This is a genomic window from Marinobacter sp. L-80 (assembly GCF_056859395.1).
The window spans coordinates 57,672-115,342 of the sequence record NZ_JBSXOI010000046.1 but is presented as its reverse complement, the minus strand read 5'-3'; the positions used below and the strand labels follow the sequence as shown (position 1 = coordinate 115,342).

At 57.1% G+C, this 57,671-nt stretch carries 52 protein-coding genes (1 of these 52 only partly in view); 18 read left to right on the top strand and 34 right to left on the bottom strand.

The window, feature by feature from the left end:
- The 10 genes from AC13E3_RS04735 to AC13E3_RS04690 all read left to right on the top strand — a co-directional run.
- A protein-coding gene (locus AC13E3_RS04735) for a sensor histidine kinase (RefSeq protein WP_092034270.1) crosses the window boundary here: on the top strand, positions 1 to 452 show its end. 1,204 nt of this gene lie to the left of the window's left edge; the window shows 452 of its 1,656 coding nt (coding positions 1,205-1,656); its start codon lies off the left edge, out of view; the stop codon is at positions 450 to 452.
- A 56-nt stretch (positions 453 to 508) separates the two neighbouring features.
- The gene (locus tag AC13E3_RS04730) at positions 509 to 1,897 is read left to right on the top strand and encodes a sigma-54-dependent transcriptional regulator (RefSeq protein ID WP_092034272.1); all 1,389 of its coding nucleotides are present in this window, start codon (positions 509 to 511) and stop codon (positions 1,895 to 1,897) included.
- Positions 1,898 to 2,013: 116 nt separating this feature from the next.
- A complete protein-coding gene (locus AC13E3_RS04725) occupies positions 2,014 to 2,586 on the top strand; it encodes a GspH/FimT family pseudopilin (RefSeq protein WP_092034274.1) in 573 nt (190 codons plus the stop codon).
- A gap of 163 nt (positions 2,587 to 2,749) precedes the next feature.
- Positions 2,750 to 3,232, top strand: coding sequence for a GspH/FimT family pseudopilin (locus AC13E3_RS04720; RefSeq protein WP_092034276.1), 483 nt, complete (start codon positions 2,750 to 2,752; stop codon positions 3,230 to 3,232).
- Positions 3,223 to 3,720 (top strand): type IV pilus modification protein PilV, encoded by a 498-nt coding sequence (gene pilV / locus AC13E3_RS04715; protein ID WP_482901778.1) that lies wholly within the window; start codon positions 3,223 to 3,225, stop codon positions 3,718 to 3,720. The genes AC13E3_RS04720 and pilV overlap by 10 nt, the downstream gene beginning before the upstream one ends.
- Positions 3,717 to 4,841, top strand: coding sequence for a PilW family protein (locus AC13E3_RS04710; protein ID WP_092033016.1), 1,125 nt, complete (start codon positions 3,717 to 3,719; stop codon positions 4,839 to 4,841). Before pilV ends, AC13E3_RS04710 begins: the two co-directional genes overlap by 4 nt.
- Positions 4,841 to 5,350, top strand: a complete 510-nt coding sequence (locus tag AC13E3_RS04705) for a pilus assembly PilX family protein (protein WP_092033013.1) — start codon at positions 4,841 to 4,843, stop codon at positions 5,348 to 5,350. Before AC13E3_RS04710 ends, AC13E3_RS04705 begins: the two co-directional genes overlap by 1 nt.
- 64 nt (positions 5,351 to 5,414) lie before the next feature.
- Positions 5,415 to 8,906: a pilus assembly protein gene (locus tag AC13E3_RS04700; protein ID WP_482901777.1), complete on the top strand. Its 3,492-nt coding sequence runs from the start codon at positions 5,415 to 5,417 to the stop codon at positions 8,904 to 8,906.
- Positions 8,907 to 8,938: 32 nt separating this feature from the next.
- Positions 8,939 to 9,307: a hypothetical protein gene (locus AC13E3_RS04695; protein ID WP_092033008.1), complete on the top strand. Its 369-nt coding sequence runs from the start codon at positions 8,939 to 8,941 to the stop codon at positions 9,305 to 9,307.
- Positions 9,308 to 9,337: 30 nt separating this feature from the next.
- Positions 9,338 to 9,769: a type IV pilin protein gene (locus AC13E3_RS04690; RefSeq protein WP_169054489.1), complete on the top strand. Its 432-nt coding sequence runs from the start codon at positions 9,338 to 9,340 to the stop codon at positions 9,767 to 9,769.
- 31 nt (positions 9,770 to 9,800) lie between these two features.
- Here AC13E3_RS04690 and ispH read toward each other — a convergent pair whose 3' ends face one another.
- From ispH to murJ, 6 genes are all read right to left on the bottom strand, one after another.
- Positions 9,801 to 10,754, bottom strand: a complete 954-nt coding sequence (gene ispH, locus AC13E3_RS04685; RefSeq protein ID WP_482901776.1) for a 4-hydroxy-3-methylbut-2-enyl diphosphate reductase — start codon at positions 10,752 to 10,754, stop codon at positions 9,801 to 9,803.
- An 18-nt stretch (positions 10,755 to 10,772) separates the two neighbouring features.
- On the bottom strand, positions 10,773 to 11,225 hold the full coding sequence (gene fkpB, locus AC13E3_RS04680) for an FKBP-type peptidyl-prolyl cis-trans isomerase (RefSeq protein ID WP_008170725.1): 453 nt from the start codon (positions 11,223 to 11,225) through the stop codon (positions 10,773 to 10,775).
- A 17-nt stretch (positions 11,226 to 11,242) separates the two neighbouring features.
- Positions 11,243 to 11,755, bottom strand: a complete 513-nt coding sequence (lspA, locus tag AC13E3_RS04675; RefSeq protein WP_092033003.1) for a signal peptidase II — start codon at positions 11,753 to 11,755, stop codon at positions 11,243 to 11,245.
- Positions 11,755 to 14,580, bottom strand: a complete 2,826-nt coding sequence (gene ileS, locus AC13E3_RS04670) for an isoleucine--tRNA ligase (protein ID WP_482901775.1) — start codon at positions 14,578 to 14,580, stop codon at positions 11,755 to 11,757. The genes lspA and ileS overlap by 1 nt, the downstream gene beginning before the upstream one ends.
- Positions 14,581 to 14,654: 74 nt before the next feature.
- Positions 14,655 to 15,626 carry a bifunctional riboflavin kinase/FAD synthetase gene (ribF, locus tag AC13E3_RS04665; RefSeq protein ID WP_008170730.1) on the bottom strand — a complete coding sequence of 324 codons (972 nt, stop codon included), beginning with the start codon at positions 15,624 to 15,626 and terminating at the stop codon, positions 14,655 to 14,657.
- Between the two features lie 81 nt (positions 15,627 to 15,707).
- Positions 15,708 to 17,288 (bottom strand): murein biosynthesis integral membrane protein MurJ, encoded by a 1,581-nt coding sequence (gene murJ, locus AC13E3_RS04660; protein ID WP_081467504.1) that lies wholly within the window; start codon positions 17,286 to 17,288, stop codon positions 15,708 to 15,710.
- 261 nt (positions 17,289 to 17,549) lie between these two features.
- On the opposite strand from murJ, the gene rpsT reads away from it, so the two are divergent.
- Entirely contained in the window at positions 17,550 to 17,819 is a 270-nt protein-coding gene (rpsT, locus tag AC13E3_RS04655; RefSeq protein WP_008170735.1) for a 30S ribosomal protein S20, read from the top strand.
- Positions 17,820 to 17,881: 62 nt separating this feature from the next.
- On the opposite strand, the gene proB is transcribed toward rpsT, so the two are convergent.
- The 4 genes from proB to rplU form a co-directional block, all read right to left on the bottom strand.
- A complete protein-coding gene (gene proB, locus AC13E3_RS04650; RefSeq protein ID WP_008170737.1) occupies positions 17,882 to 19,006 on the bottom strand; it encodes a glutamate 5-kinase in 1,125 nt (374 codons plus the stop codon).
- A gap of 36 nt (positions 19,007 to 19,042) precedes the next feature.
- On the bottom strand, positions 19,043 to 20,236 hold the full coding sequence (cgtA, locus tag AC13E3_RS04645; protein WP_008170740.1) for an Obg family GTPase CgtA: 1,194 nt from the start codon (positions 20,234 to 20,236) through the stop codon (positions 19,043 to 19,045).
- 144 nt (positions 20,237 to 20,380) lie between these two features.
- The gene (gene rpmA / locus AC13E3_RS04640; protein WP_008170742.1) at positions 20,381 to 20,641 is read right to left on the bottom strand and encodes a 50S ribosomal protein L27; all 261 of its coding nucleotides are present in this window, start codon (positions 20,639 to 20,641) and stop codon (positions 20,381 to 20,383) included.
- Positions 20,642 to 20,677: 36 nt separating this feature from the next.
- Entirely contained in the window at positions 20,678 to 20,989 is a 312-nt protein-coding gene (gene rplU, locus AC13E3_RS04635; RefSeq protein WP_008170744.1) for a 50S ribosomal protein L21, read from the bottom strand.
- A gap of 243 nt (positions 20,990 to 21,232) precedes the next feature.
- Between rplU and ispB the strand changes: the two genes are divergently transcribed.
- Positions 21,233 to 22,201: an octaprenyl diphosphate synthase gene (ispB, locus tag AC13E3_RS04630; RefSeq protein ID WP_482901774.1), complete on the top strand. Its 969-nt coding sequence runs from the start codon at positions 21,233 to 21,235 to the stop codon at positions 22,199 to 22,201.
- Here ispB and AC13E3_RS04625 read toward each other — a convergent pair.
- Positions 22,194 to 23,180 (bottom strand): glutathione S-transferase family protein, encoded by a 987-nt coding sequence (locus AC13E3_RS04625; RefSeq protein ID WP_053114496.1) that lies wholly within the window; start codon positions 23,178 to 23,180, stop codon positions 22,194 to 22,196. The genes ispB and AC13E3_RS04625 overlap by 8 nt on opposite strands.
- A gap of 115 nt (positions 23,181 to 23,295) precedes the next feature.
- Between AC13E3_RS04625 and AC13E3_RS04620 the strand changes: the two genes are divergently transcribed.
- Both AC13E3_RS04620 and AC13E3_RS04615 read left to right on the top strand, forming a co-directional pair.
- Positions 23,296 to 24,207, top strand: coding sequence for a LysR substrate-binding domain-containing protein (locus tag AC13E3_RS04620; RefSeq protein ID WP_482901773.1), 912 nt, complete (start codon positions 23,296 to 23,298; stop codon positions 24,205 to 24,207).
- A gap of 116 nt (positions 24,208 to 24,323) precedes the next feature.
- Complete coding sequence (locus tag AC13E3_RS04615; protein WP_482901772.1) at positions 24,324 to 25,853, top strand: WS/DGAT/MGAT family O-acyltransferase; 1,530 nt, start codon at positions 24,324 to 24,326, stop codon at positions 25,851 to 25,853.
- A gap of 117 nt (positions 25,854 to 25,970) precedes the next feature.
- Here AC13E3_RS04615 and AC13E3_RS04610 read toward each other — a convergent pair whose 3' ends face one another.
- Positions 25,971 to 26,099 (bottom strand): hypothetical protein, encoded by a 129-nt coding sequence (locus AC13E3_RS04610; RefSeq protein WP_482901771.1) that lies wholly within the window; start codon positions 26,097 to 26,099, stop codon positions 25,971 to 25,973.
- A gap of 166 nt (positions 26,100 to 26,265) precedes the next feature.
- Here AC13E3_RS04610 and AC13E3_RS04605 point away from each other — a divergent pair, with 166 nt between their 5' ends.
- Complete coding sequence (locus tag AC13E3_RS04605) at positions 26,266 to 26,469, top strand: DUF6316 family protein (RefSeq protein ID WP_064230225.1); 204 nt, start codon at positions 26,266 to 26,268, stop codon at positions 26,467 to 26,469.
- Positions 26,470 to 26,489: 20 nt separating this feature from the next.
- Here the strand turns inward: AC13E3_RS04605 and AC13E3_RS04600 are convergent, their stop codons facing one another.
- The 8 genes from AC13E3_RS04600 to glyA form a co-directional block, all read right to left on the bottom strand.
- A complete protein-coding gene (locus AC13E3_RS04600) occupies positions 26,490 to 27,017 on the bottom strand; it encodes a phosphatidylglycerophosphatase A family protein (RefSeq protein ID WP_482901770.1) in 528 nt (175 codons plus the stop codon).
- Positions 27,014 to 27,970, bottom strand: a complete 957-nt coding sequence (thiL, locus tag AC13E3_RS04595) for a thiamine-phosphate kinase (RefSeq protein ID WP_482901769.1) — start codon at positions 27,968 to 27,970, stop codon at positions 27,014 to 27,016. Before thiL ends, AC13E3_RS04600 begins: the two co-directional genes overlap by 4 nt.
- A 3-nt stretch (positions 27,971 to 27,973) precedes the next feature.
- On the bottom strand, positions 27,974 to 28,450 hold the full coding sequence (nusB, locus tag AC13E3_RS04590; protein WP_202348066.1) for a transcription antitermination factor NusB: 477 nt from the start codon (positions 28,448 to 28,450) through the stop codon (positions 27,974 to 27,976).
- The gene (gene ribH, locus AC13E3_RS04585) at positions 28,450 to 28,926 is read right to left on the bottom strand and encodes a 6,7-dimethyl-8-ribityllumazine synthase (protein ID WP_273070336.1); all 477 of its coding nucleotides are present in this window, start codon (positions 28,924 to 28,926) and stop codon (positions 28,450 to 28,452) included. The genes nusB and ribH overlap by 1 nt, the downstream gene beginning before the upstream one ends.
- Before the next feature lie 47 nt (positions 28,927 to 28,973).
- Entirely contained in the window at positions 28,974 to 30,089 is a 1,116-nt protein-coding gene (gene ribBA, locus AC13E3_RS04580) for a bifunctional 3,4-dihydroxy-2-butanone-4-phosphate synthase/GTP cyclohydrolase II (protein WP_008170765.1), read from the bottom strand.
- Between the two features lie 64 nt (positions 30,090 to 30,153).
- Positions 30,154 to 31,269 (bottom strand): bifunctional diaminohydroxyphosphoribosylaminopyrimidine deaminase/5-amino-6-(5-phosphoribosylamino)uracil reductase RibD, encoded by a 1,116-nt coding sequence (ribD, locus tag AC13E3_RS04575; RefSeq protein ID WP_482901768.1) that lies wholly within the window; start codon positions 31,267 to 31,269, stop codon positions 30,154 to 30,156.
- Positions 31,266 to 31,784 (bottom strand): transcriptional regulator NrdR, encoded by a 519-nt coding sequence (nrdR, locus tag AC13E3_RS04570; protein WP_008170769.1) that lies wholly within the window; start codon positions 31,782 to 31,784, stop codon positions 31,266 to 31,268. The genes ribD and nrdR overlap by 4 nt, the downstream gene beginning before the upstream one ends.
- Before the next feature lie 77 nt (positions 31,785 to 31,861).
- Positions 31,862 to 33,115, bottom strand: coding sequence for a serine hydroxymethyltransferase (gene glyA, locus AC13E3_RS04565; protein WP_482901767.1), 1,254 nt, complete (start codon positions 33,113 to 33,115; stop codon positions 31,862 to 31,864).
- 390 nt (positions 33,116 to 33,505) lie between these two features.
- On the opposite strand from glyA, the gene ettA reads away from it, so the two are divergent.
- The gene (gene ettA, locus AC13E3_RS04560; protein WP_104323167.1) at positions 33,506 to 35,167 is read left to right on the top strand and encodes an energy-dependent translational throttle protein EttA; all 1,662 of its coding nucleotides are present in this window, start codon (positions 33,506 to 33,508) and stop codon (positions 35,165 to 35,167) included.
- Positions 35,167 to 36,543 carry a DNA repair protein RadA gene (gene radA, locus AC13E3_RS04555; protein WP_482901766.1) on the top strand — a complete coding sequence of 459 codons (1,377 nt, stop codon included), beginning with the start codon at positions 35,167 to 35,169 and terminating at the stop codon, positions 36,541 to 36,543. The genes ettA and radA overlap by 1 nt, the downstream gene beginning before the upstream one ends.
- A gap of 170 nt (positions 36,544 to 36,713) precedes the next feature.
- On the opposite strand, the gene AC13E3_RS04550 is transcribed toward radA, so the two are convergent.
- The 12 genes from AC13E3_RS04550 to AC13E3_RS04495 form a co-directional block, all read right to left on the bottom strand.
- On the bottom strand, positions 36,714 to 37,082 hold the full coding sequence (locus AC13E3_RS04550; RefSeq protein ID WP_008170777.1) for a PilZ domain-containing protein: 369 nt from the start codon (positions 37,080 to 37,082) through the stop codon (positions 36,714 to 36,716).
- Between the two features lie 252 nt (positions 37,083 to 37,334).
- On the bottom strand, positions 37,335 to 38,399 hold the full coding sequence (hemE, locus tag AC13E3_RS04545; RefSeq protein WP_008170779.1) for a uroporphyrinogen decarboxylase: 1,065 nt from the start codon (positions 38,397 to 38,399) through the stop codon (positions 37,335 to 37,337).
- Positions 38,400 to 38,525: 126 nt separating this feature from the next.
- A complete protein-coding gene (locus AC13E3_RS04540; protein WP_053114383.1) occupies positions 38,526 to 39,944 on the bottom strand; it encodes an FAD-dependent oxidoreductase in 1,419 nt (472 codons plus the stop codon).
- A gap of 72 nt (positions 39,945 to 40,016) precedes the next feature.
- Positions 40,017 to 44,465: a glutamate synthase large subunit gene (gltB, locus tag AC13E3_RS04535; RefSeq protein WP_482901765.1), complete on the bottom strand. Its 4,449-nt coding sequence runs from the start codon at positions 44,463 to 44,465 to the stop codon at positions 40,017 to 40,019.
- A gap of 211 nt (positions 44,466 to 44,676) precedes the next feature.
- On the bottom strand, positions 44,677 to 46,164 hold the full coding sequence (locus tag AC13E3_RS04530) for an SPOR domain-containing protein (protein WP_482901764.1): 1,488 nt from the start codon (positions 46,162 to 46,164) through the stop codon (positions 44,677 to 44,679).
- A gap of 55 nt (positions 46,165 to 46,219) precedes the next feature.
- The gene (gene aroB, locus AC13E3_RS04525) at positions 46,220 to 47,314 is read right to left on the bottom strand and encodes a 3-dehydroquinate synthase (protein ID WP_136629681.1); all 1,095 of its coding nucleotides are present in this window, start codon (positions 47,312 to 47,314) and stop codon (positions 46,220 to 46,222) included.
- The gene (gene aroK, locus AC13E3_RS04520) at positions 47,307 to 47,873 is read right to left on the bottom strand and encodes a shikimate kinase AroK (protein WP_008170790.1); all 567 of its coding nucleotides are present in this window, start codon (positions 47,871 to 47,873) and stop codon (positions 47,307 to 47,309) included. The genes aroB and aroK overlap by 8 nt, the downstream gene beginning before the upstream one ends.
- Before the next feature lie 139 nt (positions 47,874 to 48,012).
- Complete coding sequence (locus AC13E3_RS04515; RefSeq protein WP_482901763.1) at positions 48,013 to 50,079, bottom strand: type IV pilus secretin PilQ; 2,067 nt, start codon at positions 50,077 to 50,079, stop codon at positions 48,013 to 48,015.
- Positions 50,080 to 50,144: 65 nt separating this feature from the next.
- Complete coding sequence (locus AC13E3_RS04510) at positions 50,145 to 50,693, bottom strand: pilus assembly protein PilP (protein ID WP_482901762.1); 549 nt, start codon at positions 50,691 to 50,693, stop codon at positions 50,145 to 50,147.
- A 2-nt stretch (positions 50,694 to 50,695) separates the two neighbouring features.
- On the bottom strand, positions 50,696 to 51,307 hold the full coding sequence (locus tag AC13E3_RS04505) for a type IV pilus inner membrane component PilO (RefSeq protein WP_008170795.1): 612 nt from the start codon (positions 51,305 to 51,307) through the stop codon (positions 50,696 to 50,698).
- The gene (locus AC13E3_RS04500; protein WP_273018651.1) at positions 51,307 to 51,870 is read right to left on the bottom strand and encodes a PilN domain-containing protein; all 564 of its coding nucleotides are present in this window, start codon (positions 51,868 to 51,870) and stop codon (positions 51,307 to 51,309) included. The genes AC13E3_RS04505 and AC13E3_RS04500 overlap by 1 nt, the downstream gene beginning before the upstream one ends.
- A complete protein-coding gene (locus AC13E3_RS04495) occupies positions 51,870 to 52,931 on the bottom strand; it encodes a pilus assembly protein PilM (RefSeq protein WP_482901761.1) in 1,062 nt (353 codons plus the stop codon). The genes AC13E3_RS04500 and AC13E3_RS04495 overlap by 1 nt, the downstream gene beginning before the upstream one ends.
- A 196-nt stretch (positions 52,932 to 53,127) precedes the next feature.
- Between AC13E3_RS04495 and AC13E3_RS04490 the strand changes: the two genes are divergently transcribed.
- The gene (locus AC13E3_RS04490; protein ID WP_482901760.1) at positions 53,128 to 55,656 is read left to right on the top strand and encodes a penicillin-binding protein 1A; all 2,529 of its coding nucleotides are present in this window, start codon (positions 53,128 to 53,130) and stop codon (positions 55,654 to 55,656) included.
- A gap of 65 nt (positions 55,657 to 55,721) precedes the next feature.
- Here the strand turns inward: AC13E3_RS04490 and AC13E3_RS04485 are convergent, their stop codons facing one another.
- A complete protein-coding gene (locus tag AC13E3_RS04485) occupies positions 55,722 to 56,987 on the bottom strand; it encodes a malic enzyme-like NAD(P)-binding protein (protein WP_482901759.1) in 1,266 nt (421 codons plus the stop codon).
- A 251-nt stretch (positions 56,988 to 57,238) separates the two neighbouring features.
- Entirely contained in the window at positions 57,239 to 57,460 is a 222-nt protein-coding gene (gene rpmE / locus AC13E3_RS04480; protein ID WP_064230272.1) for a 50S ribosomal protein L31, read from the bottom strand.
- Between the last annotated feature and the right edge of the window lie 211 nt (positions 57,461 to 57,671).

The following is a 57,671-nucleotide window of genomic DNA, read 5'->3' as shown; positions in this document are numbered from 1 at the left end:
CCTGGCTCCAGGAATTTCGGGAAGACTTCCTGCAAACGCAGGACGAGGACTGCACCACGGCGAATATCGTTCTGAAAATCGATCCGCAACTGCCTCCGGCGCGCTTCGACAAAAGCCAGATTGAACAGGTGATGGTGAATCTTTGTGACAACGGTTTACGCTACAGTGAACAGCACTCGGGACAGCGAAAGATCGGCATTCATGCCGGTGCAACCGAAGATGGCGAGCGGGCCTATATCGATGTCCGTGACCAGGGGCCAGGCATTGCACCCGAGCACAGAAACTCTGTGTTCGAACCGTTTTTCACCACAGACAAGACCGGGACCGGGCTCGGGCTTTATCTGGCCCGGGAACTGTGCGAGGCTAATCAGGCCCATCTTTCCCTGGTAGAAGATAACAAGCCCGGCTGCTGTTTTCGCATTACATTTGCTCACCCGGGGCGAATGATCTGAACCGGCGCCGGCGGATATCGGGCGCTTGAACAACGACATGGAACCGACGACACAAGATGACCACATACACAGCGCTGATCGTTGATGATGAACCGGACATCCGGGAGTTACTTGAGATCACCCTCACCCGGATGGGCATAACAACCCTCACGGCACCCGACCTCACCAGCGCCCGGAAATTGCTGGAACAGAACACCACCCACCTCTGCCTGACCGACATGAACCTGCCAGACGGTAATGGCATCGAACTCGTGCAGTGGATTCAGAAGCATTCTCCCGCCACGCCTGTTGCTGTGATTACAGCCTACGGCAACATGGATACCGCGATCGAGTCTCTCAAAGCCGGGGCTTTTGATTTCGTATCCAAGCCGGTGGAACTGCCCCGTTTAAGGGAGTTGGTCAATAGCGCCCTCAAATTAGCCGAGCCAAAGGCAGACACAGAAGATACAGCCGACGAGCCAGGCCTGTTGCTGGGTAAATCGCCAGAGATACGCAAACTCCGTAACCAGACCCGAAAACTGGCCAGAAGCCAAGCGCCCGTTTTTATCAGCGGCGAGTCCGGCAGCGGCAAGGAACTGGTTGCCAGAATGATCCATCTGCAGGGCCCCCGCCGCGAGGGACCATTCATCGCGGTTAACTGCGGCGCAATTCCCTCAGAGCTGATGGAAAGCGAATTTTTTGGCCACAAAAAAGGCAGCTTTACCGGGGCCGTGGAGAATAAAGACGGCTTATTCCGTTCGGCCAACGGCGGCACCTTATTCCTTGATGAGGTGGCAGACCTGCCCCTCGCCATGCAGGTAAAGCTGCTCCGGGCTATCCAGGAAAAGGCAGTTCGTCCGGTTGGCGATACCAAAGAGGTGCCCGTGGACATCCGGGTACTGAGCGCTACCCATAAGAACCTGCCGGAACTTGTTCAGGAAGGCAGCTTCCGCCAGGATCTTTTCTACCGGATTAACGTAATCGAACTGGCGGTACCTCCTTTAAGAGAGCGACCGGATGATATTCCCCTGCTTGCCAATCACATCCTTGAGAGGATTGCGAAAGAATATGAATGCGACCCCGCTTCGTTAACGCCAAAGGCCGTGGAACGACTGCGAGAATATAATTTCCCCGGCAACGTCAGGGAGCTAGAAAACGTATTGGAGCGGGCCTTTACCCTCTGCGACGCCGACCTGATTGATGCTAACGATCTCCATCTGGGGAATGGCGTGCAGCACGCGGCCTCCGCCACGCAGATTATTGCCGAGGGAGAGGCTGGTGAGCGAGAGGGTGTTGCTGTGCCTGATGGGGAAATCGACCTGGAGGGATACCTGGAGAAGATTGAACGACAAGCGATTGAGAAGGCGCTTGAAGCTACCCGGTGGAACAAGACGGCGGCTGCTAAACGGCTGGGAATCAGCTTCAGGGCACTTCGTTATCGACTAAAAAAGCTTGGAATGGAATAAATAGCATTTCATCGGCATAGTGGACCCAAACCTGATAAGGTTTCAGCACTAAAAGGCAACATTCTGCTTTTCACAGGAAGTGAAAAGTGTTTGCAAACCGACACGGAAGTCAGAACATGTACAACCATATCAAAACCAGAGGATTTACTCTGGTCGAGCTAGTCGTCACCCTCAGTCTGGTTACCCTACTGGCAGGTCTTGCCCAGACATCCTGGACTCAATTGCTGGTTTCAAACCGCCATAGGGATCTTACTCAAGACATTCAGCGCATGTTTGCCACGGCTAGATCGCATGCCATTCACAGCAAAACGCTGACGACTATATGCCCGCTGTCCCCAGAGCGCAGATGCACCGACGATTGGACGTTACCGGTCGCGGTATTCCCGGATCGCAACAACGACAAGCGCCCTGACGACGACCACATCCACCAAATCTTCAAGCTAAACAACGGGCATTCCAATATATATTCCCGGACCGCCGGAAGAGGCTACTTTCAGCTGGCAGCAGATGCTATGAGTCACGGCACTATGGGCAGTTTGATCGCATGCTCCCGGAGAGCCGACGGGCGGACTCAGATGAGTTATCTAGCCCTGAATATCGGGGGCAGAATTCGCGTGGTCCATGACGATGACGGCGACGGAAAAATCCGCCTTCCTTGGGGTGCAAGTGTCGCTTGCCCGAATCCGTAAGCGCCTACCAGGGCAATCCATGAACCCCCAGAAACGTGACCCTTATCACAACACTGTCAGCAGAAGACCGCTTAATCCAGATCTTGGACCGCTCGTCGCGCGGGTAGTGAATGTAACCAAGGCCTTTGATTAACTAGAGTGGAGCTCACTGACAGGACATGGCATGTTGAAGAAAGATGAGGGTTTTACGCTTATCGAACTGTTGATCACGATGGTCATCCTCGTGATTATTGCAACGGTCGCGATTCCGGGCTTTGGTCGTTTGATTGAAAGCAACAGGCTGATGACGGGCACTAACCTTCTTGCCTCTTCGATAAAGCTTGCACGAGCCGAGGCAATCAAACGCGGCACCAATGTCACATTTAGTACCGATGGCGGACTTGAGACGGGATGGTGCGTGCATGCCGGCGATGCGGCGGGGGACTGTGCGAACGACCAGATCCGTCGCTTCGAGGCTCCTGCTGACCTTACCTTTACAGAGACAACTGGCGACCTGGTCTTCGACAGACGTGGTTTTTTAGTTCCCCAAAATGCCCAGACCTTCACAGTGGCCCCGAATGGCTGCGCCTCTGGCGACATAACGTTCCGTACCTTACGTATCAGCCCTGTCGGAAGAACTGAAATAGAAGATGGAGTATGCCCGTGACACCAGTAACACCCTTGATGATGCTGAAACGGCAACAACATCCATTTTGCATTACTAGCCAGTGCGGACTGGGTTTGATTGAAATCCTGATTACCGTGCTCATTCTGGGTATTGGCATTCTCGGCGTGGCATCGACACAGGTCGTTTCTCTCCAGATGAACACCCAATCACAGAGCAGAAGCCAGGCGGTTCTGTTGGCAGAAGATCTGTTCGACCGTATTCGAGCTAATCCTGACACGCCGAATGACTACGCACTGGCACAGGGCGATGCACAAGGGGCAAACAATGGCGGATGTGCCACTTCCTTCGTCCCCGCGAACGCAACGGTAGCAGCCAATGACATTGCTGCCTGGGAAAACAGCCTGGCCTGCCTGCTGCCGGAAGCTACTCGCGCGGTTACAGTCAACGGCAACGTTGTCACGGTCACCATTGATTGGGACCAGAACGACGCGAACATGAATCCTGTTGTAGTGAGGACCCAGATTTGATCACTTCATCATCAACCCAGTCTCAGCAGCTATTCGTGTCGGCGCAATCTGGCCTCTCCCTGGTTGAGCTTCTGATCGCAACGGCCCTTGGCCTTATCCTGACACTCGGAGTTACCCAGATATACCTGAGCGGGAATGAAACCTATCGCCAGACTCAGGGCTTAGCTCATGCCCAGGAAAGCACACGATTCGTGTCAGCTATCATGGCACCGGACCTTCGGTCAGCGGGTAGTTTTGGCTGTCTGGCTGAGATGGGGAGGCCCCTGGACCAGGTTGTTGACAACCGCCTCAACGGCGGCTTGACAGTTCCGCTTGCGCAGGCCCTTCAAGGATGGGAGTACAATAATACTGGACCGGGCGATAATGTAACTCTGGCGGACGCGATGGCGACACCAGGTGCGGGCAACTGGGCATCAGGGACGGCAGGAGCGAACTTGCCTGCCAATCTTGCTGGTTCTGTGGTGACGAATTCGGATGTCCTCGTGGTCAACGCGATGACCCCGCTCGGAGTACCAGTCAATGCCGCAAATCCACAGAATGGCAACAGTATCAACTTGGTCGACAATTCAGGAGTCCCCGTCAACAGGGTGGTACTGGCAACACTCGGAGACTGCTCTGCGGGAGAGCTTTTCCAAAAGTCCAACAACGCAAACTCCAGCTCAATCACCATGGCAGGCGGAAACGTAAACCCGGGCAATAACGGAAATAACTTTAACCTAACATACGAACCTCAAACCCGAGTTTACGAATTCACTTCAACCGCTTACTACATAGGTCAGGGCACGAACGGGGAGCCTGCGCTGTTCCGTCGGCTACTCACGCCGCTTGAGGCGCCACAGGAAATGGTTTCAGGCGTCGAAACACTGCAGATCCTCTACGGCGTCGACACCGCCGGAACTAATGCAGCCGACGACTACCTTCCTGCCGACCAGATCGCCAACTGGAACACGGTCGTGAGCGTGCGTTTCTCGGTAATGACCCGGAGCCAGGATGAGGTACTGGACGAACCAAATAATCGGAACTTCGACATGCTTGGGAGCCAAGTTGCGCAAGCTAACAACGGGGATCGTCGTGTGAGACTGGTGTCCGTCGGAACAACCGCGATCCGGGGGAGAATGTAATGGCTAGTTTCCAGAACCTTTCCAGTGCACCCAAAGTTAACCACCCATCTCATCGTGAGCGTGGAGCCACGCTCATAGTGGCACTGGTTATGCTGCTTCTGATCTCATTGCTGGCTGTCGGCGGTATGCAAGGTTCGATCATGCAGGAGCGCATGGCGAGCAATGCCCACGATGGATCAATTTCCTTCCAGGCCGCAGAAACTGCCTTGAGACAGGGTGAGGCCGATATTCTGAACACCTTGGCAACTCGTCAGGCAGCGACTGTAACCGCAAGGCTGACAACGGCCTGGGACTGGGATGGTGCAAACCCAGCCCCATCAGGCAATGGCAATGTCGGCGTTCAAGTGAATTCTGAGCCAGTTTACCACCAGGCACGCTTGGCAGATGTTTGCTCCATCGATCCAACGGAACCGTGTTTTGAGCGCTTCCAGATTACGAGCCGGGCTGAAGGTGGTAGCGCAGAAGCGGTTACAGTTCTTCAGTCAACCGCGCTGCTGCCTCCAGAATGACCGTTTCGCGGGAGCGAACCAATAGGCATTTTTTGATTTATTTCTCCCAACAGGAGGAGATGTTATGAAAATTACCAGCCCTCGTTTTTCGCGGCGCGCCAGCAAGATTGGACATGCCGCTCTGGCCTTCGCACTGTCTGCAGGGACAATGAATGCCGCCGTCGCAAATGTGAACCTTGCTTCCGCGCCGGTTTTTCTCAAAGAATCCGTGGACCCGAACCTGGTTTTCGTTTTCGATGATTCTGGGTCGATGGGTTGGGAGTATATGCCTGACAGCGTCGGGTCCGATTTGGGCCTTTACATCGATAACAACGGCCCGTTTACCTACCGCGATGGAAACGGTAACTTCCGATCCATTAGTGTTCGGAATTACTGGTACTATAGTAGCGCTGTTAATACCGTCTATTACGATCCGAACATAGCCTACCGCCCACCGTTCAAACCGGACGGAACTGGTCGACGGCCAGATTCGAACTTCACTAGTGCCTGGGTCAATGGGTACTCCCAAACCGGTTCGGTCGACTTGGCCAACAGGTACCAGACATCACGTTTCGATTTTCGGAATGGCGCATTTTACTACCAGTTCAATTCGTCCGCCTCCTGCGACACCAACCCAAAGAACAACAGTTGCTACTCTCTGGTTTTCCTGGCGAACGAAAGCGCTGAACAACAACAGAACTTTGCAAACTGGTTTTCGTACTACCGGCTCCGATACTTTGCATCACGTGCCGGTATCAGTGAGGCATTCTTTGATCTCCCCGAAAATATCCGGGTTGGATACGGTGCAATAAACTCCAACAACAACACGATTGATGGAGTTACCGGTAACACACTCATCAGTGGCGTTCGGCCGTTTAACACAAACCGCCGGGAACAATTCCTGGATTGGCTGCAAACCAAGAACGTATCGGGTGGAACACCGCTGCGGACGGCTCTTAAAGATGTGGGCACATACTACTCGCGAACAGACAATCCCGGGCCCTGGGGGAATACACCAGGTACCAACGACACCAATTCGCATGTGGAATGTCGTCCGAGCTACGCCATTTTGATGACGGACGGCATCTGGAACGGAAGCAGCCCCTCTGTCGGAAACTCCGACGGGACACCCGGGCCTTCCCATACCAATCCAGACCCCACCGGGGACGATTTCGACTATAAAGCCGTGTCCCCATTCAGCGATGGCCACTCTAACACTCTGGCAGACGTTGCCATGGAGTACTGGAAAAACGACCTCCGCCCCGATCTCGACGATAAGGTACCGACGGCCGGGATTGATGAAGCCTTTTGGCAGCACATGACCACCTTCACCATCGGCTTGGGTGTCGAGGGCTCCGTCAGCGAATCAGATGCTTTCGCTGCAATCAGCAACGGGAACACCATTAACTGGCCAGAGCCCTCTTCAAACGCTGGCTCACAGAACATTGATGATTTGCTCCACGCTGCGGTTAATGGACGTGGAGGATTCGCAAGTGCCCAAAATCCTGATGAGTTCTCGAGAGAAATCTCCGGGTTTCTTGACACGGTAATCGCGCGAGCAGAAACCTCATCATCCGCTGCTGCGGTGAGCTCTGCGGTATTGAGAACCGACTCCGCTGGCTTCTTCGCAGGGTTCCGCAGCGAGGATTGGTCAGGCACCCTAATTGGCTTCAACTTCGATTCGGGATCCCAGATCTGGGATGCTGAAGAGCAGTTGCGCCAGACTCTGCCAGCCAACCGCAACATCTTTACTTTCAATGGCAGTAACGCGGTCCAGCTCAAGGATATTCAGGATCTTGCGGCGGCCCAGATCGCGGCGCTGAATGCAGACCCAGAGAATCCTGGCCAGCTAGACAACCTTGGCAGCGACAGAATCAATTGGCTTCGAGGTGCCGCCAACGTTCACCCGACTTTCCGCGATCGCAGCTTCACTAACGAATCCGGCACAACGGTCCGCCGCTTGCTCGGCGATATAGTGAACGCAAATCCGCTGTTCGTCGGCAACCCCAACTATGGATTCCGTCGCTTACCTGGCAATGAGGGTACAAGTTATGGGGCGTTCCGTTCCTCTACAGACTATCAAAGCCGAACCAAAGCACTGTACGTCGCCGCAAACGACGGCATGCTGCATGCTTTCGACAGTGAAACCGGTGACGAGCTGTTTGCCTTCATGCCGGGTGAGCTCTTACGCCCGGGACCGGGCAAAACCCACGCACAAATTTCCTCCCTTATCGAATCGGATTACGACCACCGCTACTTCGTAGATGGTACGCCGACGGCCCTCGATGCCTACGTTGATATTAATGGCTCAAGTCAATGGAGAACAATCCTGGTAGGGACCATGGGTGCCGGTGGACGCAGTGTCTTCGCCATTGATATCACGGACCCAACCGCTGTAACCGAAAATAGCGTCCTTTGGGAATTCAGTCATCCAGATTTAGGGTATGGCGTCAGTAATGCTGAAATAGCACGCCTTCCCAACGGCGAATGGGCGGCTGTCTTCGGCAATGGCTACAACGGTACTGACGATTCTGCCAGCCTATTCGTCGTTCGCCTTTCGGATGGAGCGCTTCTCAAGCAGTTTGAGACCGGTGTAGGGGGGAGCGGCAATTCAAACGGCCTCGCGGCACCGGTCCTGACCAGCTTTCCCGACGGCGGCGCCATTTCCCAGTATGCGTATGCCGGCGACCTGAAAGGTAACATCTGGCGGTTCAGCTTCGTTGAGAAGCAAGTCAGTTCCTGGTCAGTTACGAAGCTGTTCACAGCTACTGATCAATCCGGAACCCCTCAACCTATTACCTCAGCGCCTCGACTGACCGTAAACCCGTCTGATCTTGACGAACTGATTCTTACCTTCGGAACGGGCAGTTTTATACAAACTGGCGATGATACAACAGACCAGGTTCAGAGCCTTTACGCAATCAGGGACGACCTCAATCAGTCTGGGCTTGATCGCGGCGACTTACTCGAACAAACCATCACCTCTCAAAACGGTGTGCAGGTCGCTCGTACTGATGGAACGGGCAACAACAGCTATATCGTTCGGGAAACCTCCAGTAACGTGCTGACATCCGAGCAAGGCTGGTATCTCGACCTAATCTACAACTCTCAGAAAACGGGTGAACGAGTAGTCAGTCGATCCAGTTATCCGTTCGGCATTTTCCCGGATCGGGTTCGATTCAGCACCCTGATACCAGATTCAAACCCTTGCGGGAGTGGCCGGACCGGCTTCATTATGGATCTTAACCTCATTTCCGGCGCGGCTCCGACTGATCCAGTCTTCGATCTCGACAGTGATGGCGAGTTCACTACGGGAGATCTAGTCGGATCTGGTGGTTCCGGCGGCGGTTCCGGCGGTGGCGGCGGCGGCGGCGGCGGCGGCGGCGGCGGCGGCGACGCTCCCAGCGGTATAAACATTGGTCAAGGCGCAGAAGTCCGGACTATAACCGAGGGCGATACAGAAGCATTCATCACTGATCCCAACAAGATAGACAGCGATGATCCCTGCACGACAGCACTCTGTGGCAAGGCCTTAGAAAACAACATTGGTAGGCAAACCTGGGAGCAGCTCCGCTAGGAGCTGCCCCCTCTTACTTAAAGGGAATTGCTATGCGTGATTCAGAATCCAAACGCAACAAATTTGTGCTGGTGCTGTCCATGGCTCTGGCATCCCTGCTTTTCACGGGACCTTCTTCCAGTGCTGAGAGGACGATTCAAACCCCTCTCGTAGTCGGGGCGGGCGAGGATAATTCTGGGGAACTGGCCGGGGTGGTAAACCGAGTTTCAGAAGATGGGCGAGCTGTAGTTATCGACGACCAGCTTGTTGAGCTCGCCGCTGTAGTAAGGTTCAACGGCGCCTCCTGGTCCAGAGAGAGATTGGTCAAGGAGCTGGATGAAGGGCTGAAGATCTATTTTGAGGTGGATCCTGAGGCCAAAGGGAGAACTCTACGCATCATCTCAATTCGGTCCCGAGATTGACGACTTTTTTCGAATGAACGAGGCTTGTTAATGCTACGTATACAGGATGTCAGTACAATTTCACCCAGCGCAAATCGCGGCTTCACCCTCATTGAGTTAGTGATCGTGGTCGCGATCATTGGCATTATCGCAGTAGTCGCGTTTCCACTGTATCAAAATCAGGTAGAGCAAACCCGGCGAACCACGGCCCAAGCCGACCTGCTGGAGTTGAGTCAGTGGATGGAACGACGCTACTCGAACGGGTTCGATTACCGGGACGCTGGCGCCAATCCTGTGCTTCCCTTTACCCAATCACCCCAGGAGGGAACGGCCTTCTACGACATAAGTTTCGTTGGGAACGCAACCAGGGATACGTACACACTCCAAGCAGCACCTACTGCCGCGCAAGCCAATGACGACTGTGGCACACTAACACTGGATGAGCAGGGCAATCGGGGGGCAGCGATAGCTAATTGCTGGTAGCAGTGCAAACTCGGGATCGATGCTGGAGAGTTCAGCTAAGATCGACTGCATCGATTCTGAGTTCCCGCGGCATAGAAAACACAATATTCTCCTCACGCCCGGCAATTTCCTCCGGAACGCTGCCGCCAAGCTCTCGCAGACGGGTAATAACTTCGTTCACCAGAACCTCGGGGGCAGAAGCTCCCGCAGTAACCCCAATCGAAGTCTTACCTTCCAGCCAGGCAGCATTGATCTGGGAGGCCTCATCAATCAGATAGGCCGGCGTGCCCATCCGCTCCGCCAGCTCACGCAGACGATTTGAATTAGAGCTGTTCGGCGAGCCTACCACCAGCATCAAATCACAATCGCCCGCTAACTGCTTCACAGCATCCTGGCGGTTCTGGGTTGCGTAGCAGATATCGTCCTTGCGAGGGCCCTGGATCTCCGGGACCTTTGCGCGGAGCGCGTCAATGACGCGGGCGGTATCGTCCATGGACAGGGTGGTCTGGGTAACGTAGGAGAGCTTGCCGGGGTCTTTAACTTCGAGGTTGGCAACATCCTCCTCGTTTTCCACGAGGTAAATCTCACCGCCATTGCTGTGGTCGTACTGCCCCATGGTGCCTTCCACTTCCGGGTGGCCATGGTGGCCGATCAGTACGCATTCCCGGCCGTCGCGGCTGTAGCGCATGACTTCCAGGTGAACCTTGGTGACCAGCGGGCAAGTCGCGTCAAAGACCTTCAGGCCACGGCGCGCTGCTTCATTCTGCACTGCCTGGGAGACGCCGTGGGCGCTGAAGATAACAAGCTTGTCGTCTGGAACTTCGTCCAGCTCGTCCACGAAAATGGCGCCACGGTTGCGCAGGTTATCCACCACGAATTTATTGTGGACCACCTCGTGCCTAACGTAGATAGGCGCCCCGAACACGTCCAGCGCCCGGTTTACAATTTCGATGGCGCGGTCCACGCCGGCACAAAAACCTCGGGGATTGGCGAGTCGGATCTGCATATCAACCTGCTATTCTGGTTAGTGGGCCGGGCCTGCCGGTTCCACGTCGATGATTTCTACTTCAAACGTCAGTGTACGCCCTGCCAGGGGGTGATTGAAATCCACCTCCACTTCGTCACCTTCTACACGGCTGACAACACCGGGCAACTCGCTCTGGCGCGCGTCGGCAAAGGAAATCATTACGCCGGGTTCCAGCACCATATCGGGGCTGAACTCATGGCGCTTGAACGTCTGTACGTTATTCGGGTTGTGCTGGCCAAAGGCTTTCTCGGGCGGCACCTGGAAGCTGCCTTTATCACCAGCTTTCATACCCATCAGGTAGGCCTCGAAATTCTCCGGCAGGTTGTCATCGCCGATTTCCAGGGACGCCGGCTCTTTCTCAAAGGTCGAATCAATCACTTCGCCATCCGGGAACTTCAGGGCGAAGTGCAGTTTTACCCGGGTACCCTTGTCGACAGGCAGTTCATTCATAAGAGTTACTCACTCCTTTACGCATCCCCGTCCGAATCGGCGGGTTTGCGGAACATATCAAGTATCATCATGGCGGCACCGATAGTGATCGCGGTGTCGGCCAGGTTAAAGGCGGGAAAGTGCCAGTCCTGCCAGTAAAAGTGCAGGAAGTCGACCACGTAGCCGTGCACCACCCGATCGTAGACGTTGCCCAAGGCGCCGCCGAGTATCAGTACGATGGCAACAGCGGTCCAGGTCTCATGGCGCTGTAGATTTTTCAGCCAGTAGATCAGTACCACACTGACCACCAGCGCCAGGGTTACGAAGAACCAGCGCTGCCAACCAGAAGCGCCGGCCAGGAAGCTGAACGCTGCTCCAGTGTTATGCAGCAGCGTCAGGTTGAACATCGGAATCACCGGAACCGGGTTGCCGTAAGTCAGCATGGCGGTGGCCATGGCCTTGGTGCCGAGATCCAGAGCGATCACCAGTACCGCCAGCCAAAGCCACTTCAATTTGCTCCCGGTGACCTGCTCAGCCATGGTCGCCTCCATCAGGCGTAGGCGCGGGCTTCGCCGGGCCCTTCCACGTTGGTCACACAGCGACCACAGAGGTCGTCGTACTTGGCATTGCGGCCGACGTCTTCCCGGTGGTGCCAGCAGCGCTCGCACTTGGTATGGGCAGCCGGTGCTACGTTGACTCGAAGACCCTCGTGGGAAGTCATTTCCGCATCGCCGGCTTCTGAAACTGGCTTAACGCTGGCCTCTGAAGTGATCAGAACAAAGCGCAGCTCTTCACCGAGGTGCTTCAGATCAGCTGCCAGATCGCCTTCACAGAACAGGGTGACTTCGGCACTCAAAGAGCCTTTGATTTCACCCCGTGCCCTGGCTTCCTCCAGGCACTTGTTGACGGCCTCTTTCACACTGTACATCTCGCGCCAGTAGTCGCGGCCAAGCTCGGCGTTATCCGGCAACGCAGTAAGGCCTTCATACCAGGTTTCATAGAACACGGTATCGCTGCGCTTGCCAGGCAGGTGCTGCCAGATTTCATCAGCGGTGAAACTGAGAATCGGGGCAATCCAGCGAACGAGCGCTTCGGCCACATGGTACAGGGCTGTCTGGCAGGAACGACGAGCCAGACTGTCAGCCTGGGTGGTGTACTGGCGATCCTTGATGATATCCAGATAGAAGCCGCCCAGGGTGGCTTCACAGAAGTTGTACACCTTCTGGTAAATCCGAAGGAAGGCGTAGTTGCCATAGTCCTCATGCAGCTCTTCCTGCAATTGCAGGGCACGGTCCACCATCCAGCGATCCAGCGCGATCATGTCTTCCGGCGCGACCATGTGCTGCTCCGGATCGAATCCGGTCAGGTTGCTCAGCAGGAAGCGGGAGGTGTTCCGGATCCGGCGGTAACCATCGGCGGTCTGGCGCAGGATGTCCTTGGACACGGTCATTTCGCCGCTGTAGTCGGTTGCGGCCACCCACAAGCGCAGGATGTCGGCGCCCAGCTCGTTCATGACTTCCTGGGGCGCGATGACGTTGCCCAGGGATTTGGACATTTTGTGGCCCTTGCCATCGACGGTAAAGCCGTGGGTCAGAACCTGCCTGTAAGGCGCCACGCCATTCATGGCGATGGAGGTTTTCAAGGACGACTGGAACCAGCCACGGTGCTGGTCTGAGCCTTCGAGGTACATATCCGCCGGGAACTGGCCCAGCTCCTCGCGAACCCGCAGGACCGACTCGTGAGTGACGCCGGAATCAAACCAGACATCCAGGGTATCCGTTACCTTCTCGTACTGCTCGGCATCACTGCCCAGCAGGGAAGACGCGTCCAGCTCGTACCAGGCATCGATACCGCCCTCTTCGATCCGCTGGGCCACCTGTTCAACCAGGTTCTGGGTGTCCGGGTGCAGCTCCTGGGTTTCCTTGTGGATAAACAGGGTGATTGGCACGCCCCAGGTCCGCTGACGGGAGATGCACCAGTCCGGCGACTGGTTGAACATGGCTTCGATACGGTTCTTACCCCAGGACGGCACCCAACGTACACCCTGGATCGCTTCAAGAGCATCAGCGCGCAGGTTTTCCTTATCCATGCTGATAAACCACTGGGGTGTGGCCCGGTAGATCAGCGGGGTCTTGGTACGCCAGCAGTGGGGATAGCTGTGACGGAACTTCTCGGAGCGGACCAGCTTGCCCTCGCGCTCGAGGGCGCTGCAAACCGGCTCATCGGCCTTGTAAACGTGTACACCGGCCAGCTCACCGGCGGCGGAAGTGTAGGTGCCATCCGCCTGAACCAGGTTGATGGTGCCGATGTTGTAGGCCTTGCCTACCTCAAAGTCTTCCATGCCGTGATCGGGCGCGGTATGAACAGCGCCGGTGCCGGCGTCCATGGAAACATGGTCGCCCAGGATAACAGGGACCTGCTTGTCGTAGATCGGGTGCTGAAGAACCAGATTCTCAAGCGCCGCGCCAGCACAGGTTGCCAGCACTTCGTAGCTCTCAACTTGCCAGCGGGCCATGATGCCATCGACCATGTCGGCAGCCAGGATCATCCGCTCCGGGCCGTGCCCGACATCGGTCTGTACCAATGCATAGTCCAGATCGGCATTAAGGGAAACGGCCTGGTTAGCGGGAATGGTCCAGGGCGTGGTGGTCCAGATAACCACGGACACATCGCCATTGCCATTGCCATTATCGGTGCCAAACAGTGACAGGGCTTTTGCCTGATCAACCGCGGTAAAGCGCACATCGATCTGGGTCGAGGTCTTGTCCTGGTATTCAACCTCGGCTTCTGCCAGTGCGGACTGACCCACCACACTCCAGTAAACCGGTTTGTAACCACGCACCAGATGGCCCTTGGCGACAATCTTGCCAAGTGCACGAACAATACCCGCCTCAACTTTGGGATCCATGGTCAGGTAGGGTTTATCCCACTCCCCCATCACGCCCAGGCGGATGAAATCGGTTTTCTGACCGGCAATCTGCTTGGTGGCGTAGTCGCGACAGGCCTGGCGGAAGGTCTTGTAATCCACCTTCACACCGGCCTTGCCAATCTCCTGCTCCACCTTGTGCTCGATCGGCAGACCATGACAGTCCCAGCCCGGCACGTAAGGCGCGTCATAGCCCATGAAGCTGCGGGACTTGACGATCATGTCCTTGAGAATCTTGTTGACCGCGTGACCAATGTGAATGCTGCCGTTGGCGTAAGGAGGGCCATCATGAAGGATGAACTTTTCCCGCCCTTCACGCTGCTTGCGCAGGTTGCCGTAGACGTCGAGATCCTGCCAGCGCTTGAGCATTTCCGGCTCGCGCTTGGCCAGGTTGCCGCGCATGGGGAAGGCGGTTTCCGGCAGATTCAGGGTGTGCTTGTAGTCGCTCATGGTTTGTGTGCGTACTCTTTTGGTCTTGGTCAGTTTGGGTCGGTCATTTATTCGTTGGGGCGCAGCCGGGCGTTTCAATCCGCGCTTTTCACAGAGCCGTTTTCGGCAATCCACGCTCGAGCCTGGTCAAAATCCCGGGCAATCTGATCTTTCAGCTCATCCACAGAACCGAATTTTTCCTCGTCCCGCAGGCCATGCCGGAACACAACCTCCAGGTGCTGACCATAAAGTGTGCCAGCAAAGTCAAACAGGTGCACTTCCAGTGAGGGCCGCTTGCCGTCAACGGTCGGACGCACACCAATATTGGCAACGCCATCGAATCGGGCGCCATCGTCAAGGGTGGCGGCAACCACATAGACACCGCGCAGGGCGGGTGTCCGATGTAACAAAATATTCGCGGTTGGCGCACCAATCTGGCGCCCCAGTTGGCGGCCATACACGACCCTCCCCCGGATTCGATAGGGGTGGCCCAGCAGCGATTCGGCTTTCTCGAGCCCATTCACCGTGAGTAAATCCCTGACACGTGTACTGCTTACTCGCTCGCCGTCGACGGTTACTGTCAGGGTATTCTCGACGGAAAATCCGGCGTCGTATCCAACTTTCTCGAGAAGCGCGAAATCGCCCGCCCGATCACAGCCAAAACGGAAATCATCGCCGACCACAAGGTGACGAACCGCCAATCCATGGATCAGAACATCGTCTATAAAGCCCATGGCCGAATAACTACGGAACGCCTGGTTGAAGCGCAGGCACAGCACAATATCAATGCCTTCCGCCAGCAGGGCCTCGAACTTCTGACGAAATCCCATCAGCCTCGGCGGCGCTTCCCTGCCCTGAAAAAACTCCCGGGGTTGGGGCTCGAAAATCATCACCACCGAGGGCACGCCCAGGGCCTTGGCCTTACTTTTGACCTGATCAATAATGGTCTTGTGCCCAAGGTGCACACCGTCGAAGTTACCGATGGTGGCGACACACCCGTTGGCGAGCGGTGAATCCTCCCGACGGGAAAGCATTTTCAGGTTGGTCAGGCCCCGGATCAGACGCATGCAATGCGAACCTTCAATTGCCAGCTAGCTTTCAGCGCTCACTTTTACCGCAACGCTGGTGAGAAAACGCGCGATTATACCTTACCTGTGGCGGAAATGTCTTACCCGAACCCCGGCCAGCGCCAGTGCAACGAAGTACACGGCGACACCCGCCCCTACCAGCATCGCCATGTCCGCTGCACGCTGATAGCCTTCGTTTGCCAGCCACACCGACACCGGGGCGTTGAGCCAGACAATGACGGCCGCCAGGGCACCGTTGGCAAATAGCAGCTGTAGCAGAAACCGGGGCCAGCCGGGCTGGCTCTGCCAGGCCCCTTCCTTACGCAGTCCGCGCCAAAGAAGGTAGCCATTCAACCAGGCCGATATTGAGGTAGCCAGCGCGAGACCGGCGTGGGCCAGCGGGAAAATGAGAATCAGGTTGAACACCATGTTTGCCACCATGGCAATGATGCCGATCTTGACCGGGGTTTTGGTGTCTTCTCTTGCGAAAAACCCCGGCGCCAGAACCTTGATGAGCATGAACGCCAGCAACCCGGCGGAATAGGCCCGCAAGCTCTGGGCCGACATGGCAACATCCCGGTCCGTTACCGCCCCATAGTGAAACAGGGTCGCAATCAGCGGCTCGGCCAGCAGCGCCAGCGCCAGCGCCGCTGGCAAACCAATCAGCAGAACCGCCCTGACTGCCCAGTCCAGAGTGGCCGCAAACTGGTCCGCTGATGCTGCAGCATGTTTACGTGAGAGGCTCGGCAGGATCACCGTGGCAATGGCTATACCGAACACGCCGAGGGGCAATTCCGAGAGCCGATCGGAGTAGTACAACCAGGAAACGCTGCCGGTCTGGAGAAAGGACGCCAGAACCGTGTCGAGCAGCAGGTTGATCTGGCTGACTGACACCCCAAACAGCGCCGGCGCCATCAGCTTAAGAATCCGGCTGACGCCTTCATGGCGATAGTCCACTCGAGGCCTTGGCAACAGGCCCAGACGCATCAGAAATGGCAACTGGAAAAAGAGCTGCAGAGCCCCGGCAATGAAAACGCCCCAGGCCAGGGCCATCACGGGCTCATCCATCAACGGCGTCAACCAGATGGCTGCCGCAATCATCGCCAGATTGAGAAGAACCGGGGTAAACGCGGGTACCGCAAAGCGATCGTAACTGTTGAGGATGCCGCCGGCGAAGGCTGTCAGGGATATCAGCAACAGGTACGGAAAGGTGATGCGCAACATATCGCTGGTCAGCGCAAATTTCACCTCATCATCCAGGAAACCAGGGGCAAAGACCGCCGTCAGCACCGGCGCCCCGAGAATGGCCACCAGCGTGACGCCCAACAGCACCAAGCCGAGGGAGCCAGCCACCGCATTGACCAGCCGCTGAACGTCCGAGAGCGACTGATTTTCCCGGTAGGAGGACAATACCGGCACGAACGCCTGGGAGAAGGCGCCTTCTGCAAATAGCCGACGCAGGAAATTCGGAATCTTGAAAGCCACAAAAAAAGCATCGGCACCGGCACCGGCACCGAAATAGCGAGCGATGACCATATCCCGAACCAGACCCAGCACCCGGGACAGCATGGTCATAATACCGACGAGCCCCGACGATCTGAGCAGTCCTGGCGGCTTGGGTAATTGCTTCTGTTCAGGCGTTGATTCAGGTTCCGACGACATGCAGGCCCTTGCTTGGCATTCTGAATATCCTTTTGGCGCTCGTATTTCGGGAATTACCTGCTTCCCGGTCAAGCCCGCGTTCAGTGAGCCGCGAGTTTACCACAGGCCTTCTGTGTCGGGGCATGAAATGGGTTTTAGCCTTGACATTTGAAGGTTTGAGCGGCATAGTTCCGCGTCATTTATTTCGACGCGCTGGTTTTGGCGCGCCCGCGATGTAACGAATCATTCAGCAACGAATTTGAGATTTTCAGGAGTTTTACGGTGGCAAATTCCCCGCAAGCCAAGAAGCGCGCACGTCAGAACGAGAAGAACCGCAAGCACAATGCAAGCCTGCGCTCCATGGCTCGTACTTATGTGAAAAAGATCCAATCCAAGATCGAAGCCGGCAACTACGAAGAAGCCCAGGCCGCTTTCCAGCAGGCTCAGCCGATTCTGGACAGCATGGTCAACAAAGGCATCTTCGCGAAGAACAAGGTTGCTCGTAGCAAGAGCCGCCTGAGCGCCAAGATCAAGGCCCTGAAGAGCGCCTAATCAGCTCGATTCAGGCAAAAAAACCGGCCATCTGGCCGGTTTTTTTTATGGACGAGCGATTATCACACAATCACCAGATTGTCCCGGTGGATCATCTCCTCGCCTGACATATAGCCAAGGATCTCGGTAATCCGGTCACTGGAACGGCCGGCAATAGCCCTGGCTTCGTCGGCGTCGTAATTAACCAGCCCCCGGGCGACTTCACGACCACTCTGGTCGAAGCAGGACACCATCTCGCCACGGCGAAACTGCCCCGACACACCTTTAACACCCACCGGCAGAAGACTGCGGCCACCCAGGCACAGCACTTTCACCGCACCATCATCCAGAGTCAGCCTGCCACGGGTCTGCAGGTGGCTGGCGAGCCATTGCTTTCGGGCAGCAATCCGGCCCTGCTCCGGCAATAACAGAGTACCGATTACATCACCCTGCCGCAGGCGACCAATCACGCCCTCAATGCGACCACCAACAATGACGGTGAAAGCCCCGGACCGGGCAGCAAGCCTCGCAGCACGCAACTTTGTCTGCATGCCGCCGCGCCCGAGAACACCGGCGCCGCCACCCGCCATGGCATCCAGTTCGCGATCGCCGGCCCTGCGCTCGGTCACCAGACAGGCATCCGAATGCTTCCTGGGATCCTTGTCAAAGAGGCCCAGCTGGTCAGTGAGGATAATCAGGCCATCCGCCTCAATCAGATTGGCAACCAGGGCGCCCAGGGTGTCGTTATCGCCAAACCGGATCTCGTCGGTAACCACAGTGTCGTTTTCGTTCACAATGGGCACGACACCCAGGTTCAGCAGGGCCCTGAGGGTTCCCCGGCCATTCAGATAGCGCTTGCGGTCGGAGAGGTCGTCATGAGTCAACAGAATCTGGGCGGTATGGATATCGTGCCGTTTGAACTGGGCCTCCCAGGTCTGCACCAGACCCATCTGACCAACCGCCGCAGCAGCCTGCAACTCATGGAGCTGCTCTGGCCGGACAGTCCAGCCAAGACGACTCATTCCCTCGGCGACGGAACCAGAGGAAACGACAACCACCTCCACGCCATCTTCAATAAGCTCGGCGATCTGATCCACCCACAAACCCAGGGCCGCCACATCCAGGCCACGGCCATCGTTGGTCAGCAAAGCGCTTCCGATCTTGATAACCAGGCGACGGGCCTGGCGCAACTGTAGGCGTTCAGTCATGGTGCTTGAGCGATCTCTCTGGTATCAGTCCTTGGTTTACTCCGGGGCGTAGACCACTTCGACATCGTAATCATCATCGTCAAAGTCGTCGTCATCGTCCTCTTCGCGGGCCGCGCGGCGTGCCTGACGCTCGGCTTCAATACGGGCGCGAGCTTCGTCGTCCATCTGCCGGCGACGTTGGGCCTCCCGCTCCGCGAATTCCGGATTCTGGGCCTCTTCCTCAGCCTGCTCTTCGATCCAGCGCATGACGGCCTGAGCCAGGGACTTGGTGCCCTCGCCACTGAGCGCAGAGATCCAGAAAACCGGCCCTTCCCATCCGAGCTCATCGACAATGGCCTGACAATGAGCATCGCGATCTTCTTCGGCCACCATGTCGACCTTGTTCAGTACGAGCCATCTCGGACGGTTGGCCAGAGTTTCGCTGAACTTCTCAAGCTCATGCTCGATCGCTCTAACCGCATCGGCGGGCGACGAGCCATCGTACGGTGCCACATCCACAAGGTGCAGCAGTAGACGGGTGCGCACGAGATGCTTCAGGAAGCGGATACCCAGGCCGGCACCTTCGGCGGCACCTTCAATCAGACCCGGGATATCGGCAATCACGAAACTCTGGTGCGCCTGTACACTGACAACACCAAGATTGGGTACCAGCGTGGTAAACGGATAGTCCGCAACCTTCGGGCGAGCCGCCGACACCGAACGGATAAAGGTAGACTTGCCAGCATTGGGCATGCCCAGCAAACCCACGTCCGCCAGCACCTTCAACTCCAGCCTCAGGTTACGCAACTCGCCCTCGGAACCCTTGGTAGTCTGGCGCGGGGCGCGATTCACCGAGGATTTGAAACGGGTGTTGCCAAGACCATGAAACCCGCCCTGGGCCACCTTGAGGCGCTGGCCGGCGTGGGTCAGATCTCCCAGGACCTCATGGGTATCCATATCGACCACCGTGGTGCCGACCGGAACCGGCAGAACCAGGTCCTCGCCTTTGTTGCCGGTACAGTTGCGGCCGGAGCCCGGCTCGCCATTCTGGGCCTTGTGTTTGCGCTGGAACCGGTAGTCGATCAGCGTGTTCAGCGACTCCTCGGCTTCCAGATATACGGAACCACCATCGCCCCCGTCGCCGCCATCGGGGCCACCCTTGGGAACGTATTTTTCTCGCCGGAAGCTCAGGCAGCCGTGACCGCCCTTGCCGGCTTCCACAATGATGGTGGCTTCGTCTACGAATTTCATGAATCAACCCTTTGCGCCATGCGCATAAACTAAAAAGCCCCGCAGCCTCTAGGAAGCTTTGCGGGGCTCCGGATGGTTCTGAGCACCTGATAATATCAGGATATCAGCGCCACCCAGGGTTCGACAGAACCGGATCGCCGCTGCTTACGCAGCCGGAACGATGCTCACGAACTTACGGCTCTGCGGGCCTTTGGTTTCGAACTTCACCTGGCCGTCTGCTTTCGCAAACAGGGTGTGGTCCTTGCCAATGCCAACATTGCTACCAGCGTGGAAACGAGTGCCACGCTGACGGATGATGATGCTGCCTGCAGATACAGTCTCGCCGCCAAAGCGCTTCACACCAAGTCGTTTAGACTCGGAATCGCGACCGTTACGGGTACTACCTGCTGCCTTTTTATGAGCCATTACCAGCCTCCTTATTTAAGGGGTAATTCGAGAGCCTCAGCCCTTGATACCCGTGATCTTGACTTCAGTAAACCACTGACGGTGGCCCTGACGCTTCATGTGATGCTTACGACGACGGAACTTGATGATCTGAACCTTGTCATGACGGCCGTGGCTAACCACTTCTGCGGTCACTTTGGCACCATCAACTACCGGCGCGCCTACCTGAACCTTGTCGCCGTCGGCGATCAGCAGAACGCGATCAAACTCAACGTTACCGCCGGTTTCAACTTCCAGCTTTTCCAGCTTCAGGGTTTCGCCTTCTTTTACACGGTGCTGCTTGCCACCGCTAACAATAACTGCGTACATTCACTCGTTCTCCACGATTGACCCATCCCTGCTCTTATCCACCTGGTTCTAAGGGAGGCGCTCTGGCGACCCTATAGCAGGGAGCGCAGGTTGGGATGAGTTGGGCGCGTGATTGTACGAAAAGACGCACCGCAACACAAGCCAAGTTGACACTACCTTCGGCAATACCTAGCATTGCCGCGACCTGCCTTTAATATCAACGATCGTAACGACGATAACACCAGCAAGGGATCCACAAGCCGCATGACAGCCCAGCGCATTTACGACACCGTGGCCGACGACTTCAGCCGCGTTAATGATCTGATCATCCAGCGGCTTTCCTCAGATGTTCCCCTGGTGGAGAAAATCGCCCAGTACATCATTGAAAGCGGCGGCAAGCGCTTGAGACCGCTACTGGTTCTGCTTTCCAGCCAGGCCGCCGGCTACGAGGAAAACGACCACCTCAAGCTCGCAGCCGTGATCGAATTCCTGCACACCGCCACCCTGCTACACGATGATGTAGTAGACACCTCGGACATGCGCCGGGGTCGGAGCACCGCCAACGCCCGCTGGGGCAACGCGCCAAGTGTTCTGGTAGGTGATTTCCTCTACGCCCGTGCTTTCGAGATGATGGTGGAACTGAAAAGCCTGCGGATCATGGACGTATTGTCCCACGCCACGGCGGTAATCGCCGAGGGCGAGGTTATGCAACTGATGAACGTGAAAAACCCGGACCTCACCGAAGAGCAGTACATGAAGGTCATCCACAACAAGACTGCCATGCTGTTCGAAGCCGCCTCCCACACCGGCGCACTGCTTGCCAACGCCAATGCAGAGCAGGAGCTGGGCCTGAAAGACTACGGCAAGCATCTGGGCCTGGCTTTCCAGCTGGTGGACGATGTCCTGGATTACCGGGGCGACGCCGAAGCCATGGGCAAAAACGTGGGCGACGATCTCGCTGAAGGCAAGACCACCCTGCCGCTGATCCACGCCATGAGCCATGGCACCGAGGACGAGCGGCAGCTTATCCGTCAGGCGATCCGAAAAGGCGGCCTGGATGATCTGCCCCGAATCCTCGACATCGTTGAGCGCTCGGGCGCGATCGAATACACCATGACCAAGGCCAGAGAGCAGGCCGAACTGGCCCAGACCTGCCTTCACCCCCTTCCAGACTCAGGCCATAAAGAAGCCATGGAACTGCTGACCGAAGTCGCGGTCGCGCGGGTTAGCTAAGGGACTCGCGCCCGTGGGGTGAGTCAAAGTCCAGCTCCGGACCAACCGGTACTATCTGAGTCGGGTTGATGGTTCTCTGGCTTACGTAGTAGTGGCGTTTGATCTGATTAATATCCACGGTCTCCGCCACGCCTGGCACCTGGTAGAGGTCCCGAACGTAGGCAGAAAGCGCCGGGAAATCGCTGATCCGCTGGCGGTTGCACTTGAAGTGGCTGTAATACACTGCATCAAACCGGATCAACGTGGTGAACAACCGCCAGTCAGCCTCGGTCAGCCGGCCACCGACCAGATACCGTTGAGAAGACAACCGCTCCTCAAGCCAGTCGAGAGAATCAAACAACGCATTGTAGGCTTCCTCGTACTTATCCTGCGCAGTGGCAAAGCCCGCCTTGTAAACGCCATTATTAACCGTGTCGTAAACCCGGGCGTTCACAGTATCAATCTCTTCTTGCAGCTCCCCGGGATAGAAATCCAGATCGGTACGAACACCCTCAAGGCCATCAAATGCCGAATTGAACATCCGGATAATTTCGGCCGACTCGTTGCTCGCAATCGTTTCTTTCTTTTTATCCCACAAGGTCGGCACTGTTACCCGGCCAGAATATTCCGGTGCAGCCTTGGTGTAGACCTGATGCATGAAGCGGAATCCATGGAGATGGTCCCGGTGCTGCTCGCTGTCGGGCCGGAATTCCCAGCCGTTTTCAACCATGTCAGGGTGCACCACTGACACTGAAATGTGCTTCTCCAGACCTTTGAGCTTCCGGAAAATCAACGTCCGATGCGCCCAGGGGCAGGCCATTGAGACATACAGGTGATAGCGCCCGGATTCCGCCTTGAAACCGCCTTCGCCATCCGGCCCCGGCGAGCCATCGGCGGTCACCCAGTTCCGGAAACGCGCCGCTTCCCGTTCAAATTTGCCACCGGTCTTGTCGGTGTCATACCACTTGTCGTGCCATTTGCCATCAATCAGCAGGCCCATAAAGCCCTCCCGTTAAAATTCCTGAACATGATGAAATCAATACAGGCAGAATACCGGGGACCCTGCTACGCTCTCAAACAAGCATTTCTGGCCAACAACCTCAGATAATTCGAACATGCATACAGCCATCACCATTGACGCCCTCAAAGTCCTTGATGCCATTGACCGCAAAGGCAGTTTCGCCGGTGCCGCCAACGAACTGTTCCGGGTTCCCTCCGCCATCAGTTACACCGTGCAGAAGCTGGAAGAAGACCTGAATGTCGCCATTTACGACCGAACCGGTCACCGCGCCCGACTGACACCGGCCGGCCGCTACCTTTTGGAAGAGGGCCGCACACTGCTCGAGGCGGCAGAAAACCTCGCGCACACCACGCGCCAGGTCGCCCAGGGCTGGGAAACGCGGTTACGGATCGGGTTCAACTCACTGCTGCCGGCGGAATGCCTGTTTCCGGCAATCCGGGAATTCTATGAGCTGGGCGTACCGGTAGATGTACAAATCGTGGAAGAGGTCTTTGCCGGAACCTGGGATGCTCTGCAAAGCCGCCGCGTGGATCTGATCATCGGCGCCGATAATTTCAGCAAGCCAGCGGGAAACTACACAACCCAATCCCTGGGCGACATGCCGTTCGTTTTTGCCGTTGCCGCCGATCATCCCCTGGCCGATGCCGAAGCGCCGCTCTCCGAGGACGAAATCTCCCGTTATCCGGCAGCCGTCGCTGCAGACACATCAAGGTCCTTGCCCCCGGGCCACGCCGGCATATTCCACCGCCAGCGAACCTTGACGGTGGCCAACATTGACCAGAAGATCGCTATACAGGTAGCCGGCCTCGGCGTGGGATGGTTGCCAAGGGCACGAATCAGCGCAGAACTGAAGGAAGGCAAGCTGGTCATCAAGGAAGTGCAGGAATCGCGACAACCAATCAAACTGCAACTGGCCAGGCATGCCGAGGACCAGAGCAAGGCCCTGATGTGGTTTTGGGACCGACTCAGCGCGGAGGGAGCCGTTTCAGACTGGCTAACAGGCTGAAAATAAAGCAAATGGTATGACTCCAGCTCGGCGTCATACCAGGCAAATGAGTCAACCGTTTGCCCGGGCACTTCGTTTATACTGCAGCTGAAACCAACGCCGAAGGGAGCTCTCTGATGCGGCAACTGTCGGAACTGGATGCCTCGTTCCTGTATCTCGAGTCGGAAACCACACCGATGCACATCGGAGGCATCTACCTCTTCGATGCTTCCGAACGGGAGAAACCGCTGGCCTTCAGCACCTTTGTCGCCTACCTTCGAAGCCGCCTGCATGTTGTGCCGGTTTTCCGGCAACGCCTGAAAGAAATTCCCCTGCGCCTGGGCCGCCCCTACTGGATTGATGACCCCGATTTCAGCATCGAGCGCCACCTTGCCTACGTTAATCTGGGCGAACACGGCCGCAAGGCAAGCCTGATGACGCTGGCCTCACGGATTCTGGAAGAACCTCTGAAAAGGGACCGCCCGCTCTGGCACATCACCTTCGTAGACGGCTTCAAACTGGACGAGGAGGACACCGGCAGTGACGGCTTCGCCTTGATCGTCAAATTGCACCACGCTGCCATCGACGCATTCAGTGGCGAGGAGATTATTGGCAAACTGCTGGAGTATACGCCCGAGCCCAGCCCGATTGCGCCACCTCGACCCTGGCAGCCCAGACCAGAACCCTCGGAAGAACGGGTCATGCTCCAGGCCGGTGCGAACATCGTTCGCACGCCACTGCAGTTCACCTCTCTGGCGTTCAACGCAGCCGAGGCTACAGCCCGGGGACTGATCCAGAAGCAATTGCGCAAACTGCCACTCCCGCTGCCCCTGTTTTCCGCCCCAAACAGCCCTTTCAATCGGCAGATTACGGCAAATCGGCAGATTGTCGCCGCCAGCGTGGAGCTTTCGCGCCTGAAGGCGATCAAGGCGTTTCTCGGGGACGTAACGTTGAACGATGTGGTTTTGGGCCTTTGTGCCGAGGCCCTGAAGCGCTATCTGATCAGCGAGGGCGCCAATGCCGACAAATCCCTGGTGGCAATGACACCGATTTCGGTTCGTTCCAACAGCCTGCGCCGAGCCACCGGGAACCAGATGTCTGCCATGCTGCTGGATCTGGCGACCGATGAAACCAATCCCGCCCAGCGGATACGGCGCATACACTGGAACGCGGTTGCTTCGGAGCCCTACCGGGAGGCTATTGCTGCAGATCGGCTGACGGAACTGCTGCCTTCAACCATGCTGGCGCTGTCCGCGAGGCTTTATTCGGAATTGCAAATTGCCCAGCGTTACCAGCCGGTATTCAATCTGCCAATCACCAACGTTCCCGGACCACAGGTTCCACTGTATCTGCAGGGTGCACGCCTGGTTCAGCAATACAATACGGCGCCGCTGTTCGACAGTATGGGACTGGTGATTGTAGCGGTGAGCTATGAGGGAAGGCTGACACTGAATTTCACCACCTGCCCCGATGTGGTGGCCCACGGAGAGTCATTGCAGGCTCACGTGGATGAAAGCCTCAACGCCATTGAAGCGGCCATGGAACGGCTCGGAACAGAGGAAACCAAAGAACCCATCGCAGCCTCCCCAACACAGACCCTCGCAGATGATGCCATGACCGCGATGGAGGGGCTTCTCAAGAAAGCCCTGAAACGTTTCCGGGCCTGAACCGGACCCGGAAACGGTCAAGCAAGACTCGCTTATTCGAACGCCCAACGAAGAAACGCCTTCTTTTCTTCGTCACTCGCTGTTTCCCAAATGGTTTTCAACCGTTCAAGCGCGTTTTCAGCGCTTGCCGGAGCGCTCCGGCATTTCCTGCTCGGCCTCCTGACGCGACTCGGGCCGATCAAATTCGAACCCATAGGTCTCCCCGGCTTCCGCCGCTTTGGTAGCATTCTGACGAGTGCAAGACAACGGCGGGCTTCGCTCCCCCACTCCGGCGTTTTCAACGCTGATCCCGATTGAGACCCAACCCGTGAAATTGTAAAAAAATGTTGAATTCGCCCCGAATTGGGTTAATTTTAAACAGATCGGCAGATATTAATGCGGCGCCCGAAAAGCGGGCAGTACAGGAGACGCCATGGACACCCAACGCAGGACCGGAGAAGAAGGGCCGGTTCCCTTTCGCAGTAGTCGATTCTTCTGCGTAGGGAGCAAATGGTACTTCACCACCCGGGAAGGGTTTGACAGTGGCCCGTTCGCTTCGCGGGAGCGAGCAGAGACCGGCCTGAAGCGATTTCTGCATGTTGTCCGGATGTTGCCCGAAGAACAGCAACTCCACTGACAGGGGCGCGGTGACCCCCTCTACACCATGACGGGCACCAGCCAAAGGTCCACCGCCCACAAGCAGGCCAGAGCCATTAAGCCGGCGATAACATCGTCTACCATGATCCCCAGCCCGCCTGGCAGGTGCTGGTCCAGCCAGCTTATGGGCCACGGCTTGGCAATGTCGAACAGCCGGAACAGCGCGAAAGCGCCAAGCACCCCATAAATATTGTCGGGGAACAGGCCAAGGGCAATCCACATCCCGACGAATTCATCCCAGACAATGCCGCCATGATCATGAACCTTGAGGTCCTCGGCGGTCTTGCCGCAGAGCCAGATACCTACGATAAAAGCGACCAGGACCACCAGCCAGTAGCCCACCGGCGGTAACCAGGCGAAACCGTACCAGAGCGGGATGGCTGCCAGGCTTCCCCAGGTGCCGGGAGCCCTCGCCGTTGCGCCACTGCCAAAACCAAAAGCGAGTAAGTGTACCGGGTTACGCAAAAAGCCCGGAGGCAGTATGACTGCAGGCGCCTCCGGCTCCGGAGTCGGGCCTTCCTGACTCATGATTCACTCCTGAAATGATCAAAACCCGCAGGTAGCGCCTCCGAACTGCAGTCGGCGCCATCCAGATACAGCCCTTGCTCAGCCTCGACGGAACCGATCACGGTAAGCTGGCTCGTGAGAGAGGCCGGTGCGCGGTCCCAGTTTTCCCGGGGGAAACACAGGCACAGCTCGTAATCGTCTCCTGAACGCAATGCGTAGTCCAAAGCCTTCTCTCCCTTGAGCCTGTCAAGCTCAGGCGAAAGCGGCAACCTGGCACTCTCGATCCGGGCCCCCACCCCGGAAGCATCCAGAATATGCCCAAGATCAGCCAGCAAACCATCAGAGATATCAATTCCGGCGCTGGCATACTGGCGAATCCCTGTCCCAAGAGCCAGCCTGGGCCGGGGCCGGTGGTAATGCTCCAGCACGGCGAGCATGTCAGCGGAGGGGGCAGGTTCCGAGAGATAATCAAGGGCAGCGCCGGCGTCGCCCAGGGTTCCCGACACCGCAATCAAGTCGCCGGGACGGGCGCCCGAGCGTCGAATCCCGGCCCCCTGCTCCACGGTGCCATGCACCTGCAGGCTCAAAGTAAGCGGGCCGGAGGTGGTGTCCCCACCCGCCAATTCAAGACCGAACGCCTCGCTGGCACTTCTCAGCCCTCTCGAGAAGTCTTCAAGCCACTGCTCATCCGGGGCCGGCAGGGTCAGCGCAAGAGTGAAACATTCCGGGTCGGCACCCATGGCAGCGAGATCACTGGCTGCTGCGGCGAGCGCACGCCAACCCAGGTAATCCGGGCGATAGTTTCGGGGGAAATGGACACCTTCAACAAAAGCATCCACGGAAAAGACAAGATCCCGGCCGGCGGGTATCCGCTGAATCGCGCAGTCATCCCCCGGCCCGAGAATCAGGGCTCGGGATTTCTGCCGCCCGGAGAGCGGCAGAAAGTAACGCCGAATCAGCTCGAACTCGCCCATGGGCTAGCGGGAGCGGGTCTCAGCGAGCCGAAGTCGGCCGCTCAGCTTGTCGAGGATGCTGTTGACGAACTTATGGCCCTCGGTGCCGCCGAAGCGCTTGGCCATTTCAATGCCCTCGTTGATAACCACCTTATAGGGCACATCCAGCCGATGCTTCAGCTCATAGGCCCCAAGGCGCACGATAGCCAGCTCCACCGGATCCACCTCGTGAATGGGCCGATCAAGAAAAGGCTCGATCAATTTGTCCAGCTCGCCCTGCTCACGATGGACACCACGGAGCAGATCGCGAAAATACAGCAGATCAACCTTGGTCATGTCATTGTCGACCATGAACTCGGCTTCAATGTCAGAAATCGCCGTCTTGCTGAAATGGCGCTGATAGAGCCCTTGCATGGCCAGGGCCCTGGCACGGCGTCGATCACCGGCTTTCGGTTTGCCGGACGGGGCCGGCTGCGGTGATGTACCTTCAGTGTCACTCATTACTCACCCAGCTTCTTGAAAAGGCTGACCATTTCAAGGGCGGTGATCGCCGCTTCCGCACCCTTGTTACCGGCCTTGGTGCCCGAACGCTCGATGGCCTGCTCGATGGAGTCCACTGTCAGGACACCGAAAGTCACCGGCACGTCAGTATCAAGACTGACAGCGCCAATACCACTGGAGGCTTCGCCGGCAACGTACTCGAAATGAGGCGTTCCGCCACGGATGACCGCACCCAGGGCGATAATCGCATCGTACTCGCCGGTTTCTGCAACGCGCTTGACCGCCAGGGGCATTTCATAAGCTCCCGGCACGCGAACAATGGTGACGTCATCATCGGAAATACCGTGACGGCGCAGGGTGTCCAGCGCACCCTCAACCAGGCTTTCTACAACAAAGCCGTTAAAACGGCCCACCACCAGGGCATAGCGCCCACTGCACTCGGTAAAATCACCTTCAATTACTCTGATATCTGCCATTGATGGCTCCTTCACGTGTCGCGGCATCGGGGCCACGACCGGGTTTATCATTCGGGGGTATAGGGAACGTATTCAACAACTTCCAGATCGAAACCGGAAATGGCCGAGAATTTGATCGGCGGGCTCAGCAGACGCATCTTGCCGACACCGATATCCCGGAGAATCTGGGAACCAGTGCCTACGGTGAAGTAAACGCCTGAGCTGCCCTTGCCAGAGGAGCCTTTCCCCTCATCAAAGAATTCCTGGATACGGTCTTCCAGATTGTAGCTGTCCTCGGCACTGTTCAGCAGGACAACCACGCCCTTGCCTTCCTCCGCCACTTTCTCCAATGCGTGATGTAGAGGCCAGCTACGGGAATCCTTGCGGCGGGCCCCCAGAAGATCCCGAAGGGTATCGGTGATGTGGACCCGTACAAAGGCCGGTTCGTCGGGGGAAATATCTCCCATCAACATGGCCAGATGAGTGGCTCCCTGGATGTTGTCGCGATAGGTCCGAAGTTTGAATACGCCGTACTCGGTGTCCAGGTCGTTCTCTTCCACACACTCCACGGTGCGTTCGTTCATGGTGCGGTAATGAATCAGATCGGCAATGGTGCCGATCTTGAGGTCGTGCTCTTCGGCAAACCGCTCCAGATCTTCCCGACGAGCCATCGAGCCATCGTCATTCATAATCTCGCAGATCACACCCGCCGGTTCGCAGCCGGCCAGCGCCGCAAGATCACAGGATGCTTCCGTGTGCCCGGCGCGGCTCAGCACACCGCCGGGATCAGACATCAACGGGAAAATATGGCCGGGCTGGACCAGATCACTGGCCCTGGCGTTGCGCGCCACTGCCGCCTGAACAGTACGGGCACGGTCCGCAGCCGAGATGCCAGTCGTCACGCCTACAGCGGCCTCAATGGAGAGGGTAAACTTGGTTCCGAAGCCGGAGGCGTTCTGCTGCACCATCAATGGAAGACCCAGCTGTTCGCAGCGGTCCCGGGTCATAGGCATGCAAATCAGGCCACGACCAAACCGGGCCATGAAGTTGATGGCTTCGGCCGTGCAATGCTCAGCAGCCATCACGAGATCGCCCTCATTCTCGCGATCCTCGTCATCCATCAGTATGACCATTTTGCCCTGACGGATATCTTCTATGATGTCTTCAATGCTGTTCAGTGCCATGTGGTTTTTTACCCTTGCGGCGCTCCGGCAAATGTTGGCTTCCGGAACAACCTGAGTTTATGAATTACCGGCGAGTGAGAATCAGGCGCTGATCCTCACCCACCTGACGTCGATCCAGCACGTTCCATTGTACTTTATCTGCCATGGTTTCCAGCGGCAGGTGGGCGGTCGGCCTCCCCGTACTGCCCAGGAAAACCGGCGCCTGGTAGAGCCAGAGTTCGTCGACCAGATTTTCGTTAATAAAGGTGCCGGCCAGAGTGGGTCCCGCCTCCACCAGCAGCTCGTTGATACCCAGCTCCCCCAGCGAGTCCAGCAGTTCGGCCAGATCAATGCCGTTGTCTTTCCAGGCGACGCCGGTAAGGCTGATGCCCAGTGCCGCCAAATCCTGGGCCGGCGCCGTGGCCAGAGTTGATGATGCACAGAACACCTGCACATTGCCGCCCTGAAGAATATTCGCCGTGGAGGGCGTGCGCGCATCCCGGTCGGCAATTACCCGCAGCGGCTGCCTGGACGGCTCGGTGGCATCGCCAATGTCTCCGAGCTCCTCGCGACGGACTGTCAGCGAGGGATCGTCGGCGAGCACAGTACCAACACCGGTCAGGATGGCGTCGCTGATCGCTCGGAGGCGTTGGACATCCCGGCGCGACTCAGCACCGGTTATCCACTGGCTCTCGCCAGAAGCCATGGCAGTACGACCATCCAGGCTCGCTGCCATTTTCAGCCGCACCCAGGGCCGCCCGGTGTTCATGCGCTTCATGAAACCCGGATTCAGGCGAACAGCTTCTTCCGCCAGCAAGCCTTCGGTAACCTGAACGCCAGCCTCCCTCAGCATATCCAGCCCGCGTCCGGATACCGAGGGATTCGGATCCTTGGTGGCGGCATACACATGGGCAACACCGGCATCAATCAGCGCCCTGGCACAGGGCGGTGTACGACCAAAGTGGCTGCACGGCTCCAGGGTTACATAGGCTGTCGCTCCCCGGGCGTCCGGACCGGCCTGACTCAGGGCGCGGATCTCAGCGTGGGCTTCTCCGGCACGCTCATGCCAGCCCTCACCGAGTATCAGATCGCCGCGGGCAATGACACAGCCAACCCGGGGATTGGGATGGGTAGAGTACCGACCGCGCCAGGCAAGCTGGACAGCCCGCGCCATCATGGCCCTGTCGCGGTTCTCGATCATGCCTTTCCTTTCGGGGCGTGGTTATCCGCCAACGCTTTGGCGACGTCAACGGCCGCCTCACCGTTGCTTGCCGACAGTCTCTCAATCTCTTCCTTGAACTCGTTGATATCCTGGAAACTGCGATACACCGACGCGAAGCGGACATAGGCGACCTTGTCCAACTGGCGCAATTCGGTCATCACCTCTTCACCCAACTGCATGGACTTCACTTCCCGCTCTCCGGTCGCCCGCAACCGGTATTTGATCCGATTGAGAGCCGCATCAATCTGTTCAATGCTCACGGGGCGCTTTTCCAGCGCTTTCATCAGCCCGGCGCGCAGCTTTTCCTCATCAAACGGTTGTCGGGTACCATCCTGTTTGACCACCCTTGGCATCACCAACTCGGCAGATTCGAAGGTAGTAAAACGCTCCCGACAGGACAGACATTCCCTGCGGCGACGCACCTGATCACCCTCGGCCACCAGCCGGGAGTCAATCACCTTGGTATCTGCTTCACCACAGAAGGGACAATGCATAGTCAGGAACTCCGAAGAGGAAGCCGGGCCGAAAGTTCGGCCCGGCAGGTCATGCCTGTAGTCTAGCTATAAAACGATTAGCCGTAGACAGGAAAACGGGCGCAGAGCGCACTCACCTGTTCGCGAACCCGGCTGTTGACCGCCTCATCGTCCAGGTTATCGAGGATATCGCAGATCCAGCCGGCCAGGTCACGACACTCGGACTCGCCGAAACCGCGAGTAGTGATCGCCGGGGTGCCAATACGCAGACCGGAAGTGACAAACGGGGACCGGGGATCATTGGGAACCGCGTTCTTGTTCACGGTAATGTGAGCACGGCCCAGCGCCGCATCCGCATCTTTACCGGTAATGTCCTGCTTGATCAGGCTGACCAGGAACAGGTGGTTCCTGGTGCCACCGGAGACCACGTCGTAGCCGCGATCAACGAACACCTGAGCCATGGCGGAGGCGTTCTTCACAACCCGCTGCTGGTATGTCTTGAACTCGTCACTCATGGCTTCCCTGAAGCACACGGCCTTGGCGGCAATCACGTGCATCAAAGGCCCGCCCTGGCCACCCGGGAATACCGCAGAGTTCAGCTTCTTCTGCAGATCAGCATCATCGCAGGCCAGGATAAGACCACCACGGGGACCGCGCAGGGTCTTGTGTGTAGTCGTCGCGATCACGTGGGCATGGGGAACCGGATCCGGGTAAACGCCCGCGGCCACCAGGCCAGCCACGTGGGCCATATCGACAAACAGGTAAGCGCCCACCTTGTCGGCAATCTCACGGAAGCGGGCGAAATCCAGCTCCTGGGAGTAGGCTGAGAAGCCAGCAATAATCATTTTTGGCTTGTGCTCAAGAGCCAGCGCTTCGATCTCATCGTAGTCGAGAAGGCCAGTGTCGGTATTGATACCGTACTGCACGGCATTGTAGATCTTGCCGGAGAAGTTGACACTGGCGCCGTGAGTCAGGTGGCCACCGTGGGCGAGACTCATGCCCAGAACCGTATCACCAGGCTTGAGCAGAGCCATAAAGACAGCCGAGTTGGCCTGGGAACCAGAATGCGGCTGGACGTTGGCATAGGCAGCACCAAACAGCTCTTTGGCACGTTCAATCGCCAGGTCTTCGGCAATATCCACGAACTCGCAGCCGCCATAGTAGCGCTTGCCCGGATAGCCTTCCGCGTACTTGTTGGTCAGCACGCTGCCCTGGGCTTCCATCACTCGGGGGCTGGTGTAGTTCTCGGACGCGATCAGCTCGATGTGAGCTTCCTGGCGCTTCTCTTCCGCCTGCATGGCGTTCCAGAGTTCGTCGTCAAAGCCGGCGATTTTCATTTCACGATTAAACATGGATGCGCTGCCCCTGTGTGCTTGGCTGGCCCGGAGAGCTTTGGCGATCTCCGCAGGCTCCCTGAAAAATTGGGTCGCTATTCTATCTTACAAACGGGTGAAAAATCACCCTTTAACCGTCCGCAGATACCGGCATGCGGCCAACTCCGGTTTCTGCTCAATTGCTATCACTGGTAGGTTTCGATACCTTAGCCGGTCTACGTTCATTGGTTGCGGCTTGTGGAGTTACGGCCATCGGGTAGGGCGATCCGGGATACGCTGTGAATACATCCCTGTACGCTCGACAAAATCATCCCTGATTTTGACGATCCCGGATCGCCCTACCCGATGGCCTCAGCCAGACACCTTCAGTGATCTCGACACTCAATTCGCAAGAAGGATGCTGACAAAATGGCGCAATACGTCTACACCATGAACCGCGTGGGCAAGGTGGTCCCGCCCAAGCGCGAGATTCTGAAAGACATCTCCCTGAGCTTCTTCCCCGGCGCCAAGATCGGCGTTCTGGGCCTCAACGGTGCCGGTAAATCCACCCTGCTCCGCATTATGGCGGGCGTAGACCAGGATTACATCGGTGAAGCCCGTCCGCAGCCTGGCATCAACGTGGGCTATCTGCCCCAGGAGCCGGAGCTGGACGAAGAAAAAACCGTCAAGGAGATCGTCGACGAGGCGGTTTCCGGCGTCCACGACGCCCTGGCCGAACTGGACCAGGTGTACGCAGCCTACGCCGAACCGGATGCCGACTTTGACGCCCTGGCCAAGAAGCAGGGCGAGCTGGAGGCCTATATCCAGGCCACCGATGGCCACGACATTGAACGCAAGATGGAAGTTGCCGCGGACGCCCTGCGTCTTCCACCCTGGGATCAGAAAGTAAGCGTTCTTTCCGGTGGTGAGCGCCGCCGGGTCGCACTGTGCCGTCTGCTGCTGTCCGGCCCGGACATGCTGCTGCTGGACGAGCCCACCAACCACCTGGATGCCGAATCCGTGGCCTGGCTCGAGCGCTTCCTGCATGACTACGAAGGCACCGTGGTCGCCATCACCCACGACCGGTACTTCCTCGACAACGTCGCCGGCTGGATCCTGGAACTGGACCGTGGCCACGGCATTCCGTTTGAAGGCAATTACAGCCAGTGGCTGGAAAACAAGGAGAAGCGCCTGGAGATGGAATCCAAGCAGGAAGCCTCTCACCAGAAAGCCATCAAACAGGAACTGGAGTGGGTGCGAAGCAATGCCAAGGGCCGTCAGTCCAAGAGCAAGGCCCGTCTGGCCCGCTTTGAGGAGATGAGCTCCCAGGAATTCCAGAAGCGCAACGAAACCAACGAACTCTACATTCCGCCCGGACCTCGCCTGGGCAACAAGGTGATCGAGGTGGACGGCATCAGCAAGTCCTTCGGTGACCGCCTGCTGTATGAAGACGTGTCCTTCAGCGTACCGCCCGGTGCCATCGTGGGCATTATCGGCGGTAACGGTGCCGGCAAATCCACCCTGTTCAAGATGATTGCCGGTTTCGACAAGCCGGACTCTGGTGACATCACCGTCGGCGAAACCGTGGAACTGGCCTACGTGGACCAGATGCGTGACCTGGATGGCAGCAAAACCGTTTGGGAAGAGCTCTCCGACGGCAACGATATCATCAAGGTTGGCAATTACGAGACGCCCTCCCGGGCTTACGTAGGCCGTTTCAACTTCAAGGGCAGCGACCAGCAGAAGCGGGTTGGCGACCTGTCCGGCGGTGAGCGCAACCGCCTGCACCTGGCCAAGCTGCTGAAACAGGGCGGCAACGTGCTGCTGCTGGATGAGCCCACCAACGATCTGGACGTGGAAACCCTCCGGGCGCTGGAAGAAGCCCTGCTGAACTTCCCGGGTTCTGCCCTGGTGATCTCACACGATCGCTGGTTCCTCGACCGCGTAGCCAGCCATATTCTGGCGTTCGAAGATGATGGCGAGGTGGTGTACTTCGAAGGCAACTTCACGGAGTACGATGAGGACTTCAAGAAGCGTAAGGGCGATTCAGCCATGCAGCCCAAGCGCATGAAGTACAAGAAGCTGGCCTGATGGCGAAAACCAAAACCGCCTTTGTCTGCACCGAGTGCGGTGCAGACTATTCCAAGTGGCAGGGCCAGTGCACGGCATGCCAGGCCTGGAACACCATCAGCGAAGTCCGCGGCGTCAGCAGCAACAGCAAAGGCGCCCGCGGTGCCCGCTTTGAGGGATTCGCCGGCAGCCTATCCGAAGTTCAGAGCCTGGACGACGTCAGCCTGGCCGAGCAGCCTCGCATCAGCTCCGGCATGCAGGAGTTCGATCGGGTCCTGGGCGGCGGCCTGGTCGAAGGCTCTGCCGTACTGATGGGCGGCCATCCGGGCGCCGGCAAGAGCACACTGCTGCTACAGGCCGTCTGCCATCTTGCCGCCAGCGTCCCCGCTTTGTATGTCACCGGTGAGGAATCCCTGCAACAGGTCGCCATGCGCGCCAAACGGCTGGGCCTGCCCACCAAAGACCTGAAGATGCTGTCCGAAACCAGTGTCGAACGAGTCATGCAGGTGGCCGAGGCAGAAAAACCCCGGATTCTGGTGGTGGACAGTATTCAGGTGATGCACATGGCGGATATCGAGTCCGCCCCGGGCAGTGTCTCGCAGGTACGGGAAAGCGCCGCCTACCTCACCCGTTTCGCCAAGCAGACCGGCACCATTCTGTTTCTGGTCGGCCATGTCACCAAAGACGGCAGCCTGGCCGGCCCGAAGGTTCTGGAACACATGATCGACTGCTCTATCCTGCTGGAAGGCTCCAGCGACAGCCGTTATCGAACCCTTCGGGGGATCAAGAACCGGTTTGGTGCAGTGAACGAGTTGGGCGTGTTCGCCATGCTGGAACAGGGGCTAAAGGAAGTGAAGAACCCCAGCGCGATCTTCCTGAACCGCGGCGAAGACGCTGCCCCTGGAAGCGTGGTGATGGTGGTCTGGGAAGGTACCCGCCCGATGCTCGTGGAGATCCAGGCCCTGGTGGATATGGCTCAGGGCGGCTACCCCAGACGGGTCGCAGTTGGCCTCGATCAGAACCGGCTGGCCATGCTCCTTGCCGTATTGCACCGCCATGGCGGCATGCACGTATCCGACCAGGACGTGTTCGTGAACGTGGTTGGTGGCGTAAAAGTAAACGAAACCAGCGCCGATCTCGCGCTGCTGGCCGCCATTGTCTCCTCCTTCCGCGACCGAGCCCTACCCCAGGACCTGGTGATCTTCGGCGAAGTCGGCCTCTCCGGGGAAATCCGCCCGGTGCCCAGTGGCCAGGAGCGCATCTACGAAGCCGCCAAACACGGCTTCACGCGGGCTCTGGTACCGAAATCCAATGCCCCGCGCAAGGCCATCGACGGCATGAAGGTGATTCCCGTTACCAAACTGAGTGATGCTCTTACTGCTCTGGAAGACCTTTAAGCCTGCCATCTTCGGAGTGAACGGTCAGGTTGACTTCGGAGCTTCCAAAAACCGCTACAAGCACATCCCTGTGCGCTTGTCCTCGGCCATCCTTGGCCTCCGACATTTTTGAAAGCTCCGAAGTCAACCTGACCTGCAGGCAGCGGTGCCAAAGTCCGGCTGCAAAAGCTCTAATCAATGAGGTGGGCAAACTCTCTTTCCAGCAACGCCTGATCTCCGAGGTTAAGTTCCACTAGGCGTTTTAAGTGGGTAGCACTATCGAGATCTATGTACTGGCATTTGAAACCCAGCCGGTGCGGCTCCACGTGCCTAAGCTCTACCGCCATAACAATACCTGCCTCATGATCATTCAGATGAATAATCACTTCGCAGGGCTGCTTTAAGGGGACCTGCCAACCCTCCGGCCGCTTCACCAGAACACCTTTCAGCGAAATATCCAGCACCTCCGTCGTCCAGACGGATTCCTGGCAGTGGAGCTCACACGGCGCATCAAACTCGATCCGGTGGAACCGGCGCTTTTCTGGGGTCTTGGTGGGCAAGTGGTTACTCCTGTTTACCGGTCTTGTTTTACCTGACTATAGACCGGACAGAAGATCGCTTCCAGAGGAGTTTTTGAGCAGATATATCTCTGCAGAACAAACAAGGCTGCTGTAGGGCCCTTTCCAAAAATGTCGGAGGCCATGGAAGGCCGGAGACAAGCCACATGGACGTGCTCGTAGCGGTTTTTGGAAAGGGCCCTACAGCAGGCTAGCCCGCATATTCACAGGCTAGGAGACGCAAAAATCCAAGTCTTAGCGGTGATACTCCGGGCTCAGCTCGACCACAGCTTCAATGAACGCCTTTGCATGCTCCGGATCGACATCCGGCGTAATCCCGTGACCAAGGTTAAATATGTGCCCATTGCCGGAACCGAAGCGCTTGAGGATATCAGCCACTTCCTGCCGGATCCGCTCAGGCGGTGCATACAGCATCGCCGGATCCATGTTGCCCTGAAGGGCCACTCGATCACCAATCCGGGCCCGGGCATTACCGATATCGGTAGTCCAGTCCAGACCAACGGCATCCGCACCGGAATCGGCAATGGATTCCAGCCACTGACCGCCATTCTTGGTAAACAGGATCACTGGCACCCGGCGACCATCGCTCTCGCGAATCAGGCCGTCAACGATCTTCCTCATGTAGCGGAGCGAGAACTCTTCGTACGCCCAGCTGCTCAAAACGCCTCCCCAGGTATCGAAAATCTGTACAGCCTGGGCACCGGCCTTGATCTGGCCGTTGAGGTAGTCAATGACCGCGTCCGCCAGATGATCCAGCAAGCGGTGCATAACCTCTGGCTGGCCATACATGAGCTTCTTGGCCTCCCGGAAATCCTTGGAAGAGCCCCCTTCAATCATATAGGTGGCGAGGGTCCACGGGCTTCCGGAGAAGCCGATCAGGGGAACACTGCCATTCAGCGCACCGCGGATGGTGGAGACCGCGTTCATGACGTAATCCAGGTCCACCTCAGCGTTGATCTTCGGCAGAGCGGCAACATCGGCTTCGGAGCGGATCGTGTTCCGGAATTTCGGGCCCTCGCCGGTTTCGAAGTACAGGCCGAGACCCAGAGCATCCGGAATGGTCAGGATGTCTGAGAACAGGATGGCCGCATCCAGCGGGAAACGCTCCAGGGGCTGTAGCGTCACTTCACAGGCCAGCGGCGTGTTCTTGCACAAGCTGAGAAAATCCCCGGCCTTCGCCCTTGTCGCACGGTATTCCGGCAGGTAACGCCCCGCCTGTCGCATCATCCAGACCGGTGTGCGGTCCACGGGCTGGCGCATCAGGGCGCGCAGGAAACGATCATTCTTCAGCTCGGTCATAGGAAATCCAGCGTGTTCTGTACAAAGGGGAAAATTGGATGGAGGCCATAATACCCGGTTTGCGGGAATAAAAAAGGGCGGCTTTCCCTTAGGAAACCGCCCTTCTGATCAGGATCAACCGTGCAATCAGATATCCAGGTAATCCATGATGCCTTCGGCAGCCTGACGGCCTTCCCAGATAGCGGTTACGACCAGATCGGAACCACGGACCATGTCCCCGCCCGCAAAGATCTTCTCGTTGCTGGTCTGGAACATGAATTCTGCGCCTTCCGGAGCAGTTACCCGGCCCGAATCGTCGGTATTCACCTTCAGCTCATCGAACCAGTCGGCCGGGCTCGGACGGAAACCGAAGGCGACCAGAACCGCGTCCGCAGGAATAACCTCCTCGCTACCCGGGACCACTTCCGGACGGCGACGACCATTTTCGTCGGGATCGCCCAGACGGGTCTGAACCACCTTCACACCCTCAACCCGGTCTTCACCAATAATGGCGATGGGCTGACGATTGAAGAAGAACTTAACGCCCTCTTCCTTGGCGTTGGCCACTTCCCGGCGAGAACCCGGCATGTTGGCTTCATCCCGGCGGTAGGCACAGGTGACGCTCTCGGCCTGCTGACGGATCGAGGTGCGGTTGCAGTCCATGGCCGTATCGCCGCCACCCAGGACAACAACCCGCTTGCCTTTCATGTCGATGAAGTCTGCTTCGTCTTTCTCGAAGCCGAGACGACGGTTGACGTTCGAAACGAGGAACGGCAGTGCATCGTACACGCCCGGCAGGTTCTCACCCGGGAAACCTCCCTTCATGTAGGTGTAGGTGCCCATGCCCATGAAAACGGCATCGTACTCGTCAATGATCTCCTGCAACTGAACGTCCTTGCCCACCTCGGTAGACAGGCGGAATTCCACGCCCATCTCCTCGAACACCTTGCGGCGGCGGGTCATAACGGATTTTTCCAGCTTGAACTCGGGAATGCCGAAGGTCAGCAGACCACCGATTTCCGGATAGATATCGAATACAACCGGCTTGACGCCATTGCGAACCAGAACGTCCGCGCAGCCCAGACCCGCAGGCCCAGCGCCGATGACGGCAACCTTCTTGTCTGTCCACTTCACGGCGGACATATCCGGTTTCCAGCCCAGGGCAAAGGCGGTATCGGTAATGTACTTCTCGACAGACCCGATGGTAACCGCGCCGTACCCGTCGTTCAGGGTGCAGGCACCTTCACACAGGCGATCCTGCGGACAAACGCGGCCGCAAACTTCAGGCAGGGAGTTGGTCTGGTGACACAACTCGACGGCCCGCATGATATTGCCTTCGGAAACCAGCTTGAGCCAGTTCGGAATATAGTTGTGAACCGGGCACTTCCACTCGCAATAGGGGTTACCACACTCAAGACAGCGATGGGACTGGGACGCCGCGTTATCTGCTGTGAAGGGGTGGTAAATTTCACCAAACTCTTTCTTCCGCTTCTTGGCCGGGACCTTTTTCGGGTCGACACGTCCAACCTCGACAAACTGGAAGTCATTACTCAGTCGTTCTTTCATCTGGATGCTCTCATCAACTCGATTTCGACAAGGGCGGCAGCCAGGCTGCTCGCCCCAAACCCTCTCAGCCTCTTATTCCGGACGCGCCCGGGTGCTGGCCAGCAGACTGCGCAGATTCGCAGCCTTGGGTTTCACCAGCCAGAAGCGGCCAATGTAGTCGTCGAAATTCTCAAGAATGTGCTCTGCCCACTCACTGCCGGTTTCCGAGATATGCTCCCGGATTACACCACGCAGGTGATTGCGGTAGGACTCCATGTCCTCGCTGGAAATCCGCTGAATTTCCACCAGCTCGTGGTTGTATTTGTCCACGAACGTGTTGTTGATATCCATGACGTAAGCAAAGCCACCGGTCATACCAGCACCGAAGTTGTGGCCAGTAGAGCCCAGCACCGTCACCAGACCACCGGTCATGTATTCACAGCAATGGTCTCCGGCGCCTTCCACAACGGCATGGGCACCGGAATTACGAACTGCAAATCGCTCACCCGCGGTTCCGGCAGCAAAGAGTTTGCCGCCGGTTGCGCCGTAGAGACAGGTATTGCCGACGATAGAGGTTTCCTGGGTCTTGAACGCGCTGCCGCGGGGCGGCTTCACAACCAGCTTGCCACCGGTCATGCCCTTACCGACGTAGTCGTTGGCGTCCCCTTCAAGGATCAGGTTGAGACCACCCACGTTCCAGACACCAAAACTCTGGCCAGCGGTACCGGTCAGGTCCAGGGTGATCGGTGCATCCACCATACCCTGGTTACCATGGATCTGGGCGATTTCGCCAGAGAGGCGGGCGCCAATAGAGCGATCACAGTTGGTGACTCGATAGGACCACGCGCCTCCACTCTTCTCTTTGATCGCCGCAGCGGTATCCTGAACCATCTGTTCCGCGAGCCTGCCCTCATCAAACGGGTGATTCCGTTCGACCTGACAGGTCTGCGGCTTGTCTGCAGGAATATGGTCGTTAGACAGCAGGCGACTCAGATCCAGTTTCTTCTGACGTTCGGTATCACCGGGCAGGCGCTCCAGCAGGTCAACGCGACCCACAAGCTCTTCCAGGGTACGCACGCCCAGCTTGGCCATCCACTCCCGGGTCTCTTCGGCCACGAAGCGGAAGAAATTCATCGCCATTTCCACCGTGCCCTTGAAGTGCTCTTCACGGAGGTGGTCGTTCTGTGTAGCCACACCGGTCGCGCAGTTATTCAGGTGACAGATACGCAGGTATTTACAACCCAGCGCAACCATCGGGGTGGTACCAAAACCGAAGCTCTCGGCACCAAGGATCGCGCCCTTTACCACGTCCAGACCTGTTTTCAGGCCGCCATCAGTCTGCAGGCGAATCTTGCCACGCAGGTCATTGGCTCGCAGCGCCTGCTGGGTTTCGGTAAGCCCCAGCTCCCAGGGAGAACCGGCGTAGCGGATCGACGTCAGCGGGCTCGCCGCTGTACCGCCATCGTACCCGGACACCGTGATCAGGTCGGCGTACGCCTTAGCCACACCTGCGGCAATCGTACCGACGCCGGGCTCAGAGACCAGCTTCACAGACACCAGAGCCTGCGGATTGACCTGTTTGAGGTCGAAAATCAGCTGGGCCAGATCCTCGATGGAATAGATATCGTGATGCGGCGGCGGTGAAATCAGCGTTACGCCCGGGACCGAATAACGCAGGCGGGCGATCAGTTCATTGACCTTGCCACCGGGCAACTGGCCGCCTTCGCCCGGCTTGGCACCTTGGGCCACCTTGATCTGCATGACATCCGCACTACGCAGATATTCGGCTGTAACGCCAAAACGTCCGGACGCGATCTGTTTGATTTTCGAGCGTTTTTCAGTGCCATAGCGAGCGGGATCTTCACCGCCCTCGCCCGAATTAGACCGGCTGCCCAGGGTATTCATGGCCACCGCCAAGGCTTCGTGGGCCTCGGGTGACAGGGCACCAAGTGACATACCGGCCGAATCAAAGCGGGGGAAGATGTTTTCAACCGGCTCTACTTCCGAAATATCAATCGGCTTGATGTCTTTCCGGAAGACAAGAAGGTCACGGAGCGTCGCAACCGGACGCTCGTTAACCAGACCCGCGTATTCCTTGTAGTGGCCATAGTCGCCGCTGGTCACCGCCTCCTGGAGCTTACCGACCACATCCGGGTTAAAGGCATGATACTCCTGGCCATGGACGTACTTCAGAAGACCACCCTGAATGATGGGCTTGCGCGGTTTCCAGGCCACAGACGCCAGTTGCTCCTGGTCCTGCTGGAAGTCGTAGAACCCGGCACCCTGAATTCGGCTGGGCACACCCTTGAAGCACAGGTCAACGACATCATCGGCCAGACCGACCGCCTCAAACAGCTGGGCGCCACGATAGGAAGTGATGGTGGAAATTCCCATCTTCGACAGTATCTTCAGCAACCCTTTGTTGATGCCCTTCCGGTAGTTATTCTTGGCATCAATCGGATCCATCAGCAGTTCGCCGGTACGGATCAGGTCGTTCAGAACCTGGTAAGCCAGGTACGGATAGACCGCTGTTGCACCAAAACCGAAGAGCACGGCGAAATGATGGGGATCGCGAGCCCAACCGGTTTCAACAACGATGTTGGAATCGCAACGCAGTCCTTTCTTGACCAGATGGTGGTGGACCGCACCGGTTGCCATCAGGGCATTGACCGGCAGTTCACCTTCCTTCAAATCTTTGTCGGTGAGGATCAGCAGCACCTTACCATCCCGGACGGCCTGTTCCGCTTCCTCACAAACCTGGCGAATCGCCTGCTCCAATCCCTGTTCCGGGCGGTAGCTCATGGAAATACGCGCGACCTCGAAACCCGGGCGCTCATTGTTGGCAATCTTGAGGAACTTGGCAGGCGACAGAACCGGTGTCGTCAGAATAATGCGGTCTGCGTGATCGGCGGTTTCCTCGAATACGTTGCGCTCGGCACCCAGACAGGTCTCCAGGGACATGACAATCGACTCACGCAGAGGGTCAATCGCCGGGTTGGTCACCTGGGCGAACTTCTGCCGGAAGTAGTCCGCCACGTGGCGTACCTTGCTCGAGAGCACGGCCATTGGGGTATCGTCGCCCATTGATCCAACCGCTTCCTGGCCGTTCTCCGCAAGCGGACGCAATACCTGGTCACGCTCTTCGAAGGAGACCATGAACATCTTCTGGTGCACCAGAAGCTCGCCGGAATCCATCAGCCTGAAATCCGGGGTGTCCTGATTCAGAGTGGTCTCGACGCGGAGAGCGTTTTCCCGCAGCCAGCGCTTGTAAGGCTGAGCGGTCTTGAGACGCTGATCAATGTCCTTGGTGTGCAGGACTTCACCGGACTCTGTGTCGATCGCCAGCATCTGACCCGGTCCGACACGGCCTTTGGCTACCACATCGTCCGGCTGATAACCGTAAGTTCCGATCTCTGAGGCCAGCGTGATGAAATCATCCTTGGTGATGACCCACCGGGCCGGGCGCAGACCATTCCGGTCGAGCATACAGACGGCATAGCGGCCGTCCGACATGACCAGACCGGCAGGACCATCCCAAGGCTCCATGTGCATGGAGTTGTACTCGTAAAACGCACGCAGCTCTGAATCCATGCTGTCGACATTCTGCCAGGCTGGCGGAATCATCATGCGGACCGCGCGGAACAGGTCAACACCGCCGGCAAGCAGCACTTCCAGCATGTTGTCCATGCTTGAGGAGTCAGAACCGGTGAGGTTCACCAGAGGCTGCAGGGTCTGCAGATCTGGCAATTCCGGAGAGCTGAACTTGGCGGCCCGGGCGATGGCCCAGTTACGGTTGCCGTCGATGGTGTTGATCTCACCGTTGTGAGCCAGATACCGGAACGGCTGGGCCAGCGGCCAGCGTGGCATGGTGTTGGTGGAGAACCGCTGATGGAAAACACAGATGGCGGTCTCGAGATCGGGGTCACCCAGATCCTTGTAGAAGTTGGCCAGATCTGCCGGCATCATCAGGCCTTTATAGGCCAGGGTGCGGTGTGACAGGCTACAGATGTAGAACTCGGGATCGTCGGCCATATCGCTTTCGGCGTGGCGACGGCCCACGAACAGACTGATCGCAAAATCACGCTCCGCCTTGCCACCAGGCACCACGAAGACCTGCTCGATACGGGGCAGGCAATCAAGCGCCATAGGACCGAGACAGCTGTCATCGACCGGCACTTCGCGCCAGCCGAGAATCTCCAGGCCCTGCTCGGTCAACCGTTTCTCGATGGCCGCACGACCAGCCGAAGCCTTGGCTTCGTCGGGGTTCAGGAAGACCTGGCCGACAGCAAAAAGATCACCCGGCTCCTTACCAAACGCTGCCTTGGCGGCTTTTTTCAGAAAGCCATCCGGGCTCTGGATCAGAAGGCCACAACCATCGCCGGTCTTTCCGTCTGCAGCGATACCACCTCGGTGGGTCATGCAGGTCAGAGACTCGATGGCAGTTTGCAACAACTTGTGGCTGGCCTCGCCCTTCATGTGGGCAATCAGACCGAATCCGCAGTTGTCCCTGAATTCATCGGGATGATACAAACCTGTCATCATAAGCGTTCTCTCGCGTAGAAATGCTTTTCAATCAAAGAGTTAATTGGCGCACAGCCAAACAACCACCCTTCGACACTGAAAATGGGGGCTGGCTATTTTACACACGTAGAAATACGTACTCAAATCGGCGTGACGTTATTGTGGGAAGCCGAAACCGGGATTACCAGTCGACAAGGTTATGGAACAACGAGTTAGCGCCGAAACAGCGGCGCTATAAATTGTCGACCGGACGCACCCAGGGTGACCTGGAAGCCAGCTCCTCTGGCAAACCAGCTGCCGCGGCATTTGCCGCCTCCCGGGTAGGAAACTCCCCATAGAATACCATAAACCAGGGCTGGCCTTGCCTTTCCCCGCGGGTGTAGACCAGATCACCAAGCTGTGAATAGCGGGAAATAACGTTCAGAGCAGTCTGTTCGAGATTGCCGGCCACCAGTTGAATGGTCCAGCCTCCACGCGCCCGAACCTGATCAATCGCCGAAAAATACGCCGGGTTTGCTGGAGTGAAGCCCGGCGCGGCCTCTGGCTCTGGCTCTGGCTCTGGCTCTGGCTCTGGCTCTGGCTCTGGCTCTGGCTCTGGCTCTGGCTCTGGCTCTGGCTCTGGCTCTGGCTCTGGCTCTGGCTCTGGCTCTGGCTCTGGCTCTGGCTGATCAGCTTCCGGCTCGGTTACCGGCTCTGTCAATACCGTTTCAGGCTCCACGGCAGGCTGGTCCTGCGACGGCTCTTCCGGGGATGGCACTGAATTCTCTGTTTCAGGCCCAATGGTTATACTCTTTCTCACCGGCTCCGGTGCTTTTACAGTCTCGCCGGCCACGGATTCATCATACTGGCGCGACACAAACCACCAGGAGCCCGCAAGGAGCACAAGGGCCAGCCCGGGCAAAAGGAACCGCTTCCACGGAACGTGCTTAGGGCGATCGACACTCCGCGAGGCCACCATGTCCAGCCAAACGCCCGGAGTCACACGCTTGAGTCGCGCAAAGCTACCCTGGCTCAGGGCGTGAATTTTGGAGACCCGGGCCGGACTCAGAAGTTCCCCTGCCTTGCCGCCGGCAGCGTGAACCCGTGGTTCCAGATAGGCAACGATTTCATCCCTGGTGAGAGGCCGCAGATGTATCTGGTGGACACTTGTGCTCGCATCATCCAGGCCCATCGACTGGACCAGGCTATCCGTTCCGGCAAACACCGGAACGGCAGAAGAGCCACGCTCTGAAGCCAGATAGGCGGACAGGATAAGCCTTAGCAACTCCGTCGGCGCCCGGTCGGCATCGTCAATCAAAAGGACCATACGCTGGCCCTTTCGGACCCGCGATTCAGACCACTTGAAAAAGCCATAAACCAGGTCTCGGGGGCTGTCTTCCGGGCCGAGATTTGAGCGGGAAACCGCTTTCAGGTCCCGGGCAAGGGCCTGGGCGCTGGTCAGCGCTGCCGCCGGTATACGGTGAAAGTCGAGTCTGGATGATTCGCTGCGGACCAGCTCCGCCAGTATTCGGGTTTTGCCCGAGCCAGCAGCTCCGGTTAATAACAGAGCCATATCACCGAAGCCGCATAGATGGCGCAACGCTTCCAGAGCGTGATGACGCATGGCATCCGGAAAGAACGGCGTCTCCATTTCCAGCGGGTTGGCACGGAGGCTGTAGCGCTGCTGCAACCTGGGGAACAGGCCTCCGCCATCAAGACTGTTCAAGCTTTCTTCAGTCACGGGTCTTCCTTGTCTTCTGGTCCGCTACCAAATCATTGATGCCTTCGGGCCGTCATCATATCGAGCTGCAAAAACGCGCAAAGGTGAGAGCAAGGTTTTCAGGACTCACTTCGGATGTGACCACGGCGTCTCCAACCGAACGAAGCAGGACCAGCCTTAAAAGGCCATCCACGTTTTTCTTGTCGACAGCCATCAAACTCATAAAGTCATCGGCCGTCATCGCAGCCGGGGGCTTATCCGGTAAACCGGCCCGGAGGATCAGTCGGTTAATACGATCACAATCGTCACGGCTGATCATCCCTTCAAGCGCGGACAATTCGGCGGCCATCAGCATACCGGTGCCCACTGCTTCCCCGTGCAGCCAGTTGCCATAACCGGCATAGGTTTCGATCGCGTGGCCGAAGGTGTGACCAAGATTCAGGATCGCCCTGAGGCCACCTTCGCGCTCGTCAAGTGCAACAATTTCGGCCTTGCAAGCGCAGGACCTGAAGATGGCCTCTGCCAGCGCCTCCGGATCAAGACTGACCAATGCATCCATGCGCTCTTCAAGCCAGCCAAGAAAGCCCTGATCCCGGATCAGCCCATATTTGATAACTTCCGCCAGCCCCGCTGACACCTCTCTGGCGGGCAAAGTCTGTAGACTTGCCGTGTCTATCAACACCGCTTGCGGCTGATGAAAAGCCCCAATCATGTTCTTGCCAAGCGGGTGATTGATGCCAGTTTTGCCGCCGACAGAAGAGTCGACCTGGGAAAGCAGCGTCGTTGGAATCTGGATGAACGGTACACCACGTTGATAACAGGCTGCTGCAAAACCAGCCATATCCCCGACCACACCTCCACCGAGGGCGACCAGAGTGGTTTTTCGGGTGTGGCGCTGTTCAAGGAGACCGTCAAAGATGCTGTTAAGAGTCTGCCAATCCTTGAACTTCTCGCCATCCGGAAGTACGACGGTATCAACCCGCTTCCCCGGAAAGCAGGCTTTCGCCCGTTCAAGATAGAGTGGTGCCACAGTCTCATTGGTGACGATCATGACCTGCGCCCCGGAAACAAAAGCTGATAGATCCTGAGTGCCGAGAAGACCCTCACCGATAAATATGGGGTAGCTGCGTTCACCGAGCTCTACCGAGAGCTCCCGATACCGATTAGACATGGTTGCGACCTTCCTTACGTATCTGCCTTTTGTGACGCGGCGTTTTCGGGTTCAGCCGATTGACCAGCTGACGTACCACCAGCCGGGGACTCTTTCTGTCCGTGAACATGATGATGTCCGCGAGACCTGAATACAGCGGATCGCGGATTGAGAAAAGTTTCCGCAAGACCGCCTCAGGGTCGTCGTTCTGTAGCAAAGGCCGATTGCGGTCCTTGCGTGTTCGCTCTACCTGCTGCTCTATGGATGTTTTCAGATAGATGACCGTTGCATCTCTCTTGAGAATCGGGTGGTTTTCCTGGCGCATCACAGCTCCGCCACCAGTAGCCAGCACGGTTCGGTCCTCGTGGGACAACTCGTCCAGCATGGCTGTTTCCCGCAAACGGAATCCATCCTCGCCCTCAACATCAAAAATCCACGGAATGTTAGCCCCGCACCGCTCTTCAATGATGCGATCAGAATCAAGAAAACGATAGCCGAGCTCTTTGGCGAGCATCCGGCCAATCGTGCTTTTCCCTGCTCCCATGGGGCCAACCAGGACAACGCGTTTCGGCAAAGACATAACTTCCGCTCAGTTTTGATCAGGCGGGTGAGAATATCACAGGGCCGGTACTTGCATAAGCTCCGTACCCGGCCTGTGGGGAATTCAGGCACAAAAAAGCCGCCGGGTTCCAGGCGGCGGCTTTTTTTCGGGATCCCGGTTACCGGACAAGATCGCTCTTGATGATCTTGGGCGTTATGAAAATTAACAGCTCACTGCGCTCATCAATTTTCTCGGTACGCTTGAAAAGACGACCCAGGTAGGGAATATCCCCAAGGAACGGGGTCTTCGTAGTTTGGGTCGCAACTTGCGACTGGAAGATACCACCCAGCACCACCGTCTCACCGTTGCCAACCAGAACCTGGGTGGTCACCTGGTTGGTATTGATCGAAGGAATACCGGCGGTAACTTCACCACGGGAGTCCTGGTTGACCACCAGATCCATAATAATCTTGTCATCCGGGGTGATTTGCGGCGTCACCTCGAGAGAAAGCACGGCTTCCTTGAACGAGACCGCTGTCGCACCGCTGGAAGACGCTTGCTGATAAGGAATTTCCTCACCAGACTTGATAGACGCTGTCTGGCGATCCGCGGTCACAACACGAGGCTGTGAAACCACTTCGGCCTGGCCGTCGCTCTCCAGCGCAGACAGCTCCAGGTCAACCAGGAAGTCATCGCTGCCCCAGCCAATGGCAAACGAGGAAGTGCCTTCACCGCTCACACCGAGATCGACCGCCAGCGCACCCGGGAAGGTGATTGTACTGCTGTTTCCGGCTGCAGCATCACGCGCCTCCTGCAAGGACTGCTGCGAGCCTCCGACAGTGAATACATTATCGCCACTCACATCGTAAGCGGCACCACCCCAGCGAATACCGAGATCTTCAGCCACATTGGTCTGGGCCCGGACAATTCGCGCCTCGATGGATACCTGCCGCACCGGCACATCCCATGTGGAGACAAGCCGACGGATTTCCTCGAGCTTTTGCGCAGTCTCACGAATACTGATGGTGTTGGTGCGAACATCCGAGGAGACAAATCCGCGGTCTGAAATCAGCTCCTCATCTTCCTTGATCAGGGCAACAATGTCGGCAGCCTTGGCGTAGTTGACCTGAATGATGTCCAGACGAACCGGGGCCAGCTCGGCAATCTGCTTGTTGGTTTCGAGCTCGAGTTTCTCACGCGCTGCGATTTCGTCTGCAGGCGCTACCAGCAATACGTTGCCGATCTGACGCTTATCGAGGCCTTTGGTCTTGAGAATCAGATCCAGCGCCTGATCCCAGGGAACATTCTGCAGACGCAGAGTAATGCTGCCGCCTACCGTATCACTGGCAACCAGGTTCAGGCCGGTGAAGTCAGCAATCAGCTGCAGGACCGAGCGCACTTCAATATCCTGGAAGTTCAGGGACAGCTTGTCACCGGTATACGGGAACTTCTCTTCCCTGCGGGACTCAGCCTCTTCCTGGCTCAATTCTTCAACGCTGACGGTAAACTGGCTGCCGGACTGGTAGGCAATGTAGTCGTAATTCCCCTCGGGGGTGATCTCGACCACGGCATTTCCATCTTCCACAAAGGTGTCAATACGGGTAACCGGGGTGGCGAAATCTGTCACATCGAGTCGGCGCCGCAGGTCTGAGGGTACTTCAATACCGTCCATCGTCAGGCGAATCTTACCGGCGCGCTCTGTCAGGTCCACCGGCGTGCTGGAGCTACCCAGATCAACAAGAACGCGACCTTCACCGTCCTTGCCCCGACGGAAATCCACACCGGCCAGAGCGTTGGCAGACATGGAGCCCGATGTTGAGCTGCTTTGAGACGCGGGAGCGGAGGAACTCGCGACAACGGCATCGGCCTGGCCGCCAATTGTCATGACCAGGGAGTTGCCCGAACGAACCGTGTCATAGGGAACCAGCTCGACCAGGTTGAATATCAGCCGGGTGCGATCCTTGGTTTCCACCACGGTCATGCTCTGGGCGTTGCCTGATCCCAGAGGCACACTGCGACTTTCAAGACCACTGGTCGTGTCCCGAAGATCAACCGCAATGCGAGCGGGACGCTCAATGGTATAACCGGAAGGTTCCGGCGGTGCCCCGTCAAACTGCAGTGTAACTTCAAGCCGCTCGCCCGGTAGCGACGAAAACGACACGTCTTCCAGCGTGACCGCGTTGGCCAGGCCGGATAACAACCCAAAAGCAATCACGCTGACGTATACATTGAGTTTTCTGAACATCGCTAGCCTCGACCCTAAACTTTTTTGTACGTGCATGTTTCTTTCAACTTTCATCCAGCCGCTCCTTAGCCTGCGCCCTCTTCCAGGGTCAGGGAGCGAGGACGCTCTACCCAGCCACCCCGGCCATTGGGAACGATTTCAATGAGCTCGATACGGGTTTCACTAACGCCCACAATGCGACCGTAGTTCTGCCCCATGTAATTTCCCCTGCGGACTCGATGGATCCCGCCGGTATCGTCTTCAATCAGAGCAAACAGATTACCCGATGCACCCTGAAGCGTGCCGACCATTTGAAGTGCTTTCAGGTCAAAATTCTCGAGAACCTCTCTGGGACGATCCAGATCCGGCTCCACATCACTGATCGGCTGTTCGTCCACCATAGTGAGCTGGACATCAATCGGCGGCTCAAAGGGCGCCCGACGATCTGCCGCTGAGTAACTGAAAGCTTCGTACGCCTTGAACTCCGGCAAGGGCTCAACATACCCTCTCGGTTTTGCCCCCGTCTCGGCCATGAACTGATCAAGATCTGAAAATCCGCTGCCCTGGGAGCATGCTGTCAGGAGAGACACCAGACACACACCCAGCCAGGCTTTTACCGCATGCTTTCCTGTCATGCTCATTCTCCAGCCCGGTAGCGGTAAGTACGAGCCAAAACCTGCATATCAAGCCGGTCCGCATCTCCGCCAGTTGGTTTTATCGTCAAGTCGTGTAGCGTTACGATCCGTGGAAGGCTGGCAACGCTGCTGACAAATGATGCCAGCTCATGGTAAGAACCGGACACCCGAATATTGATTGGCAGCTCGGAATAGAAGTCCCGACGCTGTTCCGGTTGCAGCTTCACTTCCTGAAGTGCCAAACCACTACCCAAAGCCGTATTCGTAATGTCTTCAAGCAATCCTGGCACTTCGGTCTCACTTGGCAGCTGTCTTACCAGGGCGCCAAAGGTTTCTTCCATTTCCGCCATCTGGGCCTTGAAAACCTCAAGGTTTGCAACCTGATAGGCTTTCTCTTCATAAGTTTTCCGGAGTTCCTGCTCGGTGCGCTCTACACGCTCAAGTTGAGCATACTGATCCTTGATAAAGAACCAGTAACCACCTCCGGCAATCAGCCCGAAGATAATCAGAACTACGATGAACTTGATTGGAGCAGGCCAGATACCCGCGTTATTGACATCAAGGTCGTTGATATCAAATTCATTAAGGCTTTTAAGAGAGTCCGCGAGGCTCATTACTTATCCTCCCCTTCGGGCTCGGGCGTTTTCTGTTTAACCGACAGGTTGAACTGACTGTAACCGGCCCGACGACTATCAGCAGCAGACACGTTGGAGAGGTTGGGGTCCGTAAACCACTCGGATTCCTCAAACTGACGCATAAGCGTCGAAACCCGGCTATTGGACTCGGCCATGCCGACGATATCGACACGCTCGCCGGTTCTCTTCAGGTCCGTATAGAACAGACCATCAGGCAATGTCCTCACCAGCTCGTCAAAGACACGCACGATGACCGGTCGCTTACCCTGAAGGTCCTGAATGACCTGCATCCGGGCGAGGAGCTCATCCCGCTTGCGCTTGAGATTTTCGATTTCCTTGATCTGCTGGTCCAGTTTCTTCGCGGCTGTCTCGATATAGGCGTTCCGCGATTGCTGGTAAGCGATCCGGCTGTCCATATCGGTCTTCCAGAGAAAAACCAGGCCGCCGGCAATGATCGCGGCGCCAAGAATCATGACCACAAACTGCTTCTGCTTCTCGGCACGAAGTTCCTCGCGCCACGGTCGAAGGTTAATCTTTGCCATCAGTCGAAGCTCCTCATTGCCAGGCCGCAGGCAATCATCAGGGAAGGCGCATCATTACTCAGTGCCGATGCGTTGACCCGTGACCCTACTGCCATGTCTGCAAAAGGATTCGCGACCATTGTCGGCGTTCCCGTCTTTTCTTCGACCATTTCAGTGAGCCCCTGAATCGAGGCCGTGCCTCCGGCCAGAACCACGTAATCGACGGCATTGTATTGACTGGCACCAAAGAAGAACTGAAGCGCGCGGGCAACCTGCTGCACGACAGCCTCGCGGAACGGCGTAAGCACTTCTGACTCGTAATCGTCAGGCAGTCCGCCCTGCTTTTTCGCAAGACCGGCTTCCTCGAGCGACAAACCGTATCGGCGCTGGATTTCCTCGGTCAGCTGTTTGCCACCGAAAATCTGCTCTCGCGTGTAAACGGTCTTGCCACCGGCCAGAACACTCAGCGTGGTCATGGTCGCGCCAATGTCCACGATCGCTACCACCAGCTCCTCTCCCTGAGAGTCCAGCTGAGGCTCGATCAGTGCATAGGCACGCTCAAGGGCATAGGCTTCAACGTCAACCACCTTGGTAGTCAGTGAAGCTATCTCGAGTGCATCCTCGCGCATGTCGACGTTTTCCTTCCGGCAAGCAGCCAGAAGCACATCCACCTGGTCGGGGTTGTTCTCGGAAGGTCCCTGAACCTCGAAGTCGATCGCCACTTCATCCAGCGGGTATGGAATATATTGATCGGCCTCAAGGGCAATCTGATCTTCCATCTCGAATTCGTTCAGGCCGCCATCCATCTGGATAAGCTTGGTAATAACCGCAGAACCAGAGACCGCAACAGCCACCTGTTTGACACCAGAACGGGACTTGGAAGCTACGCGCTTCATTACCTCGCCCACAGCTTCTACGTCCGTAATGTTCTTTTCCACCACGGCATTGGCCGGCAAAGGCTCCACCGCGTAGCTTTCGACCTTATAACGGTCGCCCTGCTTCGATAGCTCCAGAAGTTTGACCGAGCTGGAGCTTATATCCACGCCCAGCACTGCACTGGATTTCTTTCCTAATCCAAACACGCGCTCACCCTATACCTGGTTAGATGCAACCCGGTTACGTAACTTATGTGTTTTTTATTTAAGAGAATTTCTTCACCATTCCGTCTACAATGCCTGTTCTTCTTTAATTGAGAACTTTTGCAGCGGTGAAGAGACTCTTCCATCCTAAAGCAATTTCTCAAATGATAGACCTATATCCAACAGTTGTCAGAAAAAAATGTCTCATTTGTTGCGCACATCTCGCCTATTTGCCTGGTTGTTTCTTACCGGACTGAGTGTCGCCGTTATCGTAACCTCAGGCTTCTATCTTTACCTTCGCCCTGGCCTTCCGCCGGTACATCAGCTTCTGGACATCAAGCTTCAGACGCCATTACGGGTCTATAGCAAAGACAACAGATTAATAGCAGAATTCGGTGAAAAGAGAAGGACACCCATCACAATAGAACAGATCCCAACAATTCAGTTACAAGCCTTTATGGCGGCTGAAGACGCGCGTTTTTACGAGCACTTCGGGGTCGACATCAAAGGCCTGGCGCGGGCTGCCATCGAACTGATCTCCACCGGCGAGATCCAGTCCGGGGGCAGTACCATCACAATGCAGGTTGCAAAAAATTACTTTTTGTCACGGGACAGAACCTTTATACGGAAGTTCAACGAGATACTTCTGGCTCTTCAGATTGAACGTGAACTGAACAAAAACCGCATTCTCGAGCTCTACCTGAACAAGATCTATCTCGGCAACCGTGCATACGGGATTGCTGCCGCCGCTCAGGTTTATTACAACAAACCGGTCTCGGAACTGTCGCTGGCACAGATGGCGATGCTGGCCGGCTTGCCCAAGGCGCCCTCGGCATTCAACCCCCTGGCCAATCCGGACCGTGCGATGATCCGGCGCAACTGGATTCTCGGACGAATGCGCGACCTGGGATACATCACTCCGGATGCCCACGAACTTGCTGTTTCCGCCCCCATTACTGCCAGCTACAACAGCACGGAGACTGAAGTCGACGCCGACTATGTTGCCGAAATGGCGAGATCCGAGATGGTTCGGCGGTTCGGCGAGGACGCCTACACCGATGGCTACACCGTCACCCTCACAGTTGACGGCAAGAAACAGCAGGTTGCCACAGAGGCATTAAGAGACGGCCTTGAAGCCTATGATCGGCGCCACGGCTTCAGGGGCCCCATTGGGCAGATTGATCAGGAAACCCTCGCCGAGAGTGAGCCATCAGATCTGATCCTGAACTACCCTCGCGTGGAGTCCCTGCTTCCCGCAATCGTCACAGAGGTTGACGACGAATCCGGCAAAGTGGCGGTGCACGCGCGCCGCATCGGCCCCGCCACCATGGCTTTCGAAACCATGACCTGGGCGAGGCGCTACAAAACTGAAAATCTCACAGGCCCTGAGCCTGAGAAACCCTCCGATGTTGTGGCTCCCGGCGACGTTATTTATGTGCGCGCCCAGAACCCGGAACCGGCCTCGCCAGAGCCAGAAGCCAACGGGAACGAATCCCCGAATGAGCAGTCGGAGCAGCTCGCTGAAGCCTCTGTTGCGCTTGCTCAAATCCCGAGGGTTGAAGGCGCGCTCATTTCCCTGAAAGCCAAAACCGGCGCCATTGAGGCACTGAGCGGAGGTTACAGTTTTAGTCAGAGCAAATATAACCGTGCCATACAGGCAAGACGACAGCCTGGCTCCACCTTCAAGCCCTTTCTTTATCTAAGCGCTCTGGAAAGCGGTATGACACCGGCGACCATCTACAACGATGCGCCGATTGTCTTCGATGACTCGGAACTGGAGACTGCCTGGCGCCCCCAGAACTCCTCCGGGCAGTTCTATGGCCCAACCCGCCTGCGGGAAGCACTCTATCGCTCACGCAACCTGGTCTCAATCCGACTGCTGCGCGACCTGGGCATCCAGAACACGCTGGATTACCTGGCACAACTGGAAATCCCGGTAGAAAACATGCCGGACGACCTGTCACTCTCCCTGGGCAGCGGGCAGCTTACTCCCATGGAACTTGCCCGAGGCATGGCCGTGATTGCCAACGGAGGCTACGACGTTGAACCCTACCTCATCGAGACTATCACTGACTTTAGCGGTGAGACCATTTACCAGGCGCCGAAAACCGTTCTGTGCGACAAAGACTGCGACGACGATACAGCACAGGAACCATCGGGCGAGCAAGAAGGCTCGCCAAACACCGTCGCCAATGTCTCTGAAACAAGTGAGGACTCGCCCGAGGTTCGGGTTATGCCCAGACTGGCGGACGAACGCTCGGTCTTTATTCTGCATTCAATGATGCAGGACGTCATTCGTCGCGGTACCGGCAGACGAGCGCTGGCCCTTGGCCGGGATGACATCGCCGGTAAAACCGGCACCACCAACGAACAGAAAGACACCTGGTTTGCCGGCTTCAATCACGAAGTGGCCACAACCACCTGGGTAGGATTCGACCAACCGGCACCGCTTGGCAGACGTGAGTTCGGCGCCAGCACCGCGCTACCCATCTGGCTGGACTACATGGAAGTGGCCCTCGAAGGAGCACCCTCATCTCTTATGCCTCGCCCCAACGGCATCGTAAATATCCGGATCAACCCCGAGACCGGACAGCGGGCAAGGCCCGGTGAAGACGGCGTATTTGAGGTCTTCCGTGAAGAAGACGCGCCACCGCCGCTGACATCAGAAACCGAGAACGATGGTAACGGCGGTTCTGAGGAAGACGACCTGTCACGAAGAATCTTCTGACAACCTGAACAGGCACAAAAAAACCGGCGGGATCACCGCCGGTTTTTTATACCCTGGATGACAGATCAGATAATGTCGTCCATTGACTTCAGCGGGTAGTGCGCAGGGTATGGATTACGTGCAACGCCGGAATCCACGGCAGCGCGAGCAACGGCGGCCGGCACAACTTCCAGCAAGCGGACGTCCATCGGCTTGGGAATGATGTACTCTTTCCCGAACTCGAAACTCTCCACACCGTATGCCTCGCAAATTTCCTGAGGCACAGGCTCCTTGGCCAGCTCACGGATTGCATTGACGGCCGCCACCTTCATTTCCTCATTGATCGCAGTGGCACGTACGTCCAACGCTCCACGGAAAATGAACGGGAAGCCCAACACGTTGTTAACCTGGTTCGGATAATCAGAGCGGCCGGTGGCCATGATCAGATCATCGCGGGTTGCCAGGGCAACTTCCGGACTGATCTCCGGATCGGGGTTGGAGCAAGCAAATACGATAGGCTTCGGAGCCATTTTCTTAAGCTGGTCGGCGGTCAGCAGATCCGGACCAGACAGACCCAGGAATACATCAGCGCCATCAATAGCATCATCCAGAGTGCGCTTGTCCGTGTCGTTGGCGAACATCGCCTTATACTGATTCAGATCATCACGGCCAGAATGGATCACACCCTTGCGGTCGAGCATGAAGATGTTCTCAGAGCGAATACCGCAGCTGATCAACAGCTTCATGCAGGCAATAGCGGCGGCACCGGCACCCAGGCACACCACCTTCGCCTCTTCAATCTTTTTACCCTGCAGCTCAAGGGCATTGATCATGCCGGCTGCAGTTACGATAGCAGTACCATGCTGGTCATCGTGGAAGATCGGCACGTTGCACTTCTCAATAAGAGCACGCTCAATCTCAAAGCACTCGGGCGCCTTGATGTCTTCCAGGTTAATGCCACCAAAGGTGTCTGCAATACGCTCAACTGTTTCAATAAACGCCTGCGGGCTTTCGGAATTGACTTCAATATCGAAGACATCAATTCCGGCAAAGCGCTTGAACAGTACGCCCTTGCCTTCCATAACCGGCTTGCTTGCCAGCGGACCCAGGTTACCCAGACCAAGAATCGCGGAACCATCAGAGATAACAGCCACCAAGTTGCCCTTGGCGGTGTATTTGTATGCGTTCTCCGGGTCCTTTGCGATCTCGCGGACCGGTTCGGCAACCCCGGGGCTATACGCCAGGGAAAGGTCGCGGGACGTCTTGGTTGGCTTGGTGATTTCAACACTCAGCTTACCAGGCCGCGGCTTGGCGTGATATTCAAGGGCTGCTTCTTTCAGATCTTGAGACATTGCCACTGTTCCGTTTGTCACGTTTAAAGGTAATGAACCGCCGGAGCTGTGGAGCCTCTAGTTAACACCGAACCGGAGGGCCCCTATCCAGCAGAGCGCGCCATTATGGCCCGCCAGACCCGAAACGACAAGTGGGCCATGAACATTTTGTGAACAGTCAATAGTGCTAATTGCGTATGTATCTTATGAGTACACTATGAGCTCCGGGCACAAAAAAAGCGCCCGAAGGCGCTTTTCCGAGTCCACTGCGATCAGTCTTTCTTGCCGCCAATACGGCCACCGAAACGCTTCTGGAAACGGTCAATACGACCACCGGTATCCATAACTTTCTGCTTGCCGGTGTAGAACGGGTGGCACTGTGAACACACGTCCAGCTGCAGATCATGGGTGTAGGTAGAACGGGTCTTGAATGTGTTACCGCAAGAACAGGTGGCGGTAATTTCTTCGTACTTGGGGTGGATACCTTCTTTCATGGCGAACCTCGTTAGGTCATGCCGCTACCTGATCGCGGGGTATCTTGATTACCCAGGCGCCAGGCACCGCATGTTTGAATCAATTGAGAAGACGGGGCACAATCATGCCCTGCCGGAAACAGACCGAGAATCTTACTTGCAATTATTGCTGCAGGCAAGCACCACACCTGACTTCCGGACTCGCCCTCCCCGGATTTCGCGGCAGGCCGCC

Bases quoted from the DNA above. Each gene is read 5' to 3' on its own strand.
- lspA (WP_092033003.1), bottom strand. From the start codon at position 11,755: ATGGAGGCGACCATGGCTGAGCAGGTCACCGGGAGCAAATTGAAGTGG.
- nusB (WP_202348066.1), bottom strand. From the start codon at position 28,450: ATGAGTGACACTGAAGGTACATCACCGCAGCCGGCCCCGTCCGGCAAA.
- ispB (WP_482901774.1), top strand. From the start codon at position 21,233: ATGACAGCCCAGCGCATTTACGACACCGTGGCCGACGACTTCAGCCGC.
- ettA (WP_104323167.1), top strand. From the start codon at position 33,506: ATGGCGCAATACGTCTACACCATGAACCGCGTGGGCAAGGTGGTCCCG.
- glyA (WP_482901767.1), bottom strand. From the start codon at position 33,115: ATGTTTAATCGTGAAATGAAAATCGCCGGCTTTGACGACGAACTCTGG.
- fkpB (WP_008170725.1), bottom strand. From the start codon at position 11,225: ATGAATGAACTGCCTGTCGACAAGGGTACCCGGGTAAAACTGCACTTC.
- thiL (WP_482901769.1), bottom strand. From the start codon at position 27,970: ATGGGCGAGTTCGAGCTGATTCGGCGTTACTTTCTGCCGCTCTCCGGG.
- AC13E3_RS04615 (WP_482901772.1), top strand. From the start codon at position 24,324: ATGCGGCAACTGTCGGAACTGGATGCCTCGTTCCTGTATCTCGAGTCG.
- AC13E3_RS04510 (WP_482901762.1), bottom strand. From the start codon at position 50,693: ATGACAGGAAAGCATGCGGTAAAAGCCTGGCTGGGTGTGTGTCTGGTG.
- aroB (WP_136629681.1), bottom strand. From the start codon at position 47,314: ATGTCTAATCGGTATCGGGAGCTCTCGGTAGAGCTCGGTGAACGCAGC.
- AC13E3_RS04730 (WP_092034272.1), top strand. From the start codon at position 509: ATGACCACATACACAGCGCTGATCGTTGATGATGAACCGGACATCCGG.
- AC13E3_RS04540 (WP_053114383.1), bottom strand. From the start codon at position 39,944: ATGAAAGAACGACTGAGTAATGACTTCCAGTTTGTCGAGGTTGGACGT.
- AC13E3_RS04500 (WP_273018651.1), bottom strand. From the start codon at position 51,870: ATGGCAAAGATTAACCTTCGACCGTGGCGCGAGGAACTTCGTGCCGAG.
- proB (WP_008170737.1), bottom strand. From the start codon at position 19,006: ATGACTGAACGCCTACAGTTGCGCCAGGCCCGTCGCCTGGTTATCAAG.
- AC13E3_RS04695 (WP_092033008.1), top strand. From the start codon at position 8,939: ATGCGTGATTCAGAATCCAAACGCAACAAATTTGTGCTGGTGCTGTCC.
- hemE (WP_008170779.1), bottom strand. From the start codon at position 38,399: ATGACCGAGCTGAAGAATGATCGTTTCCTGCGCGCCCTGATGCGCCAG.
- AC13E3_RS04700 (WP_482901777.1), top strand. From the start codon at position 5,415: ATGAAAATTACCAGCCCTCGTTTTTCGCGGCGCGCCAGCAAGATTGGA.
- AC13E3_RS04705 (WP_092033013.1), top strand. From the start codon at position 4,841: ATGGCTAGTTTCCAGAACCTTTCCAGTGCACCCAAAGTTAACCACCCA.
- AC13E3_RS04485 (WP_482901759.1), bottom strand. From the start codon at position 56,987: ATGTCTCAAGATCTGAAAGAAGCAGCCCTTGAATATCACGCCAAGCCG.
- AC13E3_RS04605 (WP_064230225.1), top strand. From the start codon at position 26,266: ATGGACACCCAACGCAGGACCGGAGAAGAAGGGCCGGTTCCCTTTCGC.
- AC13E3_RS04690 (WP_169054489.1), top strand. From the start codon at position 9,338: ATGCTACGTATACAGGATGTCAGTACAATTTCACCCAGCGCAAATCGC.
- radA (WP_482901766.1), top strand. From the start codon at position 35,167: ATGGCGAAAACCAAAACCGCCTTTGTCTGCACCGAGTGCGGTGCAGAC.
- AC13E3_RS04725 (WP_092034274.1), top strand. From the start codon at position 2,014: ATGTACAACCATATCAAAACCAGAGGATTTACTCTGGTCGAGCTAGTC.
- cgtA (WP_008170740.1), bottom strand. From the start codon at position 20,236: ATGAAATTCGTAGACGAAGCCACCATCATTGTGGAAGCCGGCAAGGGC.
- AC13E3_RS04620 (WP_482901773.1), top strand. From the start codon at position 23,296: ATGCATACAGCCATCACCATTGACGCCCTCAAAGTCCTTGATGCCATT.
- pilV (WP_482901778.1), top strand. From the start codon at position 3,223: ATGCCCGTGACACCAGTAACACCCTTGATGATGCTGAAACGGCAACAA.
- ribBA (WP_008170765.1), bottom strand. From the start codon at position 30,089: ATGGCACTGAACAGCATTGAAGACATCATAGAAGATATCCGTCAGGGC.
- ribD (WP_482901768.1), bottom strand. From the start codon at position 31,269: ATGATCGAGAACCGCGACAGGGCCATGATGGCGCGGGCTGTCCAGCTT.
- murJ (WP_081467504.1), bottom strand. From the start codon at position 17,288: ATGTCGTCGGAACCTGAATCAACGCCTGAACAGAAGCAATTACCCAAG.
- nrdR (WP_008170769.1), bottom strand. From the start codon at position 31,784: ATGCATTGTCCCTTCTGTGGTGAAGCAGATACCAAGGTGATTGACTCC.
- ispH (WP_482901776.1), bottom strand. From the start codon at position 10,754: ATGCAGATCCGACTCGCCAATCCCCGAGGTTTTTGTGCCGGCGTGGAC.
- rpmA (WP_008170742.1), bottom strand. From the start codon at position 20,641: ATGGCTCATAAAAAGGCAGCAGGTAGTACCCGTAACGGTCGCGATTCC.
- AC13E3_RS04515 (WP_482901763.1), bottom strand. From the start codon at position 50,079: ATGTTCAGAAAACTCAATGTATACGTCAGCGTGATTGCTTTTGGGTTG.
- ribH (WP_273070336.1), bottom strand. From the start codon at position 28,926: ATGGCAGATATCAGAGTAATTGAAGGTGATTTTACCGAGTGCAGTGGG.
- ileS (WP_482901775.1), bottom strand. From the start codon at position 14,580: ATGAGCGACTACAAGCACACCCTGAATCTGCCGGAAACCGCCTTCCCC.
- AC13E3_RS04490 (WP_482901760.1), top strand. From the start codon at position 53,128: ATGTCTCATTTGTTGCGCACATCTCGCCTATTTGCCTGGTTGTTTCTT.
- AC13E3_RS04505 (WP_008170795.1), bottom strand. From the start codon at position 51,307: ATGAGCCTCGCGGACTCTCTTAAAAGCCTTAATGAATTTGATATCAAC.
- rpmE (WP_064230272.1), bottom strand. From the start codon at position 57,460: ATGAAAGAAGGTATCCACCCCAAGTACGAAGAAATTACCGCCACCTGT.
- aroK (WP_008170790.1), bottom strand. From the start codon at position 47,873: ATGTCTTTGCCGAAACGCGTTGTCCTGGTTGGCCCCATGGGAGCAGGG.
- gltB (WP_482901765.1), bottom strand. From the start codon at position 44,465: ATGATGACAGGTTTGTATCATCCCGATGAATTCAGGGACAACTGCGGA.
- rplU (WP_008170744.1), bottom strand. From the start codon at position 20,989: ATGTACGCAGTTATTGTTAGCGGTGGCAAGCAGCACCGTGTAAAAGAA.
- AC13E3_RS04625 (WP_053114496.1), bottom strand. From the start codon at position 23,180: ATGGGCCTGCTGATTGATGGCAAATGGCACGACAAGTGGTATGACACC.
- AC13E3_RS04600 (WP_482901770.1), bottom strand. From the start codon at position 27,017: ATGAGTCAGGAAGGCCCGACTCCGGAGCCGGAGGCGCCTGCAGTCATA.
- ribF (WP_008170730.1), bottom strand. From the start codon at position 15,626: ATGCGTCTGATCCGGGGCCTGACCAACCTGAAAATGCTTTCCCGTCGG.
- AC13E3_RS04720 (WP_092034276.1), top strand. From the start codon at position 2,750: ATGTTGAAGAAAGATGAGGGTTTTACGCTTATCGAACTGTTGATCACG.